The sequence below is a fragment of the Jeotgalibaca sp. MA1X17-3 genome (assembly GCF_021513155.1).
Taxonomy (GTDB): domain Bacteria; phylum Bacillota; class Bacilli; order Lactobacillales; family Aerococcaceae; genus Jeotgalibaca.
In genome coordinates, this window is sequence record NZ_CP090983.1 from 1892501 (window position 1) to 1950171 (window position 57671).

At 35.4% G+C, this 57671-nt stretch carries 49 protein-coding genes and 2 pseudogenes (2 of these 51 running past the window's edge); 6 read left to right on the top strand and 45 right to left on the bottom strand.

Annotation, left to right across the window (positions count from 1 at the left end; all coding sequences use genetic code 11):
• The 6 genes from pgmB to LZ578_RS09560 all read right to left on the bottom strand — a co-directional run.
• On the bottom strand, positions 1 to 411 hold the 5' portion of the coding sequence (gene pgmB / locus LZ578_RS09535; RefSeq protein WP_235144955.1) for a beta-phosphoglucomutase. 252 nt of this gene lie to the left of the window's left edge; 411 of the gene's 663 nt are visible here — the first part of the coding sequence; the start codon lies at positions 409 to 411; its stop codon lies off the left edge, out of view.
• A gap of 79 nt (positions 412 to 490) precedes the next feature.
• The gene (locus LZ578_RS09540) at positions 491 to 2767 is read right to left on the bottom strand and encodes a glycoside hydrolase family 65 protein (protein WP_235144956.1); all 2277 of its coding nucleotides are present in this window, start codon (positions 2765 to 2767) and stop codon (positions 491 to 493) included.
• Between the two features lie 75 nt (positions 2768 to 2842).
• Positions 2843 to 4156, bottom strand: coding sequence for an alpha-amylase family glycosyl hydrolase (locus LZ578_RS09545; RefSeq protein ID WP_235144957.1), 1314 nt, complete (start codon positions 4154 to 4156; stop codon positions 2843 to 2845).
• A gap of 35 nt (positions 4157 to 4191) precedes the next feature.
• Complete coding sequence (locus LZ578_RS09550; protein WP_235144958.1) at positions 4192 to 5886, bottom strand: alpha-glucosidase; 1695 nt, start codon at positions 5884 to 5886, stop codon at positions 4192 to 4194.
• A gap of 147 nt (positions 5887 to 6033) precedes the next feature.
• The gene (locus LZ578_RS09555; protein WP_235144959.1) at positions 6034 to 7647 is read right to left on the bottom strand and encodes a M20/M25/M40 family metallo-hydrolase; all 1614 of its coding nucleotides are present in this window, start codon (positions 7645 to 7647) and stop codon (positions 6034 to 6036) included.
• A gap of 689 nt (positions 7648 to 8336) precedes the next feature.
• Positions 8337 to 8813 carry a Fur family transcriptional regulator gene (locus tag LZ578_RS09560; protein WP_235144960.1) on the bottom strand — a complete coding sequence of 159 codons (477 nt, stop codon included), beginning with the start codon at positions 8811 to 8813 and terminating at the stop codon, positions 8337 to 8339.
• Between the two features lie 236 nt (positions 8814 to 9049).
• Between LZ578_RS09560 and LZ578_RS09565 the strand changes: the two genes are divergently transcribed.
• Positions 9050 to 10141, top strand: a complete 1092-nt coding sequence (locus tag LZ578_RS09565) for an aromatic acid exporter family protein (protein ID WP_235144961.1) — start codon at positions 9050 to 9052, stop codon at positions 10139 to 10141.
• Positions 10142 to 10220: 79 nt separating this feature from the next.
• Here the strand turns inward: LZ578_RS09565 and LZ578_RS09570 are convergent, their stop codons facing one another.
• The 8 genes from LZ578_RS09570 to LZ578_RS09605 all read right to left on the bottom strand — a co-directional run bounded on the left by LZ578_RS09570 (position 10221) and on the right by LZ578_RS09605 (position 19510).
• Positions 10221 to 11033, bottom strand: a complete 813-nt coding sequence (locus LZ578_RS09570; RefSeq protein WP_235144962.1) for a Cof-type HAD-IIB family hydrolase — start codon at positions 11031 to 11033, stop codon at positions 10221 to 10223.
• Between the two features lie 147 nt (positions 11034 to 11180).
• Positions 11181 to 13157, bottom strand: coding sequence for a type I pullulanase (gene pulA / locus LZ578_RS09575; protein ID WP_235144963.1), 1977 nt, complete (start codon positions 13155 to 13157; stop codon positions 11181 to 11183).
• A gap of 203 nt (positions 13158 to 13360) precedes the next feature.
• Positions 13361 to 14629, bottom strand: coding sequence for an SGNH/GDSL hydrolase family protein (locus LZ578_RS09580; protein ID WP_235144964.1), 1269 nt, complete (start codon positions 14627 to 14629; stop codon positions 13361 to 13363).
• Between the two features lie 156 nt (positions 14630 to 14785).
• Positions 14786 to 15331, bottom strand: a complete 546-nt coding sequence (locus tag LZ578_RS09585) for a DUF402 domain-containing protein (RefSeq protein WP_235144965.1) — start codon at positions 15329 to 15331, stop codon at positions 14786 to 14788.
• 109 nt (positions 15332 to 15440) lie between these two features.
• Positions 15441 to 16664, bottom strand: coding sequence for an A/G-specific adenine glycosylase (gene mutY, locus LZ578_RS09590; RefSeq protein ID WP_235146444.1), 1224 nt, complete (start codon positions 16662 to 16664; stop codon positions 15441 to 15443).
• Between the two features lie 44 nt (positions 16665 to 16708).
• On the bottom strand, positions 16709 to 17545 hold the full coding sequence (recX, locus tag LZ578_RS09595) for a recombination regulator RecX (protein ID WP_235144966.1): 837 nt from the start codon (positions 17543 to 17545) through the stop codon (positions 16709 to 16711).
• A gap of 117 nt (positions 17546 to 17662) precedes the next feature.
• On the bottom strand, positions 17663 to 18415 hold the full coding sequence (locus LZ578_RS09600; protein WP_235144967.1) for a general stress protein: 753 nt from the start codon (positions 18413 to 18415) through the stop codon (positions 17663 to 17665).
• Between the two features lie 96 nt (positions 18416 to 18511).
• Positions 18512 to 19510, bottom strand: coding sequence for a competence protein ComK (locus LZ578_RS09605; RefSeq protein WP_235144968.1), 999 nt, complete (start codon positions 19508 to 19510; stop codon positions 18512 to 18514).
• A gap of 300 nt (positions 19511 to 19810) precedes the next feature.
• On the opposite strand from LZ578_RS09605, the gene LZ578_RS09610 reads away from it, so the two are divergent.
• The 4 genes from LZ578_RS09610 (at position 19811) to LZ578_RS09625 (ending at position 21694) form a co-directional block, all read left to right on the top strand.
• Positions 19811 to 20356 carry a sigma-70 family RNA polymerase sigma factor gene (locus tag LZ578_RS09610; RefSeq protein ID WP_235144969.1) on the top strand — a complete coding sequence of 182 codons (546 nt, stop codon included), beginning with the start codon at positions 19811 to 19813 and terminating at the stop codon, positions 20354 to 20356.
• An 87-nt stretch (positions 20357 to 20443) separates the two neighbouring features.
• On the top strand, positions 20444 to 20650 hold the full coding sequence (locus tag LZ578_RS09615) for a hypothetical protein (RefSeq protein WP_235144970.1): 207 nt from the start codon (positions 20444 to 20446) through the stop codon (positions 20648 to 20650).
• A 58-nt stretch (positions 20651 to 20708) separates the two neighbouring features.
• Positions 20709 to 20939 carry a DUF2922 domain-containing protein gene (locus LZ578_RS09620; protein WP_235144971.1) on the top strand — a complete coding sequence of 77 codons (231 nt, stop codon included), beginning with the start codon at positions 20709 to 20711 and terminating at the stop codon, positions 20937 to 20939.
• Positions 20940 to 21010: 71 nt separating this feature from the next.
• Positions 21011 to 21694 carry a LysM peptidoglycan-binding domain-containing protein gene (locus LZ578_RS09625; RefSeq protein ID WP_311198575.1) on the top strand — a complete coding sequence of 228 codons (684 nt, stop codon included), beginning with the start codon at positions 21011 to 21013 and terminating at the stop codon, positions 21692 to 21694.
• Positions 21695 to 21753: 59 nt separating this feature from the next.
• On the opposite strand, the gene LZ578_RS09635 is transcribed toward LZ578_RS09625, so the two are convergent.
• The 4 genes from LZ578_RS09635 to LZ578_RS09650 all read right to left on the bottom strand — a co-directional run bounded on the left by LZ578_RS09635 (position 21754) and on the right by LZ578_RS09650 (position 25928).
• Complete coding sequence (locus tag LZ578_RS09635) at positions 21754 to 22008, bottom strand: hypothetical protein (protein ID WP_235144972.1); 255 nt, start codon at positions 22006 to 22008, stop codon at positions 21754 to 21756.
• A gap of 141 nt (positions 22009 to 22149) precedes the next feature.
• Positions 22150 to 22761, bottom strand: coding sequence for an RloB family protein (locus LZ578_RS09640; protein WP_235144973.1), 612 nt, complete (start codon positions 22759 to 22761; stop codon positions 22150 to 22152).
• Positions 22748 to 23974, bottom strand: coding sequence for an ATP/GTP-binding protein (locus LZ578_RS09645; RefSeq protein WP_235144974.1), 1227 nt, complete (start codon positions 23972 to 23974; stop codon positions 22748 to 22750). Before LZ578_RS09645 ends, LZ578_RS09640 begins: the two co-directional genes overlap by 14 nt.
• 151 nt (positions 23975 to 24125) lie before the next feature.
• Positions 24126 to 25928 (bottom strand): glycoside hydrolase family 13 protein, encoded by a 1803-nt coding sequence (locus tag LZ578_RS09650; protein WP_235144975.1) that lies wholly within the window; start codon positions 25926 to 25928, stop codon positions 24126 to 24128.
• 211 nt (positions 25929 to 26139) lie between these two features.
• On the opposite strand from LZ578_RS09650, the gene LZ578_RS09655 reads away from it, so the two are divergent.
• Entirely contained in the window at positions 26140 to 27045 is a 906-nt protein-coding gene (locus LZ578_RS09655) for a nuclease-related domain-containing protein (protein WP_235144976.1), read from the top strand.
• Between the two features lie 369 nt (positions 27046 to 27414).
• Here LZ578_RS09655 and LZ578_RS09660 read toward each other — a convergent pair whose 3' ends face one another.
• The 27 genes and pseudogenes from LZ578_RS09660 to LZ578_RS09790 form a co-directional block, all read right to left on the bottom strand.
• Positions 27415 to 27798, bottom strand: coding sequence for a GtrA family protein (locus tag LZ578_RS09660; RefSeq protein WP_235144977.1), 384 nt, complete (start codon positions 27796 to 27798; stop codon positions 27415 to 27417).
• A complete protein-coding gene (locus LZ578_RS09665; RefSeq protein ID WP_235146445.1) occupies positions 27791 to 28738 on the bottom strand; it encodes a glycosyltransferase family 2 protein in 948 nt (315 codons plus the stop codon). Before LZ578_RS09665 ends, LZ578_RS09660 begins: the two co-directional genes overlap by 8 nt.
• A 112-nt stretch (positions 28739 to 28850) precedes the next feature.
• Entirely contained in the window at positions 28851 to 30683 is a 1833-nt protein-coding gene (locus LZ578_RS09670; protein ID WP_235144978.1) for an alkaline phosphatase family protein, read from the bottom strand.
• 130 nt (positions 30684 to 30813) lie between these two features.
• Positions 30814 to 32832 (bottom strand): glucosaminidase domain-containing protein, encoded by a 2019-nt coding sequence (locus tag LZ578_RS09675; RefSeq protein WP_235144979.1) that lies wholly within the window; start codon positions 32830 to 32832, stop codon positions 30814 to 30816.
• A gap of 213 nt (positions 32833 to 33045) precedes the next feature.
• A complete protein-coding gene (locus tag LZ578_RS09680) occupies positions 33046 to 35859 on the bottom strand; it encodes an N-acetylmuramoyl-L-alanine amidase (RefSeq protein WP_235144980.1) in 2814 nt (937 codons plus the stop codon).
• Positions 35860 to 36071: 212 nt separating this feature from the next.
• Entirely contained in the window at positions 36072 to 37493 is a 1422-nt protein-coding gene (locus LZ578_RS09685; protein ID WP_235144981.1) for a lipopolysaccharide biosynthesis protein, read from the bottom strand.
• A gap of 111 nt (positions 37494 to 37604) precedes the next feature.
• Complete coding sequence (locus tag LZ578_RS09690) at positions 37605 to 38534, bottom strand: glycosyltransferase (protein WP_235144982.1); 930 nt, start codon at positions 38532 to 38534, stop codon at positions 37605 to 37607.
• A 15-nt stretch (positions 38535 to 38549) separates the two neighbouring features.
• On the bottom strand, positions 38550 to 39386 hold the full coding sequence (gene rfbD, locus LZ578_RS09695) for a dTDP-4-dehydrorhamnose reductase (RefSeq protein ID WP_235144983.1): 837 nt from the start codon (positions 39384 to 39386) through the stop codon (positions 38550 to 38552).
• A 25-nt stretch (positions 39387 to 39411) separates the two neighbouring features.
• Positions 39412 to 40392 (bottom strand): dTDP-glucose 4,6-dehydratase, encoded by a 981-nt coding sequence (rfbB, locus tag LZ578_RS09700; RefSeq protein WP_235144984.1) that lies wholly within the window; start codon positions 40390 to 40392, stop codon positions 39412 to 39414.
• 3 nt (positions 40393 to 40395) lie between these two features.
• Entirely contained in the window at positions 40396 to 40962 is a 567-nt protein-coding gene (gene rfbC, locus LZ578_RS09705; protein ID WP_235144985.1) for a dTDP-4-dehydrorhamnose 3,5-epimerase, read from the bottom strand.
• A gap of 13 nt (positions 40963 to 40975) precedes the next feature.
• A pseudogene (gene rfbA / locus LZ578_RS09710) lies at positions 40976 to 41847 on the bottom strand (glucose-1-phosphate thymidylyltransferase RfbA).
• Positions 41759 to 42883, bottom strand: coding sequence for a glycosyltransferase family 2 protein (locus tag LZ578_RS09715; RefSeq protein WP_235144986.1), 1125 nt, complete (start codon positions 42881 to 42883; stop codon positions 41759 to 41761). Before LZ578_RS09715 ends, rfbA begins: the two are co-directional and overlap by 89 nt.
• A gap of 30 nt (positions 42884 to 42913) precedes the next feature.
• The gene (locus LZ578_RS09720; RefSeq protein WP_235144987.1) at positions 42914 to 43666 is read right to left on the bottom strand and encodes a glycosyltransferase family 2 protein; all 753 of its coding nucleotides are present in this window, start codon (positions 43664 to 43666) and stop codon (positions 42914 to 42916) included.
• Between the two features lie 19 nt (positions 43667 to 43685).
• The gene (locus LZ578_RS09725; protein WP_235144988.1) at positions 43686 to 44741 is read right to left on the bottom strand and encodes a hypothetical protein; all 1056 of its coding nucleotides are present in this window, start codon (positions 44739 to 44741) and stop codon (positions 43686 to 43688) included.
• Complete coding sequence (locus LZ578_RS09730) at positions 44734 to 45090, bottom strand: hypothetical protein (RefSeq protein WP_235144989.1); 357 nt, start codon at positions 45088 to 45090, stop codon at positions 44734 to 44736. Before LZ578_RS09730 ends, LZ578_RS09725 begins: the two co-directional genes overlap by 8 nt.
• Positions 45063 to 46085 (bottom strand): hypothetical protein, encoded by a 1023-nt coding sequence (locus LZ578_RS09735; protein WP_235144990.1) that lies wholly within the window; start codon positions 46083 to 46085, stop codon positions 45063 to 45065. Before LZ578_RS09735 ends, LZ578_RS09730 begins: the two co-directional genes overlap by 28 nt.
• A 20-nt stretch (positions 46086 to 46105) precedes the next feature.
• Positions 46106 to 46879: a glycosyltransferase family A protein gene (locus LZ578_RS09740; RefSeq protein ID WP_235144991.1), complete on the bottom strand. Its 774-nt coding sequence runs from the start codon at positions 46877 to 46879 to the stop codon at positions 46106 to 46108.
• 16 nt (positions 46880 to 46895) lie between these two features.
• The gene (locus LZ578_RS09745; protein WP_235144992.1) at positions 46896 to 48023 is read right to left on the bottom strand and encodes a glycosyltransferase; all 1128 of its coding nucleotides are present in this window, start codon (positions 48021 to 48023) and stop codon (positions 46896 to 46898) included.
• Between the two features lie 164 nt (positions 48024 to 48187).
• Positions 48188 to 49354: a nucleotide sugar dehydrogenase gene (locus LZ578_RS09750; protein ID WP_235144993.1), complete on the bottom strand. Its 1167-nt coding sequence runs from the start codon at positions 49352 to 49354 to the stop codon at positions 48188 to 48190.
• Between the two features lie 57 nt (positions 49355 to 49411).
• Positions 49412 to 50293, bottom strand: coding sequence for a UTP--glucose-1-phosphate uridylyltransferase GalU (gene galU / locus LZ578_RS09755; protein ID WP_235144994.1), 882 nt, complete (start codon positions 50291 to 50293; stop codon positions 49412 to 49414).
• Between the two features lie 180 nt (positions 50294 to 50473).
• Positions 50474 to 51493 (bottom strand): UDP-glucose 4-epimerase GalE, encoded by a 1020-nt coding sequence (gene galE / locus LZ578_RS09760; protein ID WP_235144995.1) that lies wholly within the window; start codon positions 51491 to 51493, stop codon positions 50474 to 50476.
• A 21-nt stretch (positions 51494 to 51514) separates the two neighbouring features.
• Complete coding sequence (locus LZ578_RS09765) at positions 51515 to 52465, bottom strand: LCP family protein (RefSeq protein ID WP_235144996.1); 951 nt, start codon at positions 52463 to 52465, stop codon at positions 51515 to 51517.
• Between the two features lie 26 nt (positions 52466 to 52491).
• A complete protein-coding gene (locus LZ578_RS09770) occupies positions 52492 to 53451 on the bottom strand; it encodes an LCP family protein (RefSeq protein ID WP_235146446.1) in 960 nt (319 codons plus the stop codon).
• Positions 53452 to 53746: 295 nt separating this feature from the next.
• Positions 53747 to 55524 (bottom strand): annotated as a pseudogene (locus LZ578_RS09775) (polysaccharide biosynthesis protein).
• A gap of 50 nt (positions 55525 to 55574) precedes the next feature.
• On the bottom strand, positions 55575 to 56348 hold the full coding sequence (locus LZ578_RS09780) for a tyrosine-protein phosphatase (protein ID WP_235144997.1): 774 nt from the start codon (positions 56346 to 56348) through the stop codon (positions 55575 to 55577).
• 5 nt (positions 56349 to 56353) lie between these two features.
• Positions 56354 to 57088: a CpsD/CapB family tyrosine-protein kinase gene (locus LZ578_RS09785; protein WP_396326672.1), complete on the bottom strand. Its 735-nt coding sequence runs from the start codon at positions 57086 to 57088 to the stop codon at positions 56354 to 56356.
• A 12-nt stretch (positions 57089 to 57100) separates the two neighbouring features.
• Positions 57101 to 57671: the 3' portion of a YveK family protein gene (locus LZ578_RS09790; RefSeq protein ID WP_235144998.1), read on the bottom strand. 176 nt of this gene lie beyond the right edge of the window; the window shows 571 of its 747 coding nt (coding positions 177-747); its start codon lies off the right edge, out of view; the stop codon is at positions 57101 to 57103.

Below are 57671 nucleotides of genomic sequence, written 5' to 3' on the forward strand. Positions count from 1 at the left end.
AACGATAACTTCAAATTGTTCTGTTAATTCTAAACGTTCTACTATCACTGGTCCATTTTTACTGGCGGAGGCCAATGCTAACCTTATTTCTTTTTGTTGACAGTCTTCTAGTAATTGTTTTATTCCTGGTAGAATATTGGCAGGTGTTATCTGCTTAATTAGTTTTTTATATTGTTCATTTTTTTCGTATGCTAACTCTTCTTTTTCTTCTCGTGAATAATCATTCGCTTTCCCACCATACTCCAAAATTCTTTCAAGTGAGTCCATTCGACTGATTCCTTTCAAATTTTCATTGAAATCACGGTCAAAGTCTATCCCTATTTTTTTACCCATTTCTTTCCATGCAACGTAGTGGTACTCTGCTGTATCTGTTATAACGCCATCTAAATCAAAAATAATTCCTTTTAGCATTTTATTCCTCCCTTTCTTAATGAATGAAAAAGGAGACCAACTTTTTTGGCTCCTTTTAACTGTACAAATATTTGTCTACTTATATATTTTTTTGAAATTCATCTTTTACGGTAACTTTTTCTCCGTAAAGAATGATATCTAACGGTTTTCCTTCTTCTAGCTTTAAAATAATCTTGTCTTTTTCAATGGTTACATCTAATAATCGGTCATGAAAATTAATCTTAAAGTCATAACCATCCCAACCCTTTGGAACAAACGGTTGAAAACTAAGTTGAGCGTTTCTTACTCGCATACCTGCAAAGCCTTGGACAATTGCTAACCATGCACCACTCATCGAAGTTATATGCAATCCATCCTCGGTATCGTTATTGTAATTATCCAAATCAAGACGTGCTGTTCGAGCATATAGTTCCACTGCTTTATCTTCTTTACCCAATTCTGCAGCCAATACTGCATGAACACTTGGAGATAACGAAGATTCATGAACGGTCAGTGGCTCATAGTAATCAAAATTCTTTTCTTTTTGCTCTTGTGTATAGCGATCCGGGAAATAGTACATGCTTTGCAATACATCCGCTTGCTTTATAAATGGAGAACGCAATATTTTATCCCAAGACCAATGCTGATTTAAAGGACGAACAGAAGGATCCAATGTATCTACGCTTCTAATATCTTTATCTAAAAAAGTATCGTGTTGTACAAAGATATCCAACTCGTCATCATAAGGAATATACATCTTTTCCACAATATCAGCCCAATGAATGAGTTCTTTTTCTGTAACGTTCAATGATTTCTCTTTATGTTGACCGACAACTTTTTTAAACGTTTCAAGCGTATATTCTAACGTCCACAATGCCATATTATTCGTATGATAGTTATTATTTATATTATTCTCATACTCATTCGGACCTGTCACACCATGAATCATGTATTTTTGATGGCGTTTAGAAAAATGAACACGATCTGCCCAGAAACGAGATAATTCAACTAAAACTTCTATCCCTTCATCCAGAAGATAGGTTTCATCTCCCGTATAATTGGCGTAATTATAAATTGCATGAGCAATAGCACCATTTCGATGGATTTCTTCAAAGGTAATCTCCCATTCGTTATGACACTCGACTCCGGTAAATGTAACCATTGGATACAACGCACCCTTCAAGCCTTGTTGCTGAGCATTATGGAAAGCACCTTCCAATTGGTCATACCGATAGCGGAGTAAATTACGCGATACCTTTGGATCTGCAACTGAAAGATACATTGGTAAAAGAAATGCTTCCGTATCCCAGTAAGTGGCTCCCCCATATTTTTCACCTGTAAATCCTTTTGGTCCAATATTTAAACGACTATCTTCTCCATAATAGGTAGAAAATAATTCATATAAGTTAAAACGAACTCCTTGTTGTGACTCTTCATCTCCATGGATATTAACATCAGATTTTTGCCATCTTTCTTTCCAAGCAGTTGTGTGTTCACTCAAAAGTTGCTTTTGTCCTTTTTCTGCTGCCTTTTCAACTAGTTTCCGGGCGGTCCCTTTTTGTCTTTCTTCTGAAATATCTCGACTTGTTACAAGTGCAACATATTTGTTTAAGGTAACTACTGATCCTTTTGTAACTTTTCCAGAAAAACATTCTCTTACTTGTAATTTTTCACTTTCACTTTCTTTTTGGTCTAATCCTGTCACTTCGTTTATCATTGCACCTGTCACAGTAAACCGTTCAATACCAAAATCATTTGTCACCGTTTTAGCTGTTACAAACGCAGGTTTTTGAGTGCTTTCTTCTACTTGCTCCCAAAACATTTCATCATAATTGGTATCTTCATTATGAACACGGTTATCTAGACCGGGGCGCAAAGTAATTTCAGGATTTCCTTTTAGGACTTCTGCTCTCACTTGAATCGAAGCCGTTTCTTTTTCAACAATACTCAAGAAGCGATTAAACTCAAAGTGAATTTCAGTGGTTTTTTCTTTATTACTCCAAATAAAGGTGCGGTAAAGAGTTCCTTTGTACATATTAGACTCTAAATAAAATTCTCTAAAATCATCCTTCGCTAAATCAACTTTTTCTCCATCCACTTGAATGTCCACTTGAATAAAGTTCATGGCATTAATTACTTTTCCAAAATATTCAGGATAACCAATTTTCCACCAGCCCACTCGTGTCTTGTCTGGATACCATACTCCAGCTAAATACGTTCCTTCATGACCATCACCAGAGTATCCTTCTTCAAAGTTTCCTCTTTGGCCCATATATCCATTTCCAATAGACGTTAAACTTTCCTGTAATCGTTTATCTTCGTGATGGAGGCTTTCCGTTTTAATTTTCCAGGGATCAACATCAAATAGTCTTTTCATATTTCGTATCTCCACTCCTCTTATTATTTATTTTGTTGCCTGTTCTGAATACTAATCCTAACGTTTGAATGGTCATTAAAACTCTGACAGTTTTGGCTCACCATAATGAATGAGAATCATTGGTTCTCCACTGGTTAAAAGAATGCTTTCTGATACTACATAATTTTCCCCATCAATTAAGTTTCGATACGTACCATCTGGCATCGCTACTTTTATTACATGATGTTTTCCATCTAAATTAAAAATTCCCGTAACGTTCTTTCCTTGCCACTCATAGTTTCCTATTACGACATCTGTTTCTTTAGCAGCTTCCAGGGAATATCTCCCTTCACAAAGACACTCATCTTTTTTTACAGAATTCATCTGTTGAATCAACGGAGACAAGTCTAAATCTTGTCCTTCCCAAGGAATAGTATCCTTGTTAAATAAATCAGGTAATTCTCGGATTCCTTTTTCCTGACCCGCAAATAATAAGGTCGCTCCTTTTTGAAAGTAAAGAAAGCAAAGCCAATTTCGTACGGCTTGTGGGTCTTCTACATAACTACGAAAACGTGGATGATCATGATTTTCCAAAAATTTAAGCTTTACATAATTAACTGGATAAATGCCATCTTGAAACATTAAAATATTTAGATACGTTCCCAATGAAATTTCTTTCCACAAATACTGTTCTAAAAATTCATAAACATCGTAATCGTACGTCATATCAAAGGCTTGATACAATTCATTGTCAGATAAACCAGTATTTTGTCGATCCCGATGCTCTCTAAGAAAACTTGTATGAACAGACTCTGCAAGCCAAATTGTTTCTGGGTTTACTTTTGCAACTTCTAATCGAGCTTGTTTCCAAAACTCTAAAGGAATCAAACTAGCTACATCACAACGAAATCCATCTACTTTTTCTGCCCACATTTTTAGTGTTTCAATTTGGTAGGTCCATAAATCTTTGTGCGAATATTCCAAATCAACGATGTCATACCACTCGCCTACTTTATTTCCCATCTGTCCTTTTGGTCGTTTGTAAAACCATTCAGGATGTTCCTTCGCTAACACAGAATCAGGAGATGTATGGTTATATACGACGTCGATCATCACTTTCATTCCTAGTGCACGAACTTCTTCTACTAACAACTCAAAATCTTCCATCGTTCCATATTCAGGATTGATTCCACGATAGTCTTGAATCGCGTAGGGACTTCCATCCACACCTTTACGCATTTCTTTTCCAATTGGATGGATTGGCATCAGCCAAATAATGTCTACACCCAGTCCTTTAATTCGTGGTAAATCTGGTAAAATAGAAAGGAACGTTCCTTCTTCGGTATGATTGCGTACATAAATACTGTAGATTACTTTATTACGCAAATGAATATCTGTATCGAATGCCATAAAATTCTCCTTTCATTTTTATAAGTTTTTATTGATTACTCATAAATAGTTTGTAGAACAACAGCTCCGTACGGTCCTAGCTTTACACACCCTTTTTCAATTTTAATTCCTTCATTTTCTAAAATAATTCGACGATAGCCTTCAGGTGCTACCTCTGGTAAATAATATTCTTGATGATCCGCAGTAACATTGCACACTACTAGCCCACTTTTATTTCCCCATACTCGTTCATAAACAAATAGTTGATTAGGTGTCTTCATCATTTTATAGGTTCCATAAATAAATAGATCGGTTCGTTTTAAGTTTAAGACGTCTTTATAGTAAGATAAAACACTGAATGGATTTCTGACTTGAGATTTCACTGTATAAGTAGGTTCCAAATTGACCCCACTCCAAGGTTTAGTGCCAGAAAATCCTGCAAATTCTCGGTCATCCCACTGCATAACCCCACGACTAGCATCTTTTGATGACTCCCGTAAATTATAGAGCGCCCATTCTTTATTATAATCGAGCTTTAAAGCTTTTTCGTAAAACGATTTAGCCTCTGGAGCATGGAAATCTTCGATATCATCCATATACAGGTTTTTCATTCCAATTTCTTCTCCGTAGTAAATAATCGGAATCCCTTTTTGAAGGTACATCAAGGTTGCTAACATTTTCGCACTATTATTCCGGTAAATTTCACTATCACCTAAACGCGAAATTGCTCGGGGAATATCGTGGTTGTTCCAATACAAAGTTGGTCCACCCACATCTGCCATAACAGATTGCCACTCCTCCATATTATCTTTAAAAGCACTATATAAAAGAGATGATTTTTGTAGGTTACTATTTAAACGAGGATCTTTTGAATCTTCATCCATCGTAAAGTATCTAAAAGTAATGACAGAATTGCATCCACCTTCTTCTGGATCGCAATAAGAACGAGCCAAGTTGACATCCGCTGAAGCTGCTTCTCCTAAAATATAAACATAAGGATACCGTTCTCGTAACTCTGTAGTAAATTGCTTCATATATGTATTAACTTTGGGTAAATTGGAGTAATATTGTTCCGCCAATCCAATTTCACCTTCTGGAAGATCAACATCAGGATATCCAGTCTCTTTCTCGATATGAATAAAGGCATCCAAGCGGAATCCATCGACCCCTTTCCCCATCCAAAAACAAGCAACATCTAATAACGCTTGTCTGACTTCTGGATTTTTCCAATTTAAATCCGGCATTTCTTTAGCAAACAAATGAAAGTAGTATTGATCTCCGTTGGGTTCCTTTTCCCATACGGGTTCACGAAAATATCCTTGCCAATTATTTGGTGCTTTTAATCCACCATTTTTTCCATCTTTCCAAATGTAATAATCGCGATAAGGATTATCTTTTCCTTTTAAAGCTTCTTGAAACCACGGGTGCTGGTTCGACGTATGATTCAATACTAAATCAAAAACAATTCGAATCCCGCGATAATGGGCTTCTTCAATCAACCGTTCAACATCCTCCATCGTACCAAACTGAGGATCAATCTCTTCGTAGTTCGCTACATCATACCCATTATCTATTTTGGGAGATAAAAAAATTGGATTCATCCAAATCGTATTCGCTCCCAAACTTTGTATATAATCTAAACGCCCAATAATTCCTTTCACATCACCAACACCATCACCATTGCTATCTTGAAAACTCATCGGATAAACTTGATAGATAATTACACTGTGCCACCATGGAAAGTTACTCATATGATTGCCTCCTTTTGAGGTTTATGTTCTCTCTTTTAGCTTACCTTTAAACGGTGACGATAACAACTAGAACCCTTTCAAAATAGAGTTAAATATCCTTTAATGAAACAAATAAAAAGTGAAGACCGGAGTCCTCACTTTTTATAATTATTTAGCTGTATCCATCAAATAGTGGAAGAAACGTTCAAACAAAATTGGCATTTCTTCAAAAGCATTTTTCTTATTCAATCGTTCATAATATTTATGAGGATCTTTTCCATACGGTCCTACAACCATTGTAGGCAAGTTCAACTCTTGCATTTGTTTAAAGGGAATCGAATATTCATCTCCTAAAATCGGTGCATTCTCTTCGAAAACTTTATATTCACTTTCGTCTCCTTGGTATGCAGTATAACTCATATCACAAAGGCCATTAAAATAATGAACACGTTGTGCTGGGAAATGTACAACTTCTCCAGCAATTTCCAATAATTTCTCATTACATTCTTCAATAAATTCATCTCCACTAAACGAAACAGCAGGATAGTACGGTGGAGCTAAGAGAAGAACAACTGCTGGAGCAAGCTCTTTACAAGCCATCATCAAAGAATCCGCAATTCGTAATGACTTTTCACGTACATCCCAATCAGAATTTTGTACAATATCCGCTTCAATACGCTCAATGGCAGCTTCTCCCATTTTATTTTTAGCATATCGCAGTAATTCGTCATAACGAATCACACGTACTTCGCCCATTGGTTGGATATCATACTGCTTACACTTTTCTTCGTAGTGATGATTCGCTTTCTCTACTGCCGTTTGAGCAGTTTGTTCGTACAGCGAATAAATTTCGGCAATACTCCGTTTCATTTGAAACACATTAAATAAAATAGACGTACGTAAAGGAGTTTGTACGGAATAGGATAAAAGCATGTCCTTTTGTTGCAAGACTACAGGTGGTTGCATTTTTTCTCCTAAATCACTTTCCAGAAACGCTTCATTCCATTCCATTTCTTGCGTTAAGAAGCTAGCTAAGTAAGGAGAGGTGATTCCTGAAAGAGGTTCTCCTGCGTGTGTTTCTTTTCCATAAACTAGAGCTCCTAATAAAACTTTCCCAACCGTACCTGTGTAAATGGTGAAATGATTATCTCGTGGATCATTTCGGAATACCGGCTCGGTCAAAATTCCCATTTGATAGTCTAAGTTATATTTTTCTTTTAACGCTAACAAATGTGGAGTTGCTGCGCGCATCCCTTCCGAGTTCACTTCTTCATCACAAACTGCTAAAAAGACAATATTTAGTTTCCATTGTTCTAGAATGGCTTTCTCTAGGGTTTGCATATTGAGAGCAACCCCCATTTTCATATCCATAACTCCTCGGCCAAATAAATATTCTCCCGATTTAATATCTTCTTGCACTTCTTTGGGTGCATGCTCTATATTTTTTTCAAAAAAAGCGGTTAGTAATTCTGGTTGAGTTGCTAAGGATTGCTGTTCTCCGAAATCTTCTATCGGAACCGTATCAAAATGTCCAAATACGACTACCGTTTTAGTAGCTTCTGGATGCAAGTATAAAGCAGATAGGGAGGAGCGTTTTTCACTTAAAGCTACCAAACTGATTTGGTCTGGATGCTCTGAAAAATAATCCAATGCTAGTAATTCTTCTCGTAGACGATGTGGGAAAAGACGTTCTCCTTCTGAAAGAGTAACACTGCCCCAACCAACCAGTTTACTAAGTAATTCTTGTAATTGTGTTTTTGTTTGCCATTTTGGTTCTGACATATTCTAATCCCCTTTAAATTTTTTAGTAGAAATGATTATTGCATAGCCACCATTATAACTGATTTCAATAAAAAAGAAAAAGACTACTCTTTTTTTACTTCAAGCCGTCTTCCTTGTCATACTAAAGCCAATAAACATGGATGACAAACGAGAGCTTTTTAAATTGGTTTCATTGGAGTAGGCAACATGGCGATCGTAAAAGTAGAAGAAACGGATTTGTGACATTCGATTTTAGCTTCTGTTGAAGCTTTCTAGTTCGTTTAGAAGATATAAGGAGAGAAAAGCGACTATTTCCTACACAAATCTTTTAATTAGGACAAGTTTCTTTTCATTTACCTCTTACCTGTCTAAATAAAGCTTTATTAGGACAGGTATCAAAGTAATCAGTACTTCTTTGTCTTAATAAACACTTATTACTCTAAAAAACGGGTTTATTAGGACAAGGATGGATTCTATTTTATTTGATTGTCCTATTCTAATTCCAACGCTCCCTTTTTCCTTGTTTTTAAGAGTGATTAGGACAGGTTAAAGCCTGTTTTACCAATCCGTGTCCTAATTCAACTTGTATTAAGACAAGGGTTGATGAAAACATTAAAAAGTAGTCTTAATAAATAAATTCTAAAGTTTTCCCTTTCAAAAGGAGCTTTTTATAATATTTATTCAACAAAAAAAGATGGAGCATTTCTGCTTCATCTTTCTTCAGGAGCAACCTTCTCTTTTTCCTGAGAATCTTGCTCTTCTATTTCTAAACAAGTAGAACAAGTACCATACACTTCCATCCGATGATGGGTAGCTTCAAATCCAATCAGATTTTTTGCTACCATATCAACATCATCCAAAACAGGATAATATAAATCAGTAATATCTCCACACTCTTCACAAATAGCATGATAATGTTGGGTCGAGGTGAAGTCAAATCGGCTAGATGCATCTCCATAAGAGAGTTCCTTTACAAAACCAACTTTAACAAATAACCTCAAGTTATTATAAACAGTCGCCGCACTCATATTGGGAAAACGACCAACTAATGCACGATAAATTTCATCCGCGGTTGGATGCGACTCACACGTTACCATATATTCTAAAATCGCTTCTCGTTGAGGAGTGACCCGTATTTTTTTCTGTTTTAGTTTTTGGATGGATTCAGCTACTAAACGTTTATTCATTGCCATCCCTACTTTCAAAAATTTGTAATTTTATAGGTGTTTCTATTATAATCATAACTTTTCTGATTCATTTTGCAACAGTTAAGATTATTGATTTTATTCAAAGCCTTTCTCGTGGGTTCGCTTTCATAAAAAAATTGAAGTTATTGCTCCAATTCACTTCCTATTATGTTTCTTTCCCTTTATACTTACAAGCAGATGAATTACTAAATAATAAATCGGAGCTGAATCTATTTATGAAATTAGGAGCTCGATCGTTTAAAACTGGTCTAGCAGTCGCTTTATCCATTGCCCTTGCTCAGCTTATTTCTCCAAACATTGGTGTTATTGCAGGAATTTCAGCTGTTTCTTCTACTCAACCTTCTGTCGCAAAATCTTATACTTATTTGAAAAATAGGTTAATAGCTAATGCGATTGGCGGAATTCTGGCAGCAGTAGTCGCGTCCTACATAGGCGCAAATGTTATTTTTATCGGTTTAGCTTCTGTATTGCTAATCGCTATTCTTAATTACTTAAATTTGGGAGATGCCATTAGTCTTGCTGTTGTTACGCTGGTTGTCATTATGATGTCAACTAGTGACAGTCTATATTTTACCGCAGCTCTTCGAGTTGGAGAAACCTTTATCGGTGTTATTGTTGCTTTCTTAGTTAATACCTTTATCTATCCTCCTAAATACGGCGAAAGACTTTTTTTAACCATTGATTATACAACTAGTGAATTACTCATTTGGATCCGAGCAGGATTACGCAAAAACACTCAGTATTCCGTTATGAATAAAGATTTAAAATGGGCACAAAAACAACTTTCAAAAATGGAAAGTTTCTTTCAACTTCTTTCTGAAAGCAAGTCCCCTTTTCGCAAACAAAATTATGATACGCTTAAAATTTTAGTCATTTATAGACGGATGATTTCTTGTACTCGTGCCGCATATAAAGTTTTGTATGTCATGCATTCTTCTGAAAATGTTTTTTATCACTTTCCAAAAGAGATGCGAATTCTCATTCGAGAACGACTGGAAACCTTAATGAGTGGGCATGAACAGATTATGTTAAAATTCCGTGGTAGAGTTCCCGCAGACCAAGTTAAATTTTTTGAAGCAAATAGAAAAGAACGACAGATTCTAATTGACTTATTTTTTGAACATGCTCGAAAAGAAAATGATGAAGCATCCATGCATAATAAAAAAGGGTTTGGCGTTGTTCATTTAATGAGTGCCATTCTAGCATATGAAGATGAGCTCATTCGTTTCAATAAACTCGTCACTACTTATGTTTTTAATAATCCTGTTAAAAAGGTTTCGAATATCCATGATGTAAATGCAAATTAATAGAAATATAATAAATTACTATAAGAACGCAAAAACACCTGAAGGAAGATAAATTCTTTCCTTTCAGGTGTTTTATTTGTTATTGATTAAGAATCCATTTTTCGAAGGCATGTGCTACTCCATCTTCTACATTGGAAAGAGTAATTTCATTCGCAATTCCTTTAACACGTTCCGTTCCATTGTCCATCACAATTCCTAATCCTGCAGCTTCTATCATTTCATAATCATTTTCACCATCACCGATTGCCGCGACTTCACTCATTTGAATTTCAAGATGATCCGCTAACGTTGTCAAAGCCGTTCCCTTGTTTACATTTTTTACCATGATCTCTACAAAAAAATCTTCACTACGTACGATGTAGTATTTCTCGCGCATTTCTGGTGTTAGTTGCGCTTCAAAGTCATCCAAAATATCTTTTTCTGCATGGCAAACTACTTTCAACATACAAGAGTCATGATCGAAATGTTTAGACGTAACAATTTCTAATTCCATATTCAAAAGTCTACTTTGTTCTCTCAAGTGTTCATTAATATCATCCGTAAGCACATAAAAATGTTCTTCATTTAAAACACAAATATCAAGTGAGAAATTTTCAACATATGAAATTACTTCTTGTAATTCGTCTAATCTCAAAGATTGCTCATCAATGACTTCCCCGGTGCTATTCTGAGTAATTCGTGCACCATTTTGTGAAATCACAAAATCATTTTCATCTTTAAAATTTAATTCATTTAAGTACGGTCGAATCCCTTCAAATGGACGTCCTGTACAAAGAACAATCTTCATTCCTTGATCGATCGCTTGATGAATGGCATGTTTTACTTTCTCAGTCATTATTTTTTCTTCGTTTACTAAGGTACCATCAATATCGATTGCTACTAACTTAATCATGCTTCCACTCCTTTATTCATTCTGCTCTTCTCATTGTACTAAACTTTTATCTGTTAAGCGATTTTATTCATACTTCACTCATTTTGAAATCAGTAAATAAAAAAGAAACAGAAAAACTAATGTGAACGTTTTTCTGTTTCTTTATATTTAATTTTTCTCTCTTACTAAGACTGTCGTAGAAAAGCCTTCGACACGAACTTCTTCTGACTGCTCGAATACAGTTGGATTTTCTAGTTCAACCGTTCCATCATGGACAAGTTGTTTGTATACACCATGTTCTATTTGGAAAGTGAACGGATGACCGTCTGCATTAAACAGTAAATAGTATATTCGTTCTTCATTTTCTAATTGCAATACAATTCGATAATCTCTTGCATGAATCAATTCCATATGTTTTGAAATTTCTTCTGTAGTCTTCATTCGGAAAAGTGGATCGGATTGTCGTAAAGCAATTAAATTTTTAATATACTCTACTACTTCCTCATTTTCATCTTTGCGTAACCAATCCATTTGATTGATTTCATCTGGAGAGCGGTAACTGTTTCCTACTCCTTGTTTCGTTCGCATAAACTCTTGACCCGCATGAAGGAACGGTATTCCTTGTGACAACAAAGTAATGCTTTGAGCCAGCATATGTCTTTGCTTTCGAGTTTGCTCGTTGTCATCAGGCATCGTCATTCGTAATTTATCGTATAAAGTATAATTATCATGAGCTTCTACATATTGAACCATTTGATCGGGGCTTTGGTAAGTAGCTACATCTACTGGATAATACGCTCCGCCCTGTTGATTAATAGCAATCCATTGTTCCATGAACCCTTTTCCGGTAATAAATCCAGTATCAAGAGCATCTCCCATGTCACTTCCTTTAACTGCATCTCTTAAAGCATCGTTAAAAAAGCCAATTCTTTTTGTTTGAAAAGCATTTTTACTGTTCGCTTTTTGTTCGGCAGATAGGGAAGTATCTAAGTGCCAGCCTTCACCAATGATAATCATCGAAGGATCTATTTTATCCAATGCTTCGCGAACTTGATTCATAGTCTCCACATCGTGAAGTCCCATCAAGTCAAAGCGAAAACCATCCACATGAAATTCTTCTGCCCAGTAGGTAACACTGTCTAACATATACTTACGCATCATTTTATGTTCAGATGCTGTATCATTTCCACATCCCGAACCATCAGAAAGGTTACCTTCTTCATTGCGTCTAAAGAAATAACCAGGTGCGGTATTCTCAAATGGATGCGTTTCGTATTTATAAACATGATTGTATACTACATCCATGATCACTCGTATTCCAGCATCATGTAACCCTTGAATCATTTGCTTTAATTCTTTTATTCTTTTTTTAGGATTCCGAGCATCTGTTGCATAGGAACCTTCTGGAGCATTATAATTTTGTGGATCATATCCCCAATTGTATCGATAAGAGGGATCTTCCTCGTCAACCGTACAAAAATCAAACATCGGTAAAATCTGAACGTGAGTAACTCCTAACTCTTTTAAATAGTCCAAGCCGGTTGCTTTTCCATTTGGAGAGCGAGTCCCTTTTTCAATCATTCCTAGATATTTCCCTTTTTCTTTTACTCCACTACTTTCAGAAATGGTAAAATCTCGAACATGAACTTCATAAATAATAGCATCTGTAGTTGAGGAAAAAGGTGACATTCGTTTTTTCCAGTTTTCTGGATTTGTACTTTTTAAATCTACTACCGCGGAACGTTCTCCGTTAATGGTAACAGCCGTACTATATGGATCAAGTGTCTCGATGATGGTTTCATCTGGATAAGTAATTGCATATTTATATGATGTCTCATCAAGATCACCTACAAGTTCTATTTCATACGTCCCATTTGCAATAGGATCCATGGGGATACGCTGTAATTCTTCTCCATAATATCCATCATACATAATTAATTCTACTAAAATAGCTGCCGGAGCCCAAACACGATAAACAGTAGAGCTTTTCGAATAGAAACACCCCAATGCTCCTGCATATGCGTATCGATCATCAAAAGTTGGATCAATTTCGATTAGTCCTGTATTGAAATTATAAGTTGCCCTAGTGTCAGAAACCTCTTGTTCGGCGGTTGGCCAGTTTCCTGAGTGACGTTTAATTTCCATAATTTTATCCTCTCTATTTGCTTTGCTCTACGTTTATATTGAGTTCAGCTGGCTCAAAGATTGTGAAACCTTTGAAAAAAACTTTATTTAATAAGTATATTATACTAGTTTTCCTTTGATTTTGCTACACCTTTGACTTATTTGAGTTTGTGAATAAAAAAAGCAAAGATCCGTTAATGTACGGAACTTTGCTTTTAAAAAAATTATTCATATGGATTCTTAGGTACATCAGGTAAAGACTCAATAATTGGTGGGCTTGACTCTGGCTTTGATTCTTGTTCTGTCTCCGGCTTTGATTCTTGTTCTGGTTCTGGTTCTGGTTCTACTGATTCTTCTTTAGATTCAGATTCAGATGAAGCAGGAGGATTGGGAGTTGAACTTGAAGCTGGCGGTCTTGTACTTGAAGCTGGTGGAGTCCAAGTTGATTCTGGTTCTTCATAAACTGGTTCTTCCCAAACCGGCTCTTCACTTTCCGGCTCAACCCATTCAATTGGCTCTTCAATACTTTCCTCTTCAACGATCTCTTCTTCAATGATTTCTTCCTCAAATGATTCTTCTTCAATAACTTCTTCAGAACTAGATTCTTCCTCTGGAACAATAGACTCTGCATCCATTTTATTCCCTGTTGCATGATAAGCTTTTGAAGTATCAACCGTCGCTTCTTTTACATGAGAAATGAAAATATCTTTTATTGTTTGTATTCCTGTCTCACTCAGTTGATTTTCTTCGTTATAGAAAGTCGTTACAGATGTATCTGCTGCACTTGCTTTTTCCAATACATCATTGTGTAAGTTAAAAAGTGCTACCTTATTTTCAGAAGCAACTTCCACGATTTCATCTACATACATTTGATGAATGGCAACTTCTTCATCTGCTTCGTTTATTTCTACAATCGGGGTTGGTGTCAGAACAACGATCAAGGATTCTGGCAAAGCTTCTTTGATTGAATCATATGTTCTGAATACTTCTATTGCTGCATCCTCTACATCTACATAATCATCTTCCTTATTTGGAATTGTAAAAAATACAATGTCAGGATTACTTTCTGTCAGTAGGTCAACTTTTTCTTCTATTTCAAAAGATTCTGCAGGTACAAAATGTGTTTCCAAATCTTTAATCGAACGTTCTTGAGCTATTACCTCCATTGTCTGGACTGCCCAAGCTGTATCAGTTTCGATATTTCCGTAAAAAGAAACCGTTGTATTTTGCTTATTGTATGCTACATATTGCATGAAATCTGCAACTGTATTTGCATTTCGATTTTCTTCGAATGCGCCCAAAAACTCAGCTTTCTTCTTTTCTTCAGTTTCTTTTTTTCGTTCATTAAATGAATCTGACTGACTTTGTGTTTCGTAATTGTTATTATTCAATAATTCTTCTTTACGGTTTTTATTATAAGTGAAGCCCATAAAAATAACAGCTACTGTAATGATACCCATGATAAATACGAGTAAGCTCTCTTTCTTTTTCACTAAATCGCTCCTTGTTTCTTGTTTTTTATTATTTAATTGAAATAAACCAACAACTTTATAATAATACAAACCAGTTGCAATTGCACGATAATTTTAAATTTAATAAAAAAACAGTCGCCAATTAGACGACTGCTTCTGATTGAGTATATGTACTCATCACTTATTATGTTGATGATACGACAGCTGACAATAGCGTTCATACCACAAATCAACGTACTCTTTTGAAAAGGGACCTTTTTCTTCGTTGATCCACTCAACTAAAATTTTAACGTTTTCTTTGAGAATATGATCGATATCGCTTGAATAGTTCATCTGACTTCGATGCAGTTCGTATTCATCCACATCCAATAGGCGTTTCTCACCATCTGGAAAAACTTTAATGTCCAAATCATAATCGATATATTTAAGTGCCTCTTGATCAATCACATAAGGAGATGCCAAATTACAATAATAAGAAACCCCTTTTTGACGAATCATGGTTACCACATTAAACCAATAATGCTTGTGGTAATAAAGCAGTGCTGGTTCTCTCGTTACCCAGCGACGCCCATCTGATTCTGTCACCAATGTGTGATCATTGCACGCAATAATAGATTGGTCACTTGTTTTTAATACCATGCTGTCACGCCATGTTCGATGCAGGCTGCCGTCATGCTTATAACTTTTAACAGTGATGAATTCCCCTTCTCGTGGAAGATGCATCACGGTGCCCAACTTTCTTTATCTATTTCGGGTCAAAACAACTTTTTGACCTACAACTTTCAGTTCAGAAATAGTATAACATAGAAAAAAAGGCTTGGGGATTAAATTACTATTTATTCATTTCTTTTGATTTTACTTTTCGAAAAGCTTGGAGCATTTTTTGTTGTGGAACAGCAAAAGCATAGCTAGGAAAATCCTCTTCAGCTACCCATCTCATCGTAGAAGGTAAATCACTAATTTCTGTATCTTTTTTTATAGTTACATGATGGATCGAAATATTCCACTTGCGATGACTAAATACATGATTTACTGAACTGACATTAGGTTGAACAGTAGATGGACTTACTTTATAATCGTTCATTACCGTTTCATACAAAACATCTTTCAAAAGTGGCTGTTTTTTATCTAATTCAACTTGGTCTTCAACTACAAGAAAATCGAGTTGCTCGGAAACAGTAAAATCACTGAAATCTTGCTCTAGCATTGGAAACGTCCAGAAATTTGCTAGTAAACCACTTTCTGGTCTTTTCTCTAATAAAAATGAATTTCCTTTTTGAATGACTAGTCCTTGGATTTCCATTGGAACAGGTTTCTTTGCTTTACTCTTAAAAGGAAATTGGCTTATCGTACCATTTTGATAACTTGCGTTGAATTCTTTAATCGGACTTTCTTCCGGTCGTGGATTGACCGGTCCACAAATATCAGTTCCTAAATCCATAATCGCTTGATTAAAATCACCTGGTCGATCTGGATCAATAACGATTCGAAGAAGCAATTCAAATAATTTTTTAGTCGCAGGCTTTGCGATATCATCACCTATTTCAAAAAGACGACTAAACACTCGCATGATGTTCCCATCTACAGCTGGTTCTGGCAAATTAAATGCCATACTGGAAATAGCACCAGCTGTATAAGGACCAATTCCTTTTAATTTGATAATTTCTTCCGGTTGATTAGGAAATATTCCATCATAGTTTGTCAAAATTTGTTGGGCAGCAGTTTGAATATTTCGTACGCGAGAATAATATCCCAACCCTTCCCACGCTTTCAAAAGTGCTTCCTCAGGTGCTGACGCTAAATCAGGTATGCTAGGGAATAATTTCATGAAGCGATTAAAATAAGGAATCACAGTGATTACGCGAGTTTGTTGGAGCATGATTTCAGAAACCCAAATCCGATAAGGATCTTTATTTTCTCTCCATGGTAAATGGTCACGTCCACTTGCATCAAACCAATCCAGAACTGCTTTTCTAAATCGTTTAATCTTTTCTTCCGACCACATACTAACTCCATACTTTTCTAGCAATTCTTTTTTTAATTCATCTCGAGTCATTTCAGAATCGTGACGCTTTTTCTTCTTTTCTTTTTTTATAGTCATTATAAATCCTCTTCTTGTTTCTTTTCCTCTATATATTCAGAAATCATTTCACTTGGATAACCTTTTTGAAATAAATTAGTTTTCACTTTTTGAATTAATTGGAACCCTTCTGCTTTGCGAGCATATCGACGCCAAATTTTATCACCTTGAATACGCAATGCAGCAAATTCTTCATCTTCTGGTGTCTCCGTATCTACTTCGAGCATAATTTTATCAATGACATCTCGGGTATACCCTTTTTGTTGCAAATGCATTCGGGCTTTCATTATGGCATCACGCGAAGAAGTCCGTTGCTGTTTATTTAATAATTTTTCTGCAAGTTTTATTCCATTTTCAATCTGATATTCTTCTGGATACTGTTCTAGTGACAAAGCAATCACCTCTTCCTTCAAACCTTTTAATTTCAATTCTCGTGCAATTACAAAAGGACCTTTGCGATTGATGTTAGCGGCGGTACGTGTATAACTTTCTCCATAAATTCGATCGTCTATATACCTTTGATCGTGCAACCGTTGGATGGTACCATCTATAACATCAAAAGGGATATCATTTTCCTTCAGTTTTTTGCGTACTTCTTTTTCGCTTCGTAAACTGTAAGATAGATAATCAACTGCGATACTATACGATAAGTAGGCTGTATTTTCTAACTCAATTTCTTTTTGTCGTTCTTTTGTCAGTTCCATTCCTTTGAAAAGACCAATCTTGATGAGAACGGCTTCCGAAACAGGAAAGGCATATTCGCCATCTAAATAAATATTAAAACGATCTTTTCGGCGTCTTTGTACTTGGATTTTCGTGATGACAGAAGGTTTTTCTTCTTGTTTCTCCTTTTTCATCCCTCTTCACCTCTTTCTTTTATCTTCCTCATTATAACAAAAAACACAAAAAAGAACAGTTGTTCTTAGACATAAAAAAAGCCGGGAAATTCCCGGCCATAAGAATGATTCTATTTTTTATAGTGCAGGTGGATTTTTTTCGGTTTCGTCGTAATCTGGATCGACATCTTTTGCCCCTTCACCTTTTTCGACTGCTTCCGTATCCATTCCAAATGGATCTTTTGAAACACGGTCCATTGATTCATCTGCAACTGGATGAGATACATTTTTATCTACTAAAATCTGACTCGGCTTCTCATTATCAGAAGTCACATCTTTTTCTGCTTTTCTGGAATGATTTTCTACATCACCTGTTGAAATGTCATTTCCACTTGCCCAGTCTGGTTGCGCACTTTTCTTTTGATCGTCTACTGGTTGATTATTTTTTTCTTGATCCATTATATCTTCCTCCTCATCTATGATTCCATCACGAACCATAAATTCTGAATGTTCTACATGGGCCGGTGGCGCCGCATCTACTAATAGTAAATATTCACCGTTATCGAGTGCTTCTTCAAAACGTTCATATGTATCGCTGTCGATTCCATAGTCTTCAAAGAGTTTTTCTTCATCAACCTCTTCAACTTCTTCAGTGGAATCATCTTCATCCATTTCAACTGTGAAAAATGAAACGATGCGGTCCCACAAGGAATCCTCCTGATCGCTAGTAACCACTACATCTACTTTTGTATCTTCTTCTAGTCTGTGTCCTTCTTCTTCCCGCGTGATAACTAATAATTGTTTAGCAGAATATCCTTCAGCTAGCATATCATTAATAGCAACCAACATGCGTTGGTAATCTGCAAACGTTCCTTCTATTCTTTTATTCAAATACAAGCACTCCCTTCTAGTCAATTGTTATATTCATTTTAAGGGAGTATTAGATAAATAACAAATAATAACCATTTTTAGAATAAGTGACCATCTCTAGTCATGCATTCTTTTTTTCTTTTTTATTAAAAAATAATTTTGATTAAATGATTCTTTTATATCATCGTAAGCAGGATTTTCTTTGATAATTTGTTCTTTTAAAAAAGTCTTTAATGAAAATTTTTGTACATGATCAAACCACTCTACCCAAGGCAAAGCATATTTATTGGATTCATATTTAACTACTTGCTGATTGAGAATACTATCTGGATTGAAGGTCTGTTTTTTCACAACTTCATACCCCAAAGCATGACTAATTTTAAAATAATAGTGATGTTGTTTGGAATAGGATTCTACTGCAGAGCGCAAGTTTTTATCAAAGGTTTTGTAACGAATATGCATATTAAACGTATGTCGGTTATCAAAAAATAATTTAATTTTTTCATTTTCTTTCGGAACTTTTTCATATCCAATTAGATGACTGAGGTTAATCCAAGAAACAGCTTGTTTACTAGGTCCATTGACTGGCATAAAACATGCATTACCATAAATATAAGGCTGACAATGACAAGTTTTCCCTTCTAAAATACTAATGAGGTTGCGCATATGCTCATACTTTAAACCTAACTTAGAAAAAATACGGTTTGTAACAGAATTACTGCTTTCGTTTGATTTTAAAATAAGTCCATCTTGATAGAAAGCTAGTGTTTGAAAGCAACTACTAATATTATATTCTGGAATATGAATAATACAAAAAAGACCAGAATCAATTGGAATCTCCTCCGCATAAACTGCAGCGTCTAAATAAAGCTGAACATCTTCTCGTCCTCGAATAATAAAGGGAATAATAGCGTGCCGTGTTTCTGAGTATCCTTGTGAGTTTAAATAACTTTCTTGAATTTTATGAACCATCATTTCTCTTGAATCATAATAGTAAGCGCCTTCATTTTCTGGAATTAGAATCTTTTCTCTGGTTAATTTTTCTTGTTTCTCTTTGTTGAGTAGTTGAGGTGAGTCTTTTTCCATTTGATTTTCTGCTTCTGAATCGTTTCTCATTAAATACCTCCTCTTTTTATTATGAATAATATACCAATATTTCTCACTTTTTACATTAGTTTTTGTTCATTATTTCACACTATTTAAAACTTTATCTATTATGGGAAATTTTTAAGTTTTTTTGCTATATTTATCCCTTTTCATGACAAGAAAACATATTTGATTCCTTTCCGCTTCTTTTCTAATCCTTTTAGTGATTTGTAGAAAACTGTTTTCCTGAGTATATTTTGGACGATAATATTATCCGAAAAAAACTGAGATCTCAGTAACTTCACACTACCATCACCCGGAAAGGAATCGATGACAATGAGAACGCTTACTGAACCAACTATGAATCAACTATTATCCCAATATAATGGGGTTATTTATCAAGCAATGAAACAAACTGGAATTTATAAACCCTCCCCTGACTTTGAGGATTTCTATCAAACTGGCTGCATGAAACTATTTGAGGCTTATCAAAGCTGTTCAGAGGATCCCTTATCTGAAGAACATCGGTACCAGTTTGTAAAATATAGTGGTCAAAAATTACGCTGGGCCTTTTTAGATGAGAAGCGCAAAGAAAAAATTCACACCGAGCGAACAGAATTTGACTCGCAAGAACAGCTAGAACATGTTCCCTCTTTTGAATACTTTGAAGTAGAGTTAGAATTCCAAGAACAAGTAAGACAACTAATTCATTGTTTAACCACTCGAGAACTACTTTTTTTACAAGAACGTTTTTATCTTGGCCTAACCATTACTGAAATTGCCAAAAAGCATGGTGTATCAAGAAAAACAGTTCATCAGTGGCGAAATAACTTACAAGAAAAAGCATCTTTTTTACGAGAAAAGAATATTTATTAATAAATAAGGTAACACTTTTGAAAGTCAATTCGTTGTTATAAGTGTAGGCGGTCATGACAACTACAAAAACACTAGGAGGAATGCATAATGTTAAAACAATGGGAGCAAGCAAACGTAGAACTGTACTTTAATGATTTTGAGAATGAAAAGGAAGTAAAACAAAGTTTCTCTAGTCTAAAAGAAAACGTAACACCAGAACAAATCGGAAGTTTCCAAGATGCGGTTTCCAGCTTAATTAAGCTACCAGCTGCAGATGTTATCGTCGTCGAAAAACATCGTTATTTGAAAGCCTAACATAGCTTCATTACAACTAGCTTAACTTTTATAAACATAAACCAAGGAGGAATTAATAATGGACACAACTTTAACACTAGAAATGAAATTCGGTACTGCTGATGGAAAAATTAAAAATCTGACGATCAAAAATCCTAAATCAGGGTTAACATCAGAAAATGTTCAGCCGGCAATGGAAACCATCATCGGTCTAAATGCTTTTGAAATCAAAGGGATCAATCCTTATGCAGCTCTAGGTAGCGCACGTTATGTAGAACGCACCGTTACTGACGTATTTGCTGCTGAATAAAAATGATTCTATGAAGGCCGGGATTATTCCTGGTCTTTTTTTAAAACATTATTTTAAAGAGGAGAATGCTTATGTCATATCCAATCGAAAAAAGTCTCTTAAATATTTATCAAGCGGACCTTTATAAATCTCTATTCATTATTGCTCACGAATCAGGAAATCCTAATAACGTTGGTACAAATAGTTTGAATAATGAAATTGCTTATATGAAACGCAACTACTCCAATGCTTTCGTTTCACATTGGGTAGGAGCAGGAGGAAAAATTGTTCAAATTGCTAAAACTGGTAAAATTCAATGGGGTGCTGGACCTAAAGCGAATCCTTATGCCTATGCTCAAGTAGAATTAGCCCGGACAAATAACCGAACACAATTCCAAAAAGATTATGCTGCTTACGTATGGTTATTGCGTCAATTAGCTCAAGAAGCTAACCTTCCTTGCACATTAAATAGCGGAACTTCTTTAACATCACCTGGAATCAAAACCCATGCATGGATTTCTCGTTATTTAGGTGGCACAGATCATGTAGATCCCGATGATTATTTAGCTAGTTGGGGAGTAAGTATGACTCAGTTTAAAAAAGATATTGAAGCAGCAAAGGCCCCTACTTACTTATTACATCTAGTAGTCAGAGGAGACACTCTTTGGGCTCTTTCTAGAAAGCATCACATGACGGTCGCAGAATTAAAAGCATTGAATCATTTAAAATCAGATTTAATTCTAATTGGACAAGTTCTGAAAGTGAAAGCCTTGTAAATTAGAAAAGAGAGCGGGAGAAAAGGCTGGGGCAAAAGTCCTAGCTTTTTTTAATTGTTTTAATACGTATGTCGAGAATAGGTTAGGTTCAAAAAATTCGTATCTAGGAATTCACGGAATAGTTTTTGTTTTTCCACTGGAGAACCAAATTCTACTGCTTCAAAAAAACGTAAACAACACATATAAAAATGCGTTGTATCCTCTTTCTCTTCAAAGATATATTCCTCCGCAATGTATGATTCGTTCAAATAGTGAAAGACCACACCTTTTCCTTCCTCTGTAAAATCCATTGCTAAAAATTCATTGGTGTACATGAATATACCTCCTCTTTTTTGAGAGTCTACCTATAAAGTACGCAGAACCTCTCTATTATTTTTATTTATTTTGCTAGCTATATTTAATCAAACCTATGCTAGTCATACTCGTCTTTTAAGCCTGTTTACTTACTCATGAACCTAATCTATTATATGACGATTCAATTCCTCTACAAGCTGAAAAACAGTCGTTGAAGGATTGTCTTTGGCAGGAGAGTGGCTTCGGTTTTGATATAGAATTTTTGCATTTTTAAGAGCCATTGGTTGTCTTTCTTTCAATAAACGATATAAATGAGGAATATTTTTTTTATAACGAAAACCCATTTTTTTAGTGAGAATACTTGAATAACGATATCGACTAATCGGCCTGGTTATTAATTGATAATGTAAGACATACCACAATTCAAAAGCTTCATTACTATAAGCAACTCGAAACCCTTCTTGGTAATGAGTTTGACAATAGTTGATTGCTTGATTAAAACTGTCGGCTGAAAAAGAGTCTTTGTCAAATACTAACCAAACTTCATCAAACTGATCTTGACGTTGTTGTAAAATACCTTCCGCATATCGAACAAGTGATAACGTATTCCGTCCAGTTCCTACAATTTCAACTTTTGCTGATAAAACAGGAAAACTGCGAAAATAATTTGGTTCTGTCTTGGTTCCTTCACAGACAATTAAAAAGGTTTTCTTCGGCAGTCGAGTAGCTACTTTTCGTTGATAATCTTTTTTCTTCTGCTTATTCCTCGGCATTGTCTACCCACCAATCTGTAGGAGGCACAAAGGGAATCGCTCCATACTTTCCATTAAGATAGTTTTGATAAAACTGAAAACTATTTTTGCGTTCGTGCTCATCGAATTGAAATTCAACTAAAGAAGTTAATTCACTCCTGCCATTCTTTTTCTTTTCGACAAACCACACTTGGTCCCTCCGAAACAAATCACTTCTTAAGTTAGAAATATCATGGGTTGAAAATACTAATTGTGCCCCTTTTTGGTTAAATTCTCCACGAAATAAATCCAGTACATAACAAGTCATCATCGGATGGAAACTTTGATCCATTTCATCAATAAGTAACAAACTACCGGTTTCTAACGCTTCGATAATGGGACCAGCGACTGCTAGTAGCTTGACGGTTCCAGCCGACTCTACATCATGAAAGAGAAATCCTTCTTGAAATGGTTTCAAGCTCCCATCTAATTGTTTTTTTAATTTGATTACGAAAAAGCGTTCTGTTTTTATTCCTGTTTTAGAATCATAATTTTTACGTATGATTAAATCATGAATAGACGGATCTGCAACTTGAAGAATTTCTAGTAAGTTATGTTTATATTTTTTTAAATGAAGCTTGGCTATTAAATTGGTTAGGCTAACAGCATTCGTATCCATAATAATCTGTATACTTTTAAACCAAGCTTTCATAAAAGAAATAACCGGGAGTTCTGTTAGGTTCCTAAATAAGTCCGCTAGTAGTAAACGATTGGAGACTAGTTTATCGGAGTCAACAAAAGAAAGCCACGTACCTTCTACCATGCCTTCTTCTTTTGTGCGACGAAAGTAAGGAATGGATTTTGCGCCTTCTTCATAAAGATATTCTTCTATGATTTCGGAGCGATTCACATAAAAACCATACCGATAGAGGACTCCTTCTAAAATAAAACTGGTTTCTAGTAACGTATCTTCCAATTCCATCTTTGCATCCAAATGAAATGGTTTTATTTTATCTAACCACTCTTGTTCCATTCCCTTTTCTAACAATACTCCCTCTTGAATCAACGCTAAGGATTTCAACAGATTACTTTTGCCACTTGCATTTGCTCCATATATGGCACTAACTTTACAAATTGGAAAAATATTGGTTTGCGCTACGGTTCCTGGATGTTCTGGAATTGAACTAGCAACCATCGAAAAAACAGACTCTTCTTGAAAAGAATAAAAATTCTCTACCACAAGTTCTATCAGCATGATGCCACCCCTTTTAAAGAAAGTATAGCATAGCCCAAAGAAAAAGTGATTCAAGTCAACTAGCACTTGAATCACTCTATTTTTGTAAAGTACGCAATTAAAATGCGTTTCCTTTATTTATTTTACTTTTACCAAATTTGTTGTTTTCATTCTATTTGGCTTGTTTTTCCCAAAGAATGGTAAAGCCATTTGGTTCAATCATTGTTTTTTCAGATGTCGTAGTCGATAAATGACTCAACAAAGTCTTTTGATTATCTGCTTGTGCCAACTCAAAGGATTTCTCCCCTTGATTAAAGTAAGCCAACATCAAATCGTCACCCAGTTCTCGTTTGAGCCCTACTACATTTTCCTCATCCAATAAAAGATTCCATTTCAAATTACCATAACTCAGTAACGGCTGGTAATCTTTACGAAACTGAATTAAGTCCTTCGTGAACGTAAGCATGTCATGGTCCTGCTTTTCTTCTTCCCAAACCATACAACGACGACATTGTGGATCCGCTCCTCCTGCCATCCCCACTTCTGTTCCATAATAAATGCAAGGAGAGCCATGCATCAAGAACATGAAGGCCATTGTCGATTTCACTAAATCTTTATCACCATTTGTCATTGTCAAAATGCGCGCAGTATCATGAGAGTCCAACATATTGAACATCGTTTCTTGCGTTTGTTTCCGGTATAACGTTAGTTGCTCATTTAAAAGGTACGCTAATTCTGTAGGCGTTGATTTTTTCCCAACAAAAAAGTCGGTAATGTTCCCCACTAACGAATAATTCATCACTCCATGGAACTCATCCCCATTTAACCAACTACGTGAAGAAGTCCAAATTTCACCTAAAATATAAAAATCTGGTTTTACACTCAAGCAGCGTTGATTGAATTTCTTCCAGAAACTATGATCTACTTCATTGGCAACGTCCAAACGCCAACCATCAATATCGAATTCTTTAATCCAATACGTAGCGATATCTAGTAAATACTCTTGCACTTCTTCGTGATGAGTATTGATTTTAGGCATCATCGGAACATAAGCATACGTTTCATACGGTAAGTCTTCCGCATGTGCATTGTACTCCAATCCTTTTGCCTGAATATCTGTCGCTTTTGGAACAGGGAATTCACGGATATGGAACCAGTCACGGTATTTAGAATCTTCTTGATATTCGGCTACATCGTTCCACTGACTGGAATGTGCTCCGATATGATTAAATACCGCATCCAACATAATTCGCATACCACGACGATGAACCTCGTCAACAAACTGCTTGAATAATTCTTTATCCCCAAAAGCAGAATCGATTTGGTAGTAATCAGTCGTGTCGTATTTATGATTCGATGGAGCTTGGAAAATAGGCGTCATATAGATCCCATTGATTCCTAACTCTTCTAAATAATCTAGTTTCTGAATAATCCCTTCCAGATCTCCACCATAAAAGTCAGTCGTAGTTAATTCTGCTTTACTATCCCATTCCAACGTGTTTTCTGGATCATTTTCTGGATTCCCATTTTTAAAACGTTCTGGGAAAATTTGATACCAAATCGTTTTCTTGACCCAATCTGGCGCCTTAAAACGATCGGTTTCATGAAAATAAGGCAAGCGGAAGTAAGGACCTGAATTATTTAGATGCTCTTCCTCATACGGAAATACCCCTTTGTCATTGTACAAAACATCGCTGCCATCTTTTCCATAAATATGAAATCCGTATGACATGCGTTTTACATACTCGTCCGTATCCATTAACCAATAGTCATGTAAATCAGTTGAAGCCAAATGCTCCATCGGGCTTTCGTTTAAATGCCAATTTTTTAAATGTAAATTAAAAGGATCCCCTTGAATAAAGTTTACTTTGTCTACGTCCCCTTTTTTCGTACGTAGGCGAACATGAACGTGTCCCGGTGAATAGATATAACAATATTCACTCTCGGGACGATGATAAATTGCTGATTTTTCCATAAAATCTCCTCACTTATATATAAAAACTAATTGCGTCTCGTCTTGATACAATTGTCTATACTACACAGAGTTACAAAGGAATTCAAGTGTTTTGCTTATATTCTTATAGGAAAGCCATCTCTCCACTCCTCTTCTAAAAGTTACCTGATAAATTAACGCAATCGAGCAGTTGTTGCGCACTTTAGCAGTAGGAGGAAAAAGGAGGACGACTATGATCTATAAAGCGAGAGTAAAATCAAAATCAATTACTATTTTAGAGTGCCTTGCAGGAAGGATGCAATTTTCCCAAAGTGATTACTGGAAATATCATAATCAGAAAAAAGGATTCGAAGGAGAACAGTTATTAGATACGATGTTAGAAAACTTAGAATGTGACTGCTTGATCTTGAATGATTTGGAGCTACCTTACAACAGCTCCTCCTTTCAGATTGACTCGTTGATTATTACCGCATTCAAAATTTACTTATTGGAAGTAAAGAATTATGAAGGAGACTTCTTTATGGAAGGAAAAGATCTTTACCAAAAACCGAATTATTTAAGAAGTAATCCAGAACTTTATTTAGAACGAAAACAAGATTACCTAACTCGAGTGTTACAAGAAAAAGGATGCTCCTATCCCATTGAATCTAAAGTCCTTTATATTCATAACGAGTTCACTTTATTACAGGCTCCACTGGTTTCCAGTATTTTACTACCTACACAAATTCCAGCTTATTTAAGGAATTTAAGTACGATTTCTAGTAAAATATCGACCGCTCATAAAAAATTAGCAAACACTTTACTCGAAATGCATCTGGAAGACAATGGAAAACGAAACATCCCCGTATTTACCTATGATGATTTACAAAAAGGTATTTTGTGCCCTCAGTGTAGCTCGCCTGCCATCCATATCAAGCAGAAATATTGTAGCTGTGCTAATTGTGGGTATCAAAGTACCAATACGCAGGAACTGATTCGCTGTATCGATGAGTTTCGTTTACTGTTTCCAGATAAAAAAGTAACTACTCAGGCCATTTACCTGTGGTGTGCCAAAATGTTCAGCAAAAAGTCGATTCAAAGAGTGTTGACTCGCTATTACCAGGTAAAAGGTGCTACGAAAGGGGCTTATTATCAATAATTATGATTAGTCCATGTCGATTAGGACACTCATACATTATTTCGTTATTCTTTGTCTTAATCAGAATCAATTAGGACAAGAAGTCCTTCTCTACGAACTTCTCTGTCTTAATTGTCTTATCTAGCCTATAAATATAGAGTTTTATTTTGTATTAAGACATAGATTATTTATCCAGATACTCTTTGTCCTAATTCCCTCTCTAAATAACTATTTTCCTTGATTATTACTAGTTATTTAGACACAAAAAAATCTATTCGTTAGTCTTTGTCCGATTACTATTCAATTAGGACAAAGAACGTATGACGCTCCCTCATACCTGTCCTAATCACACCAAAAAGACGTCCAGGCACTATGCCGAGACGTCTTTTCCTATTCTATCCATAGTTTTCGTGAGATAAAGTTCCATAGCATCACAAATCCAGTGGCTAACACTTTTCCAATCAAATAATAAAGGCCAACAACTTCTACAAATAGCCACATAAACAGCTGATTAAATAGTAATCCAAAGACAGAAAGCAAAACGAATAGCAAAAACTCTTTGTGTCGCTCTTCCTTGGTAAATCGGCTTTGGAAAACGTAGCGCATACTGAAAAGATAGTTAAATACATTCGCAACTAAAAATCCAAACGCTGCAGAAACTAGATAGTGGACTCCGAACAACTCAGTGAGCGCGGTTAGTACTCCAAAATCAATTAGTGTAGCAACTACCCCTATTAAACCAAATTTGATAATCTGCTGGAGCAATTTATTCATTCTCAGAATCCTCTTGATCTTCATCCGTTTCTTTCAAAATATAAATCGGGCGCTTCTTCGTTTCTAAGAAGGTCTTTCCTAAATACTTGCCAATGATACCTAGAGAAAGTAGCTGTAAACCACCCATTCCTAGAATCATTACCATTAAGGAAGTCCAACCGCTTGTCGGATTCCCTAAAATCAGAGTACGAATCGTAAAGAACAACGCTAACAGAATCGCAATACCAAAGGATAGAATTCCCATGAAGCTAGCGATTGCTAAAGGAACTTCGCTAAACGCAACAATCCCATCTAACGAGTATTTAAACAGCTGCCAAAAGGACCAAGATGTATTCCCAGCCGGTCGCTCCACATTGCTGTATTCAATGTACTTTGTTTCGAAACCTACCCAAGTAAAGATACCTTTGGAGAAACGATTGTATTCGGTCATTTCTAATACGGCATCCACCATCCGTCGAGTCATTAAGCGATAGTCCCGAGCACCCTCCACTATTTGGTTATCAGATATTCGATTCATTATTTTGTAGAAACTCTTAGCAAAAAACGATCGTACTTTAGGTTCCCCATTGCGGTCAACCCGCTTCGTTCCGATGCAATCATACTCTTTTGTTTTTAGGGTTTTATACATAACGGGTAGCAACATCGGTGGGTCTTGTAAATCTGCATCCATCACCGCTACAAAATCACCCTTTGAATGCTCCAAACCCGCATAGATCGCGGCTTCTTTCCCAAAATTACGAGAAAAAGATAAGTAGCGTGTTCGTTCATCGTAATAAGAGAGTTCTCGTAGCATGGCGAGTGTTTGATCAGATGATCCATCATTTACAAAAATCAATTCAAAATCTACTATTTCCGTGCCGTCCATAATGGTCTTCATTTCTTTGTAAAAAAGAGGTAACATTTCTTCCTCATTAAAACAAGGAATGACAATCGATATCAAATCCTTTTGCAACGCACTCAACTCCAATGTATAGTCCTTATTCTATGAGATAATCTTAACATATAAACAAAGAAAAAAGCTGCCAATAAATTTGGCAGCTGGATGATATTGATTAATAAAAACCTAGTTCCTTACTATAGTTTTTTCCAGTTGTAAGATCGTATAAAATCATATCATAATCTTCTAAAATTTCTTGTGTTTCAGAATTCAATTCTTCTCTATCATTTTTTAATTCGGATCCTCTTTCTAAGTAAAACCCCTTTTCCATTGCTGGTAGGACTGCTTCCATATTGTGAAGCAGTGCAGAGAATGGTTTAACTGGCGTATTGGTCATTTCTAATAAATGATTGATAAAGTAAATAGGACTAATCGTTCCTAAATCCTCAACATTTTCTGTGAAATTAGAATAAAATAACAACGGGGTTTCATGCATCGTAACATGTCCATTTAAATTAAAAAGTTCATCTCCATAAAATGAAGGTAAATGATCGCCCCAAAAAACTACAATTGTTTTTTCATTAAACTCATCTAGTTCATCTAAAAATGTTTGAAGAGCGTCATCACTATACTGTAGTCCTTGTGCGTAATTCGCAACTTCCAAGTTATAAGGAGCGCCTTCTACTTCATACTCTACCTCTTCATATTTATGAACAAATGGCTTATGATTTTGCATGGTCACCAGATGAACAAAGTCTTTTCCATCTGATTCCTTCAAAACATCCATCACTTCCATATGAGCGGCTTCATCAGAAATATAAGTATTCTCATCAATACGCTCTGTATACTTCATATCATCTTGAAAGATATAGGAATCAAATCCTAAAGCTTGATAATTTTCTAGACGTTTATACATCGTTGTATTATAAGGATGAATGGCAGTGAGCTGATGATTCGTTTCAGCCATGTAATCCATAACAGATGGAAGTTTTGACATTTGGTTACTCAATTGAATAAAAGGCGTTGTAATATTAGAAGATAATGGTTCTAAAGAGATACCTGTTAAAGCTTCAAATTCAATGTTTGCTGTACCACCACCATATCCTTGAGAAAGAACTTCGCCCGATAGACTATTCTTCGTCAACTCTCTAAATTTTGGAATAGAATCTTTTGATATCGTTAATCCTTCTATCTTTTGTAAATCAGAAAAGGTCTCACTCATTACATAAATGATATTGACATCTTCTAAACTATTATTTCGTTCCTGATTGATTTTTTCAGCTTCTTGATTATATTTTTCATACACAGCTTGAATAGTAGCCTTACTATAATTTTCAGGTTTATCAACTGCAGGAGCTTTGAAGTTATACATTAGCCCTGAAACTACTCCATTTTCAGTATAATTTCTTTCTTGACTGTATGATATCCAACTTACTCTATTTGTAAAAGCAGCTTTTATTTTATTTCCTGGTTGATTAAATTGATAAACATAAAAAAGAGCAAAAGAAATAATGACAAATCCGGCCATTCTAACAATGAACCAATTTTTACTGATTTTCTCTTTCTTTCTTTTTTTAACAAAATAAACAATCGCTGCAGTAAGAAGCACCAGAATAGTAGCCATTGCTGTTAGGATTCCTGCATCAACCATAGTCAGTAGAAAACGAAAATCTTTCAAAAAATAAGCATCTGATGGATATAAAGGCTCTCCTCTATATAATAATTTTTGTTGAGATGCTATTCCTAAAATAAAAGAAAATAAGATAATCATAAATGAAGACAACCATCTTGACCCTGACAAAAAATAACTCCATAAGAAAACTAAAAAAACAATTCCAGCTTCCATAAAATTCAAACGTGTTTGATTACTAATAAATTCAATCGTTTTTTCAAAATCTAATTGAAAATGAAAATACTGCAATAAAAAGACACCTAGAAAAGAAGCTGCAAAACCAATTATTAACGTTAATGTACATTGCATCCATTTGTTTTTAATTATATTATTCACTGTATTTTAAAAATTCCTTTCATATATGAGACTTCTGTTAATTTACCTCAAAAATTATAATTTATCAACTTAAGCTTTAGGAATTTCATCCACCAAAAAAAGCCATCTCAACCGAGACGGCTTCTCTTTATTATTTATAAAATGAATTCGCTGTGGATCCTGGTGCTTGTTTACCTTTTTTTACTAATTTAATTTGCATAGCTTCCATACGTCTTCCTAGTCCTTCTGAACCGGATGGTTGACCATTTTTAGCCCAACCTGTCCAACCGTATGTTTGAATGTGCGTACGATAGTAAATATCATATTCTTGAGCCATTACATCTGTTAAGTTAAGCTTTATAGCTTCTACTCGCTTCGCTTCTCCATTTGTTCCACTGGTAGCACCATTGGATACTTTATCCATCCAACCATACTTTTGAACGTGGGTTTGATACTGAATAGAGCCTGCGTAAGGTGTAGAGGAAAGATAAACTTCTAAAGCCTCTAAACGTCTGCCTTTTCCAGTTGTTCCTGAAAGTGCTCCATCTTTTACAGTTGTAATCCAGCCGTCATATTGAAGATGAGTACGATAATTAACATGTGGTTCTGTAAAAACTTTAAATGCGGAATCAGATACCGTTACCGGATTATCACCTTTCCAAGCTATTTTAATTTCAATCGATTCTATTCCTCTAGCATATGCTTCTGTTCCAGCTGCATTTCCATTTTTAGCCCAGCCAGACCAACCTACTGTATCAGAATATACTCGGTAGAAAATATCATAATTTTTAGCCGCTTCGCCAGAAAGCTTCATTTTTATAGCTTCCATTCGTAAGCTTTTTCCAGTATTTCCTGCAGTATTTCCTTCTCCAACCCAACTAGTCCATCCAGTTTTTTGAATGTGTGAGCTAAATTGAATTCCTATATCATTATTCTGTGGAAAGTTAAGACGTAAATCTTCTACTCGTAACCCTTCTTCAGCATTCCCTAAAGTTAAAGAGGAACCACTTTTACTTAACCAACCTTTTTTCTGTACATGGTATTTACTAGTTAAAACAGGAACTTCATCATATTTATAAAGTCCGTAGTTATCAATTATAGCGATTAATTTATTAGCATATCCAGGATCAGTTGCATATCCTGAATCAAGCAATGCTTGTGCTGCTTTACGATAATCCTTTTCACCAATTACATGTTTATAATTATTTTTTCTCCATTCAGTACTCGTAAAGAATTTACCATGATCATTTACACTTTCTAACCAATTGTTATACATTCGAAATCCTGCAACAACGTTATACCAATATGCTTTAGCAATGATATTTCCTTTGGAGTCATATTTAGCAGGCATATACTCTTGTGTGATAATATTATGTACTTTTCCGTTCCAATCATTGGAACTTTTGATTCCAAATAAATTATTTGCACTTTTGGTTAAACCACTTAGTCCCCATGCGGATTCTAAAGCTCCTTGAGCGATGGTAATCGATGGTAAAACACCGGACTGAATACTATCTTCGATAGCAAGTGGAACAATTGATTCAAAAAATGAATCTACGTGAGGCATACCAGTTGAAAAACTTCGCATCATAAGGGAACGACCAGATTTAGATTGTAAATCATCTTCCATTATTTGCATAGCCAAATCATAGATCTCACTTTGGTTATATTCTTCAAGACCTTGAAATTCTTCTGGAATTATTTCTTCTACTTCTTCAGTTTGTTCGACTTTTTCAGGTATTTCTTCTGATAATTCTTCTGATCCTTCTATCTCTTCTTCAGTTTCTTTTGATTCTATAATTTCATCTTCATCTGTTTCTTCTATAATTGGTATTTCTATAAGTTCTTCTTCTACTTTATTATCTGTTTCTTCATCTACTTCTGGTGTAGGATTAGAAAAATCCTGATCTTCTTCCTGCACCGGTTGTTCCATATCTTCTTCAACTACTGGTATATCTAAATCTTCTTCCTCTGTAGAAGGAATAGTTGACTCTACTTCAGCTGATTCACTAAAATCTTGAATCGTATCTTTATCTAAGGACTCTTCTTTTTGAGAGTTTTTTGATGAAGGAAGTTCAGTTGCAAATGCAGGTGTAACAGAATGGGCAACTAAGTTAGTAGTCATAAGTAATAGGCTAATGGACGAGAGAATTTTTTTCCTTTTTTTCATTGAGTGAAGTGTCCTCCTTCATATTATAAAAATGATAGTCACAATGAAAATTATAATATACTTTAGAAATATTTATGAAAAAAACAAGTACTTGTAATAGAACCGTAATAAACAATGTTCACAATTCTGTAACATTGTTTTAATCTTTTAGAGTATCAAAATAAAAAACTTCTCTATTTAAGCCAAAAAGACTCAAATAAAGAAGATAATCGATTACTTATTTTTAAAGTATGTATTTACACCATTCGTAAGTGCTTTAGAAAGCAATCTCTGATAACTATCTGTTTTTAGTTTATTTAGCTCTGTTGGATTACTCATAAAGCCAAACTCTACTAAAATAGCAGGAATAGCTGTTTCTCTTAATACGGCAAAAGTTTCTCGCTGTACTTTTCGATTATAAGCTCCCGTAGCACTAATTAATGAATTTTGAACACTGTGTGCTAAGTTCCCACTTTCTTTTACACGAGTTGGATCATTATGCATCGCTCCATTTATTTCTGGTTGCCAATTTGGATCATATTCATAATAGAAAGTCTCAATTCCATTTACATTTGAATTAAAAGGCATTGAATTTTGATGGAGACTAATAAAAATATCGGCACCAGATTTGTTTGCCATTTCAGATCGACCTACTTTATGATCGATAAAAATATCAGATGTTCGAGACATAATTACTGTATATCCTGCTTTTTCTAAATCAGTTTTCACTATAAAGGAAAGCTGTAGGTTGATATCTTTTTCGTCATATCCACCATGAGACGTTCCTCCATCAGCACCACCATGACCAGGATCCAAGAAAATTACTTTCTTTTTCGGAGCAGGTTCTGCTTTTTTGAATGCTTTTGTAGCAATCACTGCAGGAGCCGGTAAACCTTTTTCAACCAATTTTATTTCCAAACCTTCTAGACGTTTACCCATTCCTTCGGTTCCAGAAGACATACCATTTTTAGCCCAGCCTAACCATCCGTATGTTTGAGCATAGCTACGGTAATAAATATCATAGTGTTGTGCCATTTCACCGGTAAGGTTCAACTGAATAGCTTCAACACGTTTCGCTTGTCCAGTAGTACCGCTAATTGCACCATTTGATACTTCATTCATCCATCCATTTTTTTCTACATGTGTTTTGTACGTAACTCCACCAGAGTATTGATTGGTTTTTAAAGAGACTTTTAAAGCCTCCATACGTAGTGAACGTTCCTGAGTACCACTCATTTTTCCATCTTTTGAATCAGCAGACCAACCTACCTTTTCAATATGTGTAGAATAGATGATGGATGCCGAATCTTTCATTTTAAAAGCTGCTCCTCCCCGATTAAAAGAAGAGTTTTTTGCAACGACCTTCACTTCTAACGCTTCTGCATGATATCCGTATCCTTCTGAACCAGCTGATTGACCATTTTTAGCCCAACCTAACCATCCGAATTTTTCTACATGAACACGATAATAGATATCATATTTTTTAGCATTTACACCGGTTAGTTCTATTTTCACTGCTTCTAGTCGTTTGTTCTGGCTAGGAAGACCACTTATTCCGGCACCATTTACCCAATCCATCCATCCATAACCTTGCATATGAGATGAATAACGAACATTTAAGCCGGAAACATTCTCAATACCAATTCGAATAGCTTCTAAGCTTTTCTTAACTCCTTCTGTTCCAGTAAACGCACCATTTGTAACAGGTTTTTGCCAACCCAATCCATTTACAAAAGAACTGTACGAAAGCTCCAAGTCTTTTGCAGGTGTACTTGGTTTAGCAGCGTCACCTTTTACGAAGCTATTTGTTGTACTACCAGGAGCATTACTTCCTTTTTCTACAATCATAATTTCAATTGCTTCTAAACGTTTCGCATGACCTTCTGTTCCAGAAGGTTCACCATTTTTGGTCCAACCTAACCAACCATAACTTTGTGCATGTACACGATAATAGACATCATAATTTTTTGCTTGGGTACCCGTTAATTGAACTTTGACAGCTTCCAGTCGTTTCGCTTCTCCAACGGTTCCACTCATCTGTCCGTCTGCTACAAAATTAGTCCAACCTTTTTTCTCAATATGAGTTGAATAAGCTATACCTAAATTTTTGATTCCTTTTATTTGGATCTTTATAGATTCTAATCGTTTAGCTTCCCCTTGTGTTCCTGAATATTCTCCATTTTCGGCGTCAAGCGACCATCCGTACTTTTCAATATGAGTGGAGTAAACAACATTAGGAGCATTGGGAATTGCTCTGGCACTTTCTAATATTGCCATACTGCTATTTATTGTTGTTTCTTCTTGAACTTCTGTATCTACTTTATCTTCTTCAATGACAGAAGTTTCTGTTTTCTCAGGATCTGCCTCTTCTTTTTCAACATCAATTTCTTGATCTTCATTTGGTTCTTCAATCTCATCTTCGACTTCTTCAATAATTTCTTCTGTTTCTTCTTCAGTATTATTTATAGAGATATATTCTTCTTCTGTAATAATAGCTCGTTCATTTTCTACAATTTTTATAAATTGGTAACGTTCTTCTCGTTTAAGAATAATTCCTTGATCATCTAGGATAACTGCTTGTTCTTTTGAAGTATCATTTTCATTTTGTTCTATAGATACAAATTCTTCCACTGTGAATTCAGGAGTATTTGTTTTAGTTTCAAAAGTTACTGCTTCTTCAATGGCTAAATGTATCGTTTGATCTCCATCTATTTTATATTCAACGACTTCTTTATCTTGAATTTTTAACTCGATTTCTTTTGTTGAAAGAGTACCTTCAGCATTTTTGCTAGTTACAGTCGCAACGATGACTTCTTTTAATTCATCTTTCCAATTTAAAAGTTGAAGTTCTAGATTTTCTGCTAAAGAAATAGTTTGTACGGTTCCATCATATTGAATGGATTCATAAGATAAATCCTCCGTATTTTCAATGAGTTGTTCACTCAAAACTGTATCTACTTCAGAAGCAAGAGCAACAGGAATTGGCAACGCAACGTTTACACCGAGCATAACAGCACTTAAAAGAGCTGCCATTTTTTTCATTTTCATATTAAGCATGTACCTCCACTAATTATTCATATAATCACTACAATAGTTTAACATAGAAATATATTCTTTAGACTAATTAAATACGATGTTTGATTTCTGTCACAATTGAGTGTCGTTTATCTTTTTGAAAAAATGAATGATACAGAATCCATTATTTTCACTCGTAAAAAAAGAGGCTTAGAATGTTTATTCTAAGCCTTTTTCTTACTCTATTATTTTTTGATTACCCTCAACATCTCTTTCATTTGACCTGTTACGATTAAACCAATTACAAAAATCAAGACAAAAATAAGTCCCTTCAACATTAAACTATAAAAAATATTAAAAGGTAGCTCTGGTAATAACAAAAAAACTATTAGTTGAAGAGATCCAGTAATAAACGGTTTTGTTAGCTCTTTGAATAATTCTTTAAAGGTAGATCCAAATATTTTATACATTAATAAGTAGTTATTAACTAGAAAATTAGTAGTGAATGAAAGAACCACCATAATAGCAACCGTTTCTATACTTCCTAAATATACTCCGTATGCAATTGCAGCAACATTCAAAATCATTGATTGTATTCCTGAAAATAGTAATAAATCAGTACGATTTGTTGACTGGTAGAAAGCTCCTGTAGAACTGGCTATCATTTGTAGCCAAATCGATACGGCTAAAAATTGAAACGCAGGAACACTTGCTTCCCATTGACCACCAAAAATAAAGAGAATAATTTCTCGTCCAGCAAAATAACAAAATACAGAAAGTGGAACACCTATATTCGCTAAAATTCGCGTAATTTTTAAATAAGTATCTTTTATAACATCAATTTGTTGTTCGTACTCTGACATAATTGGTTGAATTACAGGTGTAATAATCCCAGCAAGAATCTGATTTGGATATAAGGATAATTGATACGATTTATTATAGTAACCAAGGGCTCCCTCTGTAAAAACTCGCCCAATTAAAATACTATCAAAATTACGAGAAAAGTAGTTAATAAAATTAAACGAAAATTGATTCCTTGAAAAGGCCCAGATTTTTTTAATCGGCTCCATTGAAAATTTAACTTTTGGAGATATTCTGGTTTTACTATAATAAAAAGTGAAGTTCATCATTGCTTGAACTAAACTCCCTAAAATAATCGCATAATATTTTAGCCCCATCAACGCAAGAATAATAGAGACAATCCCTTTAATAATTCCTGTAAAAATTAAAATCGTATTAACTGTTTTAAAATCTTTCCTTTTTTGGATAACAGCTTTTGGTACGACTAACATCGCAAAGAAGAAAACGGAAATCCCAAGAATAAAGAAGATCGGTACATACACTGGATTATCATAAAAAATACTAACAGGATAACCTAAAAACATAAAAATAACTGAGAGTGCTGTAGCAAACATAATTGAAAATTTAAAAATAATTTGGACATCGGTATCACTTAATTTTTTATTTTGAATAATTGCTGGTCCAAATCCCATATCAGCAAGTAAATTAAAAAATTCGATAAAAATTTGAACAATCGATACTACTCCATAATCAGCAGGAGTCAAAATACGAGAAAGCACTGCGTTTACAGCCAGTTGAATAATGACATTGGAATATTTACCCATCGCACTAAAAAACATTCCCGTACGAAATTCATTGGAAGACAATTGGATTACACCTCATTTATATACATAAGTAAAAAGCTTAATAGAAGTATTCTACCATTTTTATTTGGTTTCTTTCATTAAATTATTATTAAAGAAAAAACCTTTCAAACTTTACGAGTGAAAGGTGTACTTTGTAGTCTTTCCTTTTTTCTCCAAGAAAAACTTATAAGGATAAGAATTAGTTTTTGTAGTTATTTCTTTCGCCGACATCCGACTAACTTTTAAACCCGTACGGACACTCTCACGAGCAAACTTATATTTCACGCCTTCTAGATTTTGGAAACTCATTTGAGAAGATTGATCCTCTTTATGATAGATCTCCTTCAAATCTGTATAGATCATTTTAAGGTTTAACTTTTTACAAACCAAACCTAATATCTCTTCTTCATAATATAAGAAAGTTTCTGGATATAATCCATTCATTTTACTCAAATAATGTTCTGTTAGAAAAATAACAGATCCATGAAGAACATACGGTTTACTAGACTCCTGACCTCTTGATACATTTGAAGTAGGCCTCGGTTTCTTAACTACTTTTTTTACCATTCTACCCATATCTAGTATTCCTGAAAGATGATACTTTCGTAATAAAGGAATACTATACTCACGGAAAACAGCTTTAACACTAGGATTAAAATAGTTTGGATTTTGATTTTGTCCATCTGCTCCAATAATTTTTGTACCAATAACACCTATTGAATCTTCAATATCATAATGGACCAAAAAATCAATGTAGTCTGGATCTGTAAAAATAACATCATTATTGATCACTAATACATTTTTTAATTTTAAAATATTTTTACAGTATAAAATCCCTGTATTATTTCCTTTAGCAAAACCTAGATTTTCTTCATTTCGTAGTAAATGAACTTGGTCCACATCTTTGTATCGTTTGGAAAGCTCCACAAAAGATTCATTGTTGGAGGCATTGTCCACTACAACAATTTGAAAGTTTTGATTGGTCTGTTGTTCCAAACTCTCGATACATTCGAATGTGTCAGTCCAGTTCAAATAATTAAGTATGACAATCCCGATTTCCAATTAATCTCTTCCTTTTTAAATTGATTTTAAAAATATTTGTAGTGCCTCTTCCCAGGTTGGTATGTTAAATTGGGTAGCTTTGGCTTTACTTAGATTCATCACCGAATGTCTCGGACGGTATGCTTTTTGTGGATACTCCTCAGAGGGAATAGATTGTACCTCTACAGATTTATCAGACAAAATAGCGGACGCAAATTCATACCACGAACAGCTACCTTCATTAGACAAATGATAAATCCCATAAGCGGGTTTCGTTTGCATCAAATGAAGCAAGAAGTCCGCTAGTGTTTTGGTCCAGGTGGGACGACCAAATTGATCTCCCACAACCGTTAACTGGTCTCTGGTTTCAGCTAACTTCAACATCGTATACACAAAGTTTTTTCCATACTCACCAAAGACCCAAGACGTTCGCACAATATAATAGGAAGAACAAAGCTCTTGAACGATTTGTTCTCCAGCTAATTTCGCTCGCCCGTATTCATTTTGCGGGTTCACAGGCGCATCCACTGGATATTCCTCCAAAGAAGTTCCATCAAATACATAATCGGTACTAATATAAACAAGCGTGGCCCCTACTCGTTCAGAAGCTTCCGCAATCGTTCGAGTCCCTTCTACATTGACCTGCCAGTTGAGGTCCTTGCCCTCTTCTTCTGCCGCGTCTACTGCTGTGTAGGCGGCACAATGAAAGACAAAGGAAGGCGATTCTGTATCAAAATAGGACTGCACCGCTTGTGAGTTGGTAATATCGAGCTGGTCCGAATCCATTCCGGTAAACGGAATGTTTTTTCCGGTTAATAAATGGGAAAGCTCCTGACCCAGTTGGCCGCTTGCTCCGGTTATTAAAATAGACATACATCCGTTCCTTTCTTTGGCACTCTTATAGTTGAGCGCGCTCTTTCAGTGGACGCCACCAGTCTTCATTTTCTAGGTACCAGTCAATCGTTTCTATAATCCCGGTATCAAATGTATACTCTGGTTTCCAACCTAATTCTGTTTCCAGTTTCGTTGGATCAATCGCATAGCGATGATCATGTCCCAGACGATCTTCTACATACTCAATCAAATCACGCGAAACGCCCATGTAGTCCACAATCAGGTCTACAATTTCATTATTCGTGCGTTCATTATGACCGCCGACATTATACACGTCGCCCTTTTTGCCTTTTCGAAGAACCAAATCAATCGCTTGGCAATGATCTTTCACATGCAACCAATCACGGACATTCATGCCATCTCCATAAATCGGTAGTTTCTTCCCATCCATCGCGTTGGTAATCGTCAGTGGAATTAACTTTTCTGGGAAGTGGTACGGTCCATAGTTATTCGAACAACGCGTAATGTTTACGTTCATTCCAAACGTTTCGTAATACGAATGAACCAACAAATCCGCACTCGTCTTACTTGCGGAGTAGGGACTATTTGGAGAAAGATTCGTTTCTTCCGTGAAATACCCTTCTGCTCCAAGGGATCCGTACACTTCATCGGTAGATACTTGCAAGAATTTTTCTAGCTCCAAGTCTTTGGCAATGTTCAATAGGTTCAACGTTCCCAGTACGTTGGTTTCCACAAACACTTGTGGATTTAAAATACTGCGGTCCACGTGAGACTCAGCCGCAAAGTTAATGATGTGCGTAATCTCATGGGTTTGAACGAGATACCGGACTAATTCCGCATTCTGAATATCTCCTTGCACAAAGGTATGATTCGGATTTTCCATAATATCGGCTAGATTCGGTAAGTTACCTGCATAAGTTAACAAATCTAAGTTTACAATGTGATCTTCTGGATGTTTTTCCAGCATATAGTGGACAAAATTACTTCCGATAAATCCTGCGCCACCAGTTACTAGTATATTCATGAATTATTTCTCCTCCCAAACGAATGGATTATCAAACGCTTCTAAGGTTGGATGATTTTGGTCTTTCTCAGATAAAATGAGTTGATCGATCGGCATCGGCCAAACAATTCCAATAGCTGGATCGTCAAAGGCAATTCCACCATCATGCTCCTTGGAAAAATATTCGTCTACTTTATATTCCACGTTGCAGTTGGGAGTTAAGGTTACAAATCCATGGGCGAACCCCTTTGGAATCAAGAGTTGACGGTGATTATACTCACTCAAGATATACCCTTCCCACTTGCCATACGTAGGAGAACCTACTCGAATATCGACTAACACATCATAAATCACACCCGTGGTTACGCGGATCATTTTCGTTTGAGATTTACCAGGAGTTTGAAAATGTAATCCTCGTAATACACCCGGTTCCACAGATAAAGAATGATTATCTTGAATGAAGTCCACTTCGATTCCAGCTTCAAAAAACTTTTCTTTTGTATAATTTTCCGTGAAGAAACCACGGTGATCTCCAAACACATCGGTTTCAATCATTTTTACATCTTGTAACGTTGTCGTTAATACGTTCATACCACTGGTCCTTTCATCGTTCCATTTCAGCTAAATTCAATAAATATTGCCCATAGGCATTTTTCTTCAACGGTTGTGCTAACGCAACCAACTGTTCTCGGAAATGTATCCCATTCGATAGGAAATTTCTTCTAAACAGGCTACTTTAAAATTCTGGCGTTTCTCGATGGTTTCGATAAACGTTCCGGCTTCCAATAACGATTCATGCGTTCCCGTATCCAACCACGCATAACCACGACCCATGATTTCCACATCAAGGAGTCCTTTTTCTAAATAGGCTTTATTGATATCAGTAATCTCCAACTCTCCGCGTTCGGAAGGTTGAATGGATTTTGCAATTTCTACTACATCGTTGTCGTAGAAATACAAACCCGTTACAGCATAATGACTTTTCGGAGTTTCTGGTTTTTCTTCAATCGAGATGGCTTTCATATCTCGATCAAATTCAACAACCCCAAATCGTTCCGGATCATGCACATGGTACCCAAATATGGTAGCCCCTTGCTCTTTAGATGCAGCCCGCTGCATCATGTTGGATAAGCCACTGCCATAAAAGATATTATCACCTAAAATCAAACAAACCGAATCATCTCCAATGAACTCTTCCCCTATCAAGAAAGCTTGCGCCAATCCTGCTGGTTGTTCTTGAACCGCATAGGAAAGAGTAATTCCTAAATCAGTCCCATCCCCAAGAAGTTGTTCAAAACGAGGCGTATCTTCCGGCGTAGAAATCACTAAAACTTCATTGATTCCCGCTAACATCAAGATCGATAAGGGATAATAAATCATTGGTTTGTCATAAATCGGCATCAGTTGTTTGGAAACAGCTTTCGTTAAGGGATACAAGCGAGTTCCGCTTCCTCCAGCTAATATGATTCCTTTCATGTAGCTTCCTCCATTCTTTTTTGAAGAAATGATTAACTAATTTTATTTTTTTGGCTTTTTTCCGTTGATAATTCCCATATGTATTACTAATAAATAAATTTCCAAACATTAATTTGGCATGATTGATAAAGTATTTTTTTCCTTGGAAATCCTTTATTAAGTTTTCTCTTCTTAATTTTGCAAATTCAACTTGGAAAGTTTTTAGAGCTTTTCGACGATCTAACTTATTTTCAATTTGAGGAACTTTTTGAAGCTGGAAGGTATAGTGAAAGAATTTGATGTTTGTAAATAATTCTTCATTTTCTACTCCATTTTCAGCATAAAATTGTTCGGCATCCTCAATGCTTTTAATCGTCTCTAAAATTACTAATGAATATGTATGACTAATACTGCCACTTCTCACACGATAATGATAAACCACTTCGTCCAATACAGCAATTTTGTCTGCAAAAAGTAAAACCTTTAAATAAAAATTCAAGTCTTGTGCTTGCTTTAAAAAAGGCGCAAACTCTAAATTATTTTCTCTCAGTACACTTGCACGAACCATTTTATTGCCTGGCATTGGTGGAATTAAGGAAAAGATTTGTTGTGTTTCTTTTCTATTGTATAAACCAGCTTCAATTGGAAGAGAAATCTTTTTAAGGAATACTCCTGCATCATCAACCGTATCATAAGAACCCATTACAATATCAGCGCCCGTGTCTTCAGCTGTCGTTAACATACTGAGAAGAGCATCTTCTGCCAAATAGTCATCACTATCAATAAATTGAATATAATCACCTGAAGCAATAGACAACCCATAATTACGAGCTGTGGGAGCACCACTATTTTCTTGAAAAAGATTTTTGATTCGTGAATCTCTTTCTCCATAATATCTCATTAGAGAAGCAGAGTCATCTTTTGATCCGTCATCCACTAGAATCAATTCTAGATTTTGATGACTTTGCTGGAGAATGGATTCTATATTTTTGGATAAATATTCCTGAGCATTATACACAGGGATAATAATAGATATTTTTTTTGTTTTATATTTCAATGATGATTCTCTCCAAACTTTTAAATAACATTATAGTCTGCGTCTAATTGCGTTAAAGGTATAAAAGGTAAAATAATAAAGTGCTTTTGGCAAGGGTAGTTTTTCCAATCGATAGTATGTGTTCCACGTACGCTTTAAAGCTCCCACACGATCACTAGAAATGGATCCTTTTACTTGTCGATATTGTCCTAGCACTTCATTCAAGCCATAAGCGAAATCAAGTTTTCGTAAAATTTGTAACCATGTAGCAGTATCTTGTCCTTTACGAACTAATGGCATACGGAAATCTCCAACTATTTTTCGATCAATGATGACGGTTGAACAAGCAATTGCTGTATTTTTTAACAGTCCTGTGTAGTTGAGTTTATCTGGAAGTTCGGCTGATGTATGTACCACTTCACCTTCTTCAGAAATCATCTCAAATTTAGTATACGTAAAAGCATACTGATGATCTTGCATAAATTGAAGCTGTTTTTCTAACTTTTCAGGTTTCCAAATATCATCACTATCAATAAAAGCAATGTACTGACCTTTGGCATGTTCTAACCCTGTATTACGAGCAACTGCAGCACCACTATTTTCTTTTAAACGAATGTATTTAATACGCGAATCTTTTTTCATCCATTCTCGTAAAATCTCTTCACTTTTATCTGTTGAACAATCATCTACTAAAATATGTTCGATATTTTTATAAGTTTGATTGAGAACGGACTCAACCGTTCGTTCAATAAAAGCTGCTGCATTATATACCGGTGTAATCACGGAAATAAGATTGTTTTGCATGAAGTTCCCTTTCTAGCACTTAATCATTCAATTGAATAATCTTAAGTGGTGCCTGATAAATTTTTAAAAGTTCTCTTTGTTGATTGTACCAAGCTTTATCAGTAATATTTGGTTGAATTAAAATGATAACTTCTTCTACAGTAGTAGTGGTATCTAGATTGACAATACTTTCTTCAATTTGAAGTTGAGTTGCTTTATTTTGCAAATCAGTCAACTGATCTAGGGATGCTGCTTCTTGAATTAAGAATAGTTTTGAAGCAGTAGCAGGAACCATCACTACTTTTTCTAGTTCGTTTTTCTCTAAATGTAGTAATAAAATGAACGTATCATCTTCATTCCAACTATAGTTGAAAGCATATTGAATTTTCTTTTTAGTAAAAGGGATAAATAGTAAAAGAATAGTAGAAAGTACAGTTCCTCCTAAAACGGCAATTACTGCGTAGAGAACGAGATTTTTGATACTTAACACACCTGTCATATCTTGTTCTACAGGTGTTTCAGGTGACTTTAACTCATCATCAGAAAGTACACGTGGTTCAGATAAAATATAATATGGCTTATTTTCTAATAAATCAATTGCCTGTTCTTGATATAAATTATAAAAATAATTAATTACTTCTAGATTTTCTTGTTCGGTACCTACTTTTGCACTGACCACCCAGATGTTGGAGGCTTCATTTCGGGAAGCTCCCAATGTTCCGCGATCTCGAGCAGTTTTTACGTAACCTGTTTCATCTTCTTTATCTAATAAATCACTAATTTCGATACCCGTTTCCTTTTCGGCAGCTAGAATATGGCTATCAGTTTTCATAGCTTCTTCTAATAGCAATGTATTTGTAAAGACACTACCGGTTTCATATTCGATATATACTTCAAAAATAGCTGGATTCTCAATGGACGTTTCTGTTTTATTTTTATCTTTGTCCGTAAAATTTTCAGCAATATAATGTTTTCCAAAAGGGATTAATTGAACCAAGAATATGAGAATCGCGAAAGTAATAGAAAGAGCAAGTAATTTCCCTTTTTCTTGTTTCATAAATCGTTTAAATTCACTTAATAATGTATGACTATCCATGACTTCCTCCTGTTGATTGATGTATTGTTTTATTTTGGGAAAGTAGTGTTCGCATTGGTTGTTGTTCCTTTTTTAATGCGGATCGTTCACAGTATGCATAGAAAGCAATAATAACACCAAAAACAACCCACTGCCATTCATTAATGATGTTGGTTGCAGATGAAATGGAGGAAAGAGTAAATGCAGCTAAATATCCGATGATACAAAGTGATGTTTTTCGAATAAAGCCATCCGTACTCGTTTTATAATAGTGATATCCCTTTATCATCATGCCTGCATAAACAATCACGTAAAATAAAAATATAAAGATTCCATAACCGGTTAGTATTTCCATCCACCAGTTGTGCATGTTGCTGATTCCCCCGTAATAAATCGGGGATAAGTTTTCATCCAATACTCCACATTCCCCGCACCAATTCCAAATCCATAACTTTCTCTCAAAAAGCTAAATCCATTTTTGATCAAGTTTACTCGGTTTTGATTGGAATAATCAACATACTCCGTACTACTTAAGAAAAGAGAAACGATTTCCAAAATTTTCCCACGTATGGTAGAACTGAAAATAATAGCAACCGTTCCAAGGCTAATAGCTCCCCCAGTTGCAGTTATTACCATTTTTTTCGTAATGACTTCGGAGAAATAGACAAGGGCCATCGTAGTTAAGCCAATTCCCACAGCTGCTAAATTACCCCGGGATTCCGTTTGATATATTAAAAAAAGAGTACTGATCATTAACCCAGCATGACCTATTTTCACAAAAACATTCTTGCCATTCCGAAAAAGAATGAATAGAAAGAAGAATCCCATTAGTAAGGCAGTTGCATAGTCATTTTGATTGGGATAAATAGAGATGGGTATCCGTGTCAAAAAGTTTTGAGATTCTGGACGATATTTATTAATAAAATGTTCACTTGCCCACAGATATTTTCCTGTAAGAAGTTCAGAAAAACCTAATACAAGATGGATACTAATTCCTAGTCCAATACTTCTGAAAAGAGTGAGCAGGTCTTTTTTTTCTTTTACAAACAATTGAATAAAGAAAATAGAGAGGACTCCAACTCCAATAAAGACATTAGCTTTCGCCCAACCTGCCAGATTTTCTGCCCAAATAATAGAAAACAAGGAATAAACTAACCAAAACCCATAAAACATTGTATAAGAACTGGAAACTTTTCGAGGATAAAAACGCAGGCGTTGATCGTTATTAATCACCATCAGTAAAAATCCATATGCAATTACTAAAAATAGTATTCTATATAAAGAAAGCTTAAATCCTATTTGGATAGCTAGAATTTGAGTTCCTAAAAAGACAGACAAAATCATTAAAAAAATTAACCTTTTCATTTTTCACCTCTAACATTCCCTTACATTTCTTTTGCGCCCGCCAACATGTACTTTATTTGTTGAGTTCGAGAAGGCATCTTTTCGTTTTTTTTATACTTCCGGATTACGAATTGAAGAATCAACAATGGATATAGACTCGGTGATAGCACCTTAAACAGTGCTCCTCGGTCTCGATAATATTTTTCAGTGAATCCTTGAAACCAAGTGGATTCTCGTTCTTCGGTTAATTTGGCAATCGTAACGGGCACAGCCATAATCTTGAGTCCGTTTTCTAAGCAGTCCCGTAAAAAAATAGTATCTTCTCCATTGCTATGTGGTGTCCCACCACCAAAGCAAAGATGGAAAAAAATCCCGTTCTTTTTAACACTTTCAGGCCGAAACGCAATCCGTGCTGCTCCAAATCGCATATAATTTCGCTTTGATACTTTAAAGGGTTCTTTGATGATATAACGAGTTGGAATATCTTCTTCTAAGTTAAAAATAATCAAGTCAGCATCTGGATACTTTGCAAATTGCTCTTCCACCATCTGAGGATAATTGTTTCGGTAGACCATATCATCATCTGCTAATAAAGCATAATCCGCAGTTGCACGCATTAGAGCATTATTTCTACTCAACCCAACCCCTCTTTCCTTGAATGAATAAAAAAGAGCCATATGATTTCCATAATGAACTTCTTCAAAGTCATGCTGCTCCGTTTGGTTAATTACAATGGCATCTGATTGAATATTCATCGTGTTGATTAGATCCGTATCCTTTTGGTGCATCGTTGCTACTAAGACTTGTATACTCAATGTTTTACCCCTTTTTCTATTCCTTATCAATCATATTTTTATATTCTAATATTAAATCTTGCGTAGTTTGTTGAATATCGTAATGCGCTTCTTTTATTTGTTCGTAGGTACTCTTACGTTTTTCATCATGAATATGTTCCAAAATTTGATCAGCCCATTCTTCTACTGGTATTTCCAATGATAAAAAGTGTACTAAATCAGTAATAGCAACGTCTTGTGGAACTCGATCAGAAACAAAGGTTGGTAAGCAGGCAGCTTGTGCCTCAATTGCAGCAATACCTAACCCTTCAAATTGAGAAGGTAATAGAAATACATCGGCTGCTTGTACTATTTTTGCTACATCTCCACGAGCCCCTAAAAGTAAAATATCATCCTTCAATCTTAATTCTTCGATTTTATGTTCAATCGTTTCGAAAAGAGGTCCATTTCCAATAAAAATCATTTTGCTATTTGGATGCTTTACCTTTACCTTTTGAAAAATTTCCAACATAAAGGGATGGTTTTTCACTTCTGAAAATCTTCCTACATGAATCAGCGTAAACTGATTCTTTAGGTTTAACTGTTTTCGATATTGACCTCTTGTTTCTTCATTAAATTCATAGCTCTTTGCATCAATACCATTATGGATAATATGGACTTGTTTTTTCTTTCGTATTTCAATGGGAAACATCCAATCAGCAGCTTCTTGAGAACATGCAAAATAGTATTTTGCTCTCTTGATATTACTTTTTCGGATCATTCCTTTTAAATCTTGGCTCTTGTAACTTTCGTTATAACCAGTTGTATGCGCATGAATTCCAATGTTCTTGATTCCTATCTTTTGAGCAGCAGGAATTACGAATGGATCATCTGCTACATGAACATGTAGAAAATCGTAAGTATGATGTTCTTTAAAAAAAGTCTGGACTTGTTTTCGAAAAGTTAACATTGTTTTTGGATTTAAAGAAGGAGTCTGTAGAGTATGGAGAACACCCCCCATTTCCAAATATTCTTTCAACATAGGCGATTCTGAATCAAAGCTTCTTACGAGTAATTCAAAATTTACTTCTTCTTTATTTATATTTTTATACCAACTCAAAAATACAGATTCAATTCCACCAGTATGAAACCCTGGAATGTAGTGAAGTATTTTTATTTTATTCATAAGTTCCCTCTATCATTTCTCATTTTTAAATGCTACTAATGATTATACTATACCAAAGCTATTTTTTTAACCGTTTAGAGGCTCTTCTTTAACATAACTTAATTCTATATATTTTATTATTATAACAAAAAAAGCTACTCATCAACATGAGTAGCCATTGTAAATCAATTATCATGAAACAAATCACGCGTATACACTTTATCCACAACATCAGCTAAGTCGCTAGAATTACGGTTAGACACGATGACATCAGAAAGTTGCTTAAATTCTTCTAAATCACGAATGACACGAGAATTATAGAACGTATCTTCTTCCAATACAGGTTCGAATACGACTACTTCTACCCCTTTTGCTTTGATCCGTTTCATAATCCCTTGAATCGAAGAAGAACGGAAGTTGTCCGAATCAGATTTCATCGTCAATCGGTATACACCAACCACTTTAGGATTCTTCTTTAATACCATATTCGCAATATGATCCTTACGGGTGTGGTTTGAATCCACAACTGCTTGGATTAAATTATTTGGAACGTCTTCATAGTTTGCTAGAAGTTGTTTGGTGTCTTTTGGTAAGCAATAGCCACCATATCCAAAAGAAGGATTATTGTAGTGCATCCCAATCCGTGGATCTAGACCTACTCCTTCAATAATGGATTTAGTATCTAAACCTCTTACTTCTGCATACGTGTCTAATTCATTGATGTAAGCAACACGCAGAGCTAAGTATGTATTCGCAAATAGCTTCACTGCTTCCGCTTCTGTAGAATCCATGAATAGCACTTCAATATCTTCTTTCAAAGCACCCTCTACTAATAATTCAGCGAATTTCACTGCACGTTCTGACTTACCACCCACAATGACCCGAGATGGATATAAATTATCATACAAAGCTTTTCCTTCACGCAAAAACTCTGGTGAAAATAAAATATTCTCTGTATTGTGTTTTTTACGAATTTCGTCTGTGAAACCTACCGGTACAGTTGATTTAATAATCATCGTAGCACTCGGACGATAGGCAAGAACATCTTCAATAACTGATTCTACACTAGATGTATCAAAGAAGTTTTTCTTGTCATCATAATTTGTTGGTGTCGCAATCACTACAAAATCAGCATATTGATACGCTTTTTCTTTTTCAGTAGTTGCTTCCAAATTTAAATTCCCAGCTGTCAAATATTCTTCGATTTCTTTATCGGCAATTGGTGAACGACCTTTATTAATCAGAGAAACTTTTTCTTCTACGATTTCTAAAGCCATCACTTTATGATTTTGGGATAAAAGAATCGCATTTGATAAGCCAACATATCCTGTTCCTACTACTGTTATATTCACTTTGCATCTCTCTTCCTGACTATTTAATAGATTTTCAGACTATTCTAAATTAGATTATTACGCTTTTTTCAAATCTTTTGCTAATTGTTTTAAATGCTCCCGCATTTTTTCAGAAGTCTCTTCATGTTGCAGTCCTACTTCAATATTGGCAACGAGCATGCCATATTTTTCGCCTACATCATAGCGGATCCCATCATATTCATAAGCAACCATCGGTGAAGTCTGATTTAATATTTCTAAAGCATCCGTTAATTGAACTTCATCCCCAGCATCAGGTTCTTGGTTACGCAAAATATCAAAAATTTCTGGAGGTAGTACATAACGACCGACAATCCCTAAATTACTTGGCGCATCTTCCGGACTTGGCTTTTCAACTAAGTGACGGATAGAATGCACATCCTCTTCCAAATTTTCTTCAATATCAATCACACCATACTTACTTGATTTTTCTTTTGGAATTCGAATCGTTGCGACGGCACCCATTCCATGTTTTTCATAAACATCCATTAAACTTTTCGTTAACGGTGTTTTACTTGGCATAATGTCATCACCCAAAAGAACTGCGAATGGTTCATCGCCCACAAATGTTTGTGCTTGTAGAATTGCATCTCCTAATCCACGCGGATAAGCTTGGCGTACATAATGAATAGAAGGAATGGTAGTTGATTGAGCTTTTTCTAGTAGCTTGTCCTTCCCTTTTTCTCGAAGATTATTTTCCAAAGAAATATTTGCATCAAAATGATCCTCGATAGCATTCTTTCCTTTTCCAGTAATAATCAAAATATCTTCAATTCCACTAGCGATGGCTTCCTCTACCACAAATTGAATACTTGGAGTATCTACAACGGGCATCATTTCCTTTGCCATTGCCTTTGTTGCTGGTAAAAAACGAGTACCTAAACCTGCCGCAGGAATAACGGCTTTTCTGATTTTTTGCATATGAACCCTTCCTTCCAACACATTTAGTCTTATTATAGCAAATATCTTCATAAATCAAAATGGGAGTCGGAAAATAGTTTAAATGGTTCAAGTGAGTAGGAGTAAATCATCTGCTCGATGCGCACAAATAAAAAAGCAGCTACGCCCCTTCAAAAGGTTTATAGCTACTCACATAAATCATTATTTTTCTGTACTATACCCTTGTGGATTATTCTTTTGCCACTTCCAAGAATCACGGCACATATCTTCTAAGTTCTTCTCAGCAGTCCAGTGTAAGACTTCTTTGGCTAGACTCGCATCTGAATAACATGTTCCCACATCTCCTGGGCGACGATCTACTACTACGTGAGGAATCTCAACATCATTCGCAGATTGGAAATTATTAACTAAATCGAGCACGCTATAGCCAATTCCTGTACCTAGATTATAAGTAGAAACTCCTTTATGGTCCGCAAAACTTTCTAACGCTTTAATATGACCTTTCGCTAAATCAACTACATGGATGTAATCACGGACACCTGTACCATCTGGAGTATCGTAATCATTTCCAAACACTTTTAATTCTTTTTGTTTACCAACAGCTACTTGAGTAATAAATGGCATAATATTATTTGGTATTCCGGTTGGGTCTTCCCCAATTAATCCGGATTCATGTGCACCGATTGGATTGAAGTAACGTAGCAAAGCGACATTCCAGTCAGAGTCAGATACGTTCACATCACGCAAGATTTGTTCAATCATGACCTTTGTATAGCCGTACGGGTTTGTCGCGCTTGTAGGCATGTTTTCAGTCAAAGGTGATGGGTTATTCATCCCGTATACTGTTGCGGAAGAACTAAACACAATGTTCTTCACATTATGATCTCGCATTACTTCACACAACATCAAAGTACCGGTTATATTATTATGATAATATTCAATCGGCTTCGCAACTGATTCTCCAACTGCTTTATATCCTGCAAAATGAATCACCGAATCAATTTCTTCTTTTTCGAAAATCTCTTTTAAAGCTTCTTTATCTAGTAAGTCTGCTTCATAAAAAGTAACCTCTTTTCCCGTAATCGTTTTGATACGATTCAAAACTTCAGGCTTACTGTTTGAATAGTTATCAACGATAACCACTTCAAAGCCCTCATTCAATAACTCCACAACGGTATGACTGCCGATATACCCTGCTCCACCTGTTACTAAAACTGCCACAATAACAACTCCTCATTATTTTTAGTCTAGTTCTAACTCTTCGTGTAACAATGCTTGTACTCTTGCTAATTCTTCATCCGGTATGAAATGGTACCAGATTCCATCATCTAATGTATAACCCGATCCACCAATTTGTTCGGATACAATATTACCAGCAGCGGACAAGTATCGATTGCTTTGTAATTCCATATAATCAGACATTTGGAAATTGGTCTGTACATTATTAGATAAAGAGCTTAGAATTTTTTGATAATTCAATAGCGTTTTTGGACTAATCGCTTCGTCAATGACTCCTTCGATAATCAACCGTTGTCTTTCTTGACGTCCGGTATCTCCTTCTGGATCATCATAACGCATCCGTGCAAACGCTAGTGCCATTTCTCCGTCCATATGAGTCGTTTCACCAGCAGTAAATTGATAGCCTTCTGTACTAAAGGTTAAGGGACTTACTACATTAACTCCACCCACCGCGTCGACGATCTCTTTAATTCCTGCCATATTGACCGTTACATAATAATCAATCGGAATATCCAATAAGTTCTGAACGCTGTTGATGGCCATAGACGTTCCACCAAACGCATAGGCATGATTAATTTTATCCATCGTTCCATGACCAATTATTTCTGTATATGTATCACGAGGGATACTCATTAATACACTTTTCTTCGTAGATGGATTAATGGTCGCAACCATAATCGAATCGGATCGTCCTTGCTCTACTCGACCCAAGTCACCTGTATCTACACCTAGTAGCAATATGGATATCGGTTCTTCATTATCCAAAACAATCGCGTTCCCACGAATCGGGTCTACTTCTACTGACTCATAAACTTTTTCAGTTGCTTGGTCCACGTGACTATAGATATTCCATACGTAAATAAAAACACCTACCAAACCGACTAATAAAATCATTAAAAATATCTTTAATCCTGTTCTCTTTTTTCGTGGACGTCTTCTTCTGTTTTCTTCCATATATTCCCCACTCTTCCTCTCACTGACTAATATAAATCATCTTCATAAGTATCTTCTTCTACATCGTTATCATCATATTCCTCGTACCAGTCATCCATATAGGATTCATCATAATCCGATAAATTTAAATCTTCTAGTTCAATTTCATCAATTTCTAATTCTTGACGTAATTTGTTGGAAAGCTCCAAGCGATTTTCTGGTGGAACGTATAGGTAGTAAATATCATTCAACCATAATTCTTCACCCAACAAATTATCTTGTTCAAAATTATCAAGGGACTTGCTATAAGATGACAGCATAGCTTTCATATCTTTATAGGATAAATTGGTTTTCACATTTTCTTCTAACGTAGACAAAATAGATTGATAGTTAACCACACTTTCTAAACTTAATACCTTATCCAAGATCGCTTTAATAACTAGTTTTTCTCTTTCTTGTCTTCCAAAATCACCTTGTGGATCGACTTTTCGCATTCGTGAAAAAGCTAAGGCCTCATTTCCACTTAATAGACGGGTTTCGCCTTTAGTAAAGTAGTGCTCCATATAGTCAAAGGTCAAGGGACTTTTAACTTTTATCCCGCCTAAAGCATCCACAATATCTACTAATCCTTGCATATTTATTTCTACGTAATAATCAATCGGAATATTAAGGAACTCTTGAATAGAGTTAATGGACATTTTAGCTCCACCAAATGCATAGGCATGTGTTAACTTGTCATAAAACGGGGAGTCATCCCACATTTCATAGCCATCCATTAATGTATAAGAGTCTCGAGGAAGACTGACTAAGGTTGTTGTTTTTGTTTTTGGATTAACCGTCCCAACAATAACTGCATCCGATCTTCCTGCATCTTCGCGACCAAAGGCACCGTTGTCAATTCCTAGAAAAGCAAAAGATATCGGATGGGTTGCTTCAATGGTAACGGCTTCATCCCTTTTATTGTTTGTTTCTACATCATTAAATACTTTATCAGCTGAGTTATTCACGTCCAAATATATTTTCCAAAAAATGCATAGGCTACTAAAAAAACACCTATACTTACATATAAAATCAACCTGTTTCGTCGTTTCCGTTTATTTAGTACACTTCTATTATTTTCATCCATCGAATTATATGTGCCTCTTTCCGATTATTTAGAAAAGGTAAACATAAAACTCCTTTACCTCGTTATCCTTTAGTATATAGGAATGTTGGAAAATAAAAAAGTACTATTCCTTACTTTAAGAAAAAACTAAAGAAAAAAAGATTGAATCTTCTTTAAGATTCAATCCTCCTCCATTCTTATTCATGTTCATTCGCAAAGGCAACCAGTTCTGTTCTAATTTCATCATCGGACTTTAAAAGTAAAGACTCCACAAATGCTAATGTTTCTTTTATATTATACGTAGAGGAATTTCCAATAAAAATCTTTTCAAATACTTGTTTTTCAGCTAATTGACCTTCTGCAAGTAACTCTTCATATAATTTTTCACCCGGACGAATTCAGATTCCATAATCGGAATTTCATCTTCTGTAAATCCAGAGAGTTCAATCATCTTTCTAGCTAAATCTACAATTTTAACCGGTTCTCCCATATCTAAGATGAAGATTTCTCCCCCTCTTGCAAGAACACCCGCTTGAATAACCAATCGACTTGCCTCTGGAATCGTCATAAAGTAACGAATCATTCGATAGTCTGTAATCGTAACCGGTCCTCCATTGGCAATTTGTTCACGGAAAACAGGAATTACACTTCCACGACTTCCTAACACATTTCCAAATCGAACTGCTGCAAATTTGGTTCCGCCTGGTTCGTTTAATCCAGTCACAATCATTTCAGCTACTCGTTTTGTTGATCCCATAACATTCGTTGGACGAACTGCTTTATCAGTAGAAATCATTACAAAACTAGCAGTCCCGACAGACTTAGCAGCTTCCGCCACATTTTTAGTTCCAAACACATTATTTTTGATAGATTCTGTTGGATTATACTCCATTAGTGGGACATGTTTATGTGCCGCTGCATGATAAACTTGGTCCGGTTTGAATTTTTCAAAAACACTAAATATTCGTTTTCGATCTTGTACGTCCGCTATCACGGGTACAATCTCAAACGCACGACCGTATAAATTTTTTAATTCTTTATCAATCAAGTAGATAGAGTTTTCACCATGACCTAGTAGGATTAAACGTTTCGGTTCAAATTTTGCTACTTGACGGCAAATTTCACTACCAATGGAACCCCCTGCTCCACTTACTAAGACGGTTTTTCCATGAAGCGATTCCTCAATGAGTGTTCGATCCAATTGCACTTCTTCTCTACCTAATAAATCTACCACATCGATATCTCGGAAACGATTGACGCTCAACTTCCCTTTTAAGACATCCTCAATACTTGGCATTTGATTGATTTTCACATCTAAGTCAGTACAGTATCCAAGAATTCTTTCTAAATCTTTAGAAGTAGCGGATGGAATGGCTATCGTGATTTGATCAATTTGATACTTCTCAACTAACTTAGGGATATCCACACCCGTTCCAAGAACTGGAATATCATATAACAATGAATTTTGTTTACCCAGATCTCTATCGACAATTCCAACAATTTCGATTGGACCTGGATTCTTCAAGATACTGCTAATGAATAAGTGACCCCCATCACCTCCACCAACAATCAATGTTCGAATCTTATCTTCTTTATTTACTTCATTAAATAATTTCCCACTTTTATACTCACAATAAAAACGCCAAATAATGCGTGATCCTGGAATAAGTACTAAGCTAAACACATACATTAAAAAAATATAACGAAAGCTTACCATACGTAATAAAAGAATCGTAATCAATCCAGATAGCATATAAGATATCGTCATTAATTTTACAGCCTTGTATATTTCATAGATACTTGTATACCGAACAATTCTAGAAAAGAGATGATGTCTCCCACCTAGTAGTAAATACGATAAAATACAGACGCCAATCATGACATAATAAAATGAATCAGCTGGCTGAACATACGCTTGAATTAAAAAATGAGCTAAAAAAGCAGACAATAAGATAAACAATGAATCTACCGACATTAAGATTGCTGCTTTTTGTCTTCGTGATAATTGCACTCCCAAACACTCCCTTACTTAAAGAAATTAAACAAACCCTTTTTCTTTTTTACTTCTTTTGGGTTTCCAATATCCACATCGTCGCCATTCACCAAATCTTTAGCATTTTGTTTAAACCATTCAGCCTTTTCAGTTCCAAATTCTTTTTCTAACTTTTCAAAGCCTTCTTTCATATGGAAGGAACGTCCACGTGTATTGTGCGCGTCAGATGCTAAAAAATGAACCAAATCAGCTTCTATAAACTGCTTACTTAGTGTCGCAATTTCTTTGCCAAACACACCTACGTAACTACTTGCGGTTAATTGGCTCAAAACCCCTTTTTCAACAAAATCTAAAAGAATAGTAGGATTTTCGATAATTTCTTGATTCCGTTCTGGATGAACAATGACCGGTGTAATCCCTTGTTGCAATAATTGAAAAAAAAGCGACTCAGCATAATGCGGAATCGACAGGGTTGGAAATTCAATTAGTAAATACCGATGACTCTCATCAGCAAAAAGAATCTCGTCCGCCTGAATTGCTTCTATGATTTCTCCATGAAGTCGAACTTCTTGTCCAGGAAATACCGTTAAATTTATATTGCGCTGATCTAATTCACTTTGAAGCAGGTCAACTTGTTTTAGGATACTTTTTTTATAGTTTTCAAACTTTCCATTCTTATGGTGTGGCGTTGCTAATAAATGAGTGATTCCTTCCGCAACAGCTAATTCAGCCATTGCTATGGAATCCTCTAATGTTCTTGCTCCATCATCAATACCAAAAAGGATGTGGCTGTGAATATCAATCATTTTCCTCACTCCTCATCATATCCATACCCATAGTAGGAATAAGAACGATCTGATTTCTTTTCTGCTCCATTAAAGACTACACCAAGAACATTTGCATGAACCATGTCCAATAATTCTTTCGCATGCTTCACATCTTCCTTCTGTGCAATATTTCTTCTTACTACAAAGACAACTCCATCTGTTTTAGTTGCCATAATTTGTGCGTCCGTTACAGAAACAACCGGTGGCATATCGAACAACACTAAATCATATATTTCTTCCAGTTCTTTTATCAAATCATTCATTCGATTTGAATTTAATAACTCTGAAGGATTAGGTGGAACAGGGCCACTCGTAATGATATCAAGTCCTGCTTCCTCCATATGTTGAACAACATCTTGAACTTGGGTGCTGCGCGAAGAAATTAAGGTGCTCAATCCCATGGTATTCTGAAGGTTAAATGTTTTAAAAACAGTGGGTTTCCGCATATCTGCATCGATTAAAACTACTTTTTTACCTTGATCGGCAAAAACAGAAGCAATATTAGCCGCAACAGTCGATTTACCTTCATAAGGGCCTGAAGATGTAAATATAATTGTTTTTAATTCTTTATCAATCATTGAAAACTGGATATTTGTACGAATCGTACGGAATTGTTCCGCAATAACTGAGTTAGGTTTAGTAATCGTTATTAATGATGTTCCTTGCTTTTGTTGTTGATTCATTTTTTGTATTTTCTTTTTCTGGTTTTTTCCAAACATTATTCTCACCTCCTATACCCTTCTTCGTAATGACGATGTTCCTGTATTATTAATTTTTACTTTTTTATCCATTCGTGTATCTTTTAATTCTTCAGCAGACATTTCTAAAATAGATCCCAAGTTTGTCCACCCAATTTCATCGATAATTTTACTGTCTTTAACTCGTTTATCCATAAATTCAGTTAGAAATGCAATACCCACTCCTAACATTAATCCCAAAATCAGTCCTATTGCTAAATTCAAAATGATATTAGGAGATACTGGTTGAAGATTTGGTATAGCCTGAGATAAAATTGTGACCGATTCTACTTCCAGTATCTCACCAATTTTTTCTTGGAAAGTTGATGCTATTGCATTAGCCAAGTCAGAAGCGATATAGGGACTTTCATCTTTAATCGTAACACCAAAAACTAGTGAACTATTTTCAGTTTGAACGCTCAACTTGTTACTCAATTGTTGAGTAGTAAAATCCGTTTTAGTTTTACTGATAACATCTTCTAATATAATTGGTTCCTTAATGATACTCTGGTAAGTATTAATAAGATTTAAGTTAGTTTGAATATCTGTATTGGTTATTGCTTGG

Bases quoted from the DNA above. Each gene is read 5' to 3' on its own strand.
- LZ578_RS09540 (WP_235144956.1), bottom strand. From the start codon at position 2,767: ATGAAAAGACTATTTGATGTTGATCCCTGGAAAATTAAAACGGAAAGC.
- LZ578_RS09545 (WP_235144957.1), bottom strand. From the start codon at position 4,156: ATGGCATTCGATACAGATATTCATTTGCGTAATAAAGTAATCTACAGT.
- LZ578_RS09550 (WP_235144958.1), bottom strand. From the start codon at position 5,886: ATGAGTAACTTTCCATGGTGGCACAGTGTAATTATCTATCAAGTTTAT.
- LZ578_RS09555 (WP_235144959.1), bottom strand. From the start codon at position 7,647: ATGTCAGAACCAAAATGGCAAACAAAAACACAATTACAAGAATTACTT.
- LZ578_RS09560 (WP_235144960.1), bottom strand. From the start codon at position 8,813: ATGAATAAACGTTTAGTAGCTGAATCCATCCAAAAACTAAAACAGAAA.
- LZ578_RS09565 (WP_235144961.1), top strand. From the start codon at position 9,050: ATGAAATTAGGAGCTCGATCGTTTAAAACTGGTCTAGCAGTCGCTTTA.
- LZ578_RS09570 (WP_235144962.1), bottom strand. From the start codon at position 11,033: ATGATTAAGTTAGTAGCAATCGATATTGATGGTACCTTAGTAAACGAA.
- pulA (WP_235144963.1), bottom strand. From the start codon at position 13,157: ATGGAAATTAAACGTCACTCAGGAAACTGGCCAACCGCCGAACAAGAG.
- LZ578_RS09585 (WP_235144965.1), bottom strand. From the start codon at position 15,331: ATGCATCTTCCACGAGAAGGGGAATTCATCACTGTTAAAAGTTATAAG.
- mutY (WP_235146444.1), bottom strand. From the start codon at position 16,664: ATGACTCGAGATGAATTAAAAAAAGAATTGCTAGAAAAGTATGGAGTT.
- recX (WP_235144966.1), bottom strand. From the start codon at position 17,545: ATGAAAAAGGAGAAACAAGAAGAAAAACCTTCTGTCATCACGAAAATC.
- LZ578_RS09605 (WP_235144968.1), bottom strand. From the start codon at position 19,510: ATGAGAAACGATTCAGAAGCAGAAAATCAAATGGAAAAAGACTCACCT.
- LZ578_RS09610 (WP_235144969.1), top strand. From the start codon at position 19,811: ATGACAATGAGAACGCTTACTGAACCAACTATGAATCAACTATTATCC.
- LZ578_RS09615 (WP_235144970.1), top strand. From the start codon at position 20,444: ATGTTAAAACAATGGGAGCAAGCAAACGTAGAACTGTACTTTAATGAT.
- LZ578_RS09620 (WP_235144971.1), top strand. From the start codon at position 20,709: ATGGACACAACTTTAACACTAGAAATGAAATTCGGTACTGCTGATGGA.
- LZ578_RS09625 (WP_311198575.1), top strand. From the start codon at position 21,011: ATGTCATATCCAATCGAAAAAAGTCTCTTAAATATTTATCAAGCGGAC.
- LZ578_RS09635 (WP_235144972.1), bottom strand. From the start codon at position 22,008: ATGTACACCAATGAATTTTTAGCAATGGATTTTACAGAGGAAGGAAAA.
- LZ578_RS09640 (WP_235144973.1), bottom strand. From the start codon at position 22,761: ATGCCGAGGAATAAGCAGAAGAAAAAAGATTATCAACGAAAAGTAGCT.
- LZ578_RS09645 (WP_235144974.1), bottom strand. From the start codon at position 23,974: ATGCTGATAGAACTTGTGGTAGAGAATTTTTATTCTTTTCAAGAAGAG.
- LZ578_RS09650 (WP_235144975.1), bottom strand. From the start codon at position 25,928: ATGGAAAAATCAGCAATTTATCATCGTCCCGAGAGTGAATATTGTTAT.
- LZ578_RS09655 (WP_235144976.1), top strand. From the start codon at position 26,140: ATGATCTATAAAGCGAGAGTAAAATCAAAATCAATTACTATTTTAGAG.
- LZ578_RS09660 (WP_235144977.1), bottom strand. From the start codon at position 27,798: ATGAATAAATTGCTCCAGCAGATTATCAAATTTGGTTTAATAGGGGTA.
- LZ578_RS09675 (WP_235144979.1), bottom strand. From the start codon at position 32,832: ATGAAAAAAAGGAAAAAAATTCTCTCGTCCATTAGCCTATTACTTATG.
- LZ578_RS09680 (WP_235144980.1), bottom strand. From the start codon at position 35,859: ATGAAAATGAAAAAAATGGCAGCTCTTTTAAGTGCTGTTATGCTCGGT.
- rfbD (WP_235144983.1), bottom strand. From the start codon at position 39,386: ATGTCTATTTTAATAACCGGAGCAAGCGGCCAACTGGGTCAGGAGCTT.
- rfbB (WP_235144984.1), bottom strand. From the start codon at position 40,392: ATGAATATACTAGTAACTGGTGGCGCAGGATTTATCGGAAGTAATTTT.
- rfbC (WP_235144985.1), bottom strand. From the start codon at position 40,962: ATGAACGTATTAACGACAACGTTACAAGATGTAAAAATGATTGAAACC.
- LZ578_RS09720 (WP_235144987.1), bottom strand. From the start codon at position 43,666: ATGCAAAACAATCTTATTTCCGTGATTACACCGGTATATAATGCAGCA.
- LZ578_RS09725 (WP_235144988.1), bottom strand. From the start codon at position 44,741: ATGGATAGTCATACATTATTAAGTGAATTTAAACGATTTATGAAACAA.
- LZ578_RS09730 (WP_235144989.1), bottom strand. From the start codon at position 45,090: ATGCACAACTGGTGGATGGAAATACTAACCGGTTATGGAATCTTTATA.
- LZ578_RS09735 (WP_235144990.1), bottom strand. From the start codon at position 46,085: ATGAAAAGGTTAATTTTTTTAATGATTTTGTCTGTCTTTTTAGGAACT.
- LZ578_RS09745 (WP_235144992.1), bottom strand. From the start codon at position 48,023: ATGAATAAAATAAAAATACTTCACTACATTCCAGGGTTTCATACTGGT.
- galU (WP_235144994.1), bottom strand. From the start codon at position 50,293: ATGCAAAAAATCAGAAAAGCCGTTATTCCTGCGGCAGGTTTAGGTACT.
- LZ578_RS09765 (WP_235144996.1), bottom strand. From the start codon at position 52,465: ATGGAAGAAAACAGAAGAAGACGTCCACGAAAAAAGAGAACAGGATTA.
- LZ578_RS09780 (WP_235144997.1), bottom strand. From the start codon at position 56,348: ATGATTGATATTCACAGCCACATCCTTTTTGGTATTGATGATGGAGCA.
- LZ578_RS09785 (WP_396326672.1), bottom strand. From the start codon at position 57,088: ATGTTTGGAAAAAACCAGAAAAAGAAAATACAAAAAATGAATCAACAA.